General features: G+C 45.9%; 57 protein-coding genes and 3 pseudogenes (1 of these 60 running past the window's edge). 7 read left to right on the plus strand and 53 right to left on the minus strand.

Features of this window, described 5'->3' with window-relative positions:
- Positions 1 to 271 precede the first annotated feature (271 nt).
- From NC238_07950 to NC238_08010, 13 genes are all read right to left on the minus strand, one after another.
- Entirely contained in the window at positions 272 to 1,453 is a 1,182-nt protein-coding gene (locus NC238_07950; GenBank protein ID MCM1565871.1) for a S41 family peptidase, read from the minus strand.
- Positions 1,454 to 1,525: 72 nt separating this feature from the next.
- Positions 1,526 to 2,659, minus strand: coding sequence for a peptidoglycan DD-metalloendopeptidase family protein (locus tag NC238_07955; protein ID MCM1565872.1), 1,134 nt, complete (start codon positions 2,657 to 2,659; stop codon positions 1,526 to 1,528).
- Positions 2,660 to 2,732: 73 nt separating this feature from the next.
- Positions 2,733 to 3,617 (minus strand): permease-like cell division protein FtsX, encoded by an 885-nt coding sequence (gene ftsX, locus NC238_07960; protein MCM1565873.1) that lies wholly within the window; start codon positions 3,615 to 3,617, stop codon positions 2,733 to 2,735.
- On the minus strand, positions 3,607 to 4,293 hold the full coding sequence (gene ftsE, locus NC238_07965; GenBank protein ID MCM1565874.1) for a cell division ATP-binding protein FtsE: 687 nt from the start codon (positions 4,291 to 4,293) through the stop codon (positions 3,607 to 3,609). The genes ftsX and ftsE overlap by 11 nt, the downstream gene beginning before the upstream one ends.
- 319 nt (positions 4,294 to 4,612) lie before the next feature.
- On the minus strand, positions 4,613 to 5,578 hold the full coding sequence (locus NC238_07970) for a transketolase family protein (protein MCM1565875.1): 966 nt from the start codon (positions 5,576 to 5,578) through the stop codon (positions 4,613 to 4,615).
- Positions 5,578 to 6,390: a transketolase gene (locus NC238_07975; GenBank protein MCM1565876.1), complete on the minus strand. Its 813-nt coding sequence runs from the start codon at positions 6,388 to 6,390 to the stop codon at positions 5,578 to 5,580. The genes NC238_07970 and NC238_07975 overlap by 1 nt, the downstream gene beginning before the upstream one ends.
- A 33-nt stretch (positions 6,391 to 6,423) precedes the next feature.
- Positions 6,424 to 7,531, minus strand: a protein-coding gene (gene prfB, locus NC238_07980) for a peptide chain release factor 2 (GenBank protein ID MCM1565877.1) whose coding sequence is annotated in 2 segments (ribosomal slippage) — positions 6,424 to 7,461 and positions 7,463 to 7,531 — 1,107 coding nt in all. Because the reading frame shifts where the segments join, the coding sequence is not laid out codon by codon here.
- Positions 7,532 to 7,601: 70 nt separating this feature from the next.
- Positions 7,602 to 10,112: a preprotein translocase subunit SecA gene (gene secA / locus NC238_07985; GenBank protein ID MCM1565878.1), complete on the minus strand. Its 2,511-nt coding sequence runs from the start codon at positions 10,110 to 10,112 to the stop codon at positions 7,602 to 7,604.
- 154 nt (positions 10,113 to 10,266) lie between these two features.
- On the minus strand, positions 10,267 to 10,797 hold the full coding sequence (gene raiA, locus NC238_07990; GenBank protein ID MCM1565879.1) for a ribosome-associated translation inhibitor RaiA: 531 nt from the start codon (positions 10,795 to 10,797) through the stop codon (positions 10,267 to 10,269).
- 427 nt (positions 10,798 to 11,224) lie between these two features.
- A complete protein-coding gene (locus tag NC238_07995; protein MCM1565880.1) occupies positions 11,225 to 11,947 on the minus strand; it encodes a ComF family protein in 723 nt (240 codons plus the stop codon).
- Positions 11,940 to 13,625 carry a DEAD/DEAH box helicase family protein gene (locus NC238_08000; GenBank protein ID MCM1565881.1) on the minus strand — a complete coding sequence of 562 codons (1,686 nt, stop codon included), beginning with the start codon at positions 13,623 to 13,625 and terminating at the stop codon, positions 11,940 to 11,942. Before NC238_08000 ends, NC238_07995 begins: the two co-directional genes overlap by 8 nt.
- 103 nt (positions 13,626 to 13,728) lie before the next feature.
- Entirely contained in the window at positions 13,729 to 14,100 is a 372-nt protein-coding gene (locus NC238_08005) for a hypothetical protein (GenBank protein ID MCM1565882.1), read from the minus strand.
- A gap of 60 nt (positions 14,101 to 14,160) precedes the next feature.
- Positions 14,161 to 15,387: an O-antigen ligase family protein gene (locus NC238_08010; protein MCM1565883.1), complete on the minus strand. Its 1,227-nt coding sequence runs from the start codon at positions 15,385 to 15,387 to the stop codon at positions 14,161 to 14,163.
- A gap of 98 nt (positions 15,388 to 15,485) precedes the next feature.
- Here NC238_08010 and NC238_08015 point away from each other — a divergent pair, with 98 nt between their 5' ends.
- Positions 15,486 to 16,607, plus strand: a complete 1,122-nt coding sequence (locus tag NC238_08015; GenBank protein MCM1565884.1) for a glycosyltransferase — start codon at positions 15,486 to 15,488, stop codon at positions 16,605 to 16,607.
- 125 nt (positions 16,608 to 16,732) lie between these two features.
- Here the strand turns inward: NC238_08015 and NC238_08020 are convergent, their stop codons facing one another.
- The 7 genes and pseudogenes from NC238_08020 to NC238_08050 form a co-directional block, all read right to left on the minus strand.
- The gene (locus NC238_08020; GenBank protein ID MCM1565885.1) at positions 16,733 to 17,461 is read right to left on the minus strand and encodes a WecB/TagA/CpsF family glycosyltransferase; all 729 of its coding nucleotides are present in this window, start codon (positions 17,459 to 17,461) and stop codon (positions 16,733 to 16,735) included.
- A gap of 17 nt (positions 17,462 to 17,478) precedes the next feature.
- A complete protein-coding gene (gene mreB, locus NC238_08025) occupies positions 17,479 to 18,468 on the minus strand; it encodes a rod shape-determining protein MreB (GenBank protein MCM1565886.1) in 990 nt (329 codons plus the stop codon).
- Positions 18,469 to 18,691: 223 nt separating this feature from the next.
- Positions 18,692 to 18,946: a sporulation transcriptional regulator SpoIIID gene (spoIIID, locus tag NC238_08030; GenBank protein ID MCM1565887.1), complete on the minus strand. Its 255-nt coding sequence runs from the start codon at positions 18,944 to 18,946 to the stop codon at positions 18,692 to 18,694.
- 298 nt (positions 18,947 to 19,244) lie between these two features.
- A pseudogene (locus NC238_08035) lies at positions 19,245 to 19,806 on the minus strand (hypothetical protein).
- A 180-nt stretch (positions 19,807 to 19,986) separates the two neighbouring features.
- Positions 19,987 to 20,922 carry a stage II sporulation protein D gene (gene spoIID / locus NC238_08040; GenBank protein ID MCM1565888.1) on the minus strand — a complete coding sequence of 312 codons (936 nt, stop codon included), beginning with the start codon at positions 20,920 to 20,922 and terminating at the stop codon, positions 19,987 to 19,989.
- A gap of 78 nt (positions 20,923 to 21,000) precedes the next feature.
- A complete protein-coding gene (murA, locus tag NC238_08045; GenBank protein MCM1565889.1) occupies positions 21,001 to 22,251 on the minus strand; it encodes a UDP-N-acetylglucosamine 1-carboxyvinyltransferase in 1,251 nt (416 codons plus the stop codon).
- 188 nt (positions 22,252 to 22,439) lie between these two features.
- Complete coding sequence (locus NC238_08050; protein MCM1565890.1) at positions 22,440 to 23,072, minus strand: hypothetical protein; 633 nt, start codon at positions 23,070 to 23,072, stop codon at positions 22,440 to 22,442.
- Positions 23,073 to 23,281: 209 nt separating this feature from the next.
- Between NC238_08050 and NC238_08055 the strand changes: the two genes are divergently transcribed.
- Complete coding sequence (locus tag NC238_08055; GenBank protein MCM1565891.1) at positions 23,282 to 23,584, plus strand: metal-sensing transcriptional repressor; 303 nt, start codon at positions 23,282 to 23,284, stop codon at positions 23,582 to 23,584.
- 89 nt (positions 23,585 to 23,673) lie between these two features.
- Here the strand turns inward: NC238_08055 and NC238_08060 are convergent, their stop codons facing one another.
- From NC238_08060 to wecB, 11 genes are all read right to left on the minus strand, one after another.
- On the minus strand, positions 23,674 to 24,075 hold the full coding sequence (locus tag NC238_08060; GenBank protein MCM1565892.1) for a F0F1 ATP synthase subunit epsilon: 402 nt from the start codon (positions 24,073 to 24,075) through the stop codon (positions 23,674 to 23,676).
- A gap of 2 nt (positions 24,076 to 24,077) precedes the next feature.
- Positions 24,078 to 25,451, minus strand: a complete 1,374-nt coding sequence (gene atpD / locus NC238_08065) for a F0F1 ATP synthase subunit beta (protein MCM1565893.1) — start codon at positions 25,449 to 25,451, stop codon at positions 24,078 to 24,080.
- A 67-nt stretch (positions 25,452 to 25,518) separates the two neighbouring features.
- On the minus strand, positions 25,519 to 26,367 hold the full coding sequence (gene atpG / locus NC238_08070; GenBank protein ID MCM1565894.1) for an ATP synthase F1 subunit gamma: 849 nt from the start codon (positions 26,365 to 26,367) through the stop codon (positions 25,519 to 25,521).
- Positions 26,368 to 26,385: 18 nt separating this feature from the next.
- Positions 26,386 to 27,888 (minus strand): F0F1 ATP synthase subunit alpha, encoded by a 1,503-nt coding sequence (gene atpA / locus NC238_08075; protein MCM1565895.1) that lies wholly within the window; start codon positions 27,886 to 27,888, stop codon positions 26,386 to 26,388.
- A 4-nt stretch (positions 27,889 to 27,892) separates the two neighbouring features.
- Positions 27,893 to 28,465, minus strand: a complete 573-nt coding sequence (locus tag NC238_08080; protein ID MCM1565896.1) for a F0F1 ATP synthase subunit delta — start codon at positions 28,463 to 28,465, stop codon at positions 27,893 to 27,895.
- The gene (gene atpF, locus NC238_08085) at positions 28,459 to 29,019 is read right to left on the minus strand and encodes a F0F1 ATP synthase subunit B (GenBank protein ID MCM1565897.1); all 561 of its coding nucleotides are present in this window, start codon (positions 29,017 to 29,019) and stop codon (positions 28,459 to 28,461) included. Before atpF ends, NC238_08080 begins: the two co-directional genes overlap by 7 nt.
- A gap of 83 nt (positions 29,020 to 29,102) precedes the next feature.
- On the minus strand, positions 29,103 to 29,336 hold the full coding sequence (gene atpE, locus NC238_08090) for a F0F1 ATP synthase subunit C (GenBank protein MCM1565898.1): 234 nt from the start codon (positions 29,334 to 29,336) through the stop codon (positions 29,103 to 29,105).
- Between the two features lie 87 nt (positions 29,337 to 29,423).
- Positions 29,424 to 30,185 (minus strand): F0F1 ATP synthase subunit A, encoded by a 762-nt coding sequence (gene atpB / locus NC238_08095; GenBank protein MCM1565899.1) that lies wholly within the window; start codon positions 30,183 to 30,185, stop codon positions 29,424 to 29,426.
- Entirely contained in the window at positions 30,186 to 30,554 is a 369-nt protein-coding gene (locus NC238_08100) for an ATP synthase subunit I (GenBank protein MCM1565900.1), read from the minus strand.
- Positions 30,544 to 30,774 (minus strand): AtpZ/AtpI family protein, encoded by a 231-nt coding sequence (locus NC238_08105; protein MCM1565901.1) that lies wholly within the window; start codon positions 30,772 to 30,774, stop codon positions 30,544 to 30,546. Before NC238_08105 ends, NC238_08100 begins: the two co-directional genes overlap by 11 nt.
- A gap of 183 nt (positions 30,775 to 30,957) precedes the next feature.
- The gene (gene wecB / locus NC238_08110) at positions 30,958 to 32,115 is read right to left on the minus strand and encodes a UDP-N-acetylglucosamine 2-epimerase (non-hydrolyzing) (GenBank protein ID MCM1565902.1); all 1,158 of its coding nucleotides are present in this window, start codon (positions 32,113 to 32,115) and stop codon (positions 30,958 to 30,960) included.
- A 408-nt stretch (positions 32,116 to 32,523) separates the two neighbouring features.
- Here wecB and NC238_08115 point away from each other — a divergent pair, with 408 nt between their 5' ends.
- Positions 32,524 to 34,167: a transposase gene (locus tag NC238_08115; GenBank protein MCM1565903.1), complete on the plus strand. Its 1,644-nt coding sequence runs from the start codon at positions 32,524 to 32,526 to the stop codon at positions 34,165 to 34,167.
- 329 nt (positions 34,168 to 34,496) lie between these two features.
- Complete coding sequence (locus NC238_08120) at positions 34,497 to 34,781, plus strand: DUF3102 domain-containing protein (protein MCM1565904.1); 285 nt, start codon at positions 34,497 to 34,499, stop codon at positions 34,779 to 34,781.
- A 30-nt stretch (positions 34,782 to 34,811) separates the two neighbouring features.
- Here NC238_08120 and NC238_08125 read toward each other — a convergent pair whose 3' ends face one another.
- On the minus strand, positions 34,812 to 36,242 hold the full coding sequence (locus NC238_08125) for an IS1182 family transposase (GenBank protein MCM1565905.1): 1,431 nt from the start codon (positions 36,240 to 36,242) through the stop codon (positions 34,812 to 34,814).
- 185 nt (positions 36,243 to 36,427) lie between these two features.
- Between NC238_08125 and NC238_08130 the strand changes: the two are divergent.
- The 3 genes and pseudogenes from NC238_08130 (at position 36,428) to NC238_08140 (ending at position 37,591) form a co-directional block, all read left to right on the plus strand.
- Positions 36,428 to 36,997, plus strand: a pseudogene (locus tag NC238_08130) (DUF3102 domain-containing protein).
- Positions 36,998 to 37,085: 88 nt separating this feature from the next.
- Positions 37,086 to 37,313 carry a DUF1659 domain-containing protein gene (locus NC238_08135; GenBank protein ID MCM1565906.1) on the plus strand — a complete coding sequence of 76 codons (228 nt, stop codon included), beginning with the start codon at positions 37,086 to 37,088 and terminating at the stop codon, positions 37,311 to 37,313.
- 38 nt (positions 37,314 to 37,351) lie between these two features.
- Complete coding sequence (locus tag NC238_08140; protein ID MCM1565907.1) at positions 37,352 to 37,591, plus strand: DUF2922 domain-containing protein; 240 nt, start codon at positions 37,352 to 37,354, stop codon at positions 37,589 to 37,591.
- Positions 37,592 to 38,408: 817 nt separating this feature from the next.
- Here the strand turns inward: NC238_08140 and NC238_08145 are convergent.
- From NC238_08145 to NC238_08245, 21 genes and pseudogenes are all read right to left on the minus strand, one after another.
- Positions 38,409 to 38,864 (minus strand): dCMP deaminase family protein, encoded by a 456-nt coding sequence (locus NC238_08145; GenBank protein ID MCM1565908.1) that lies wholly within the window; start codon positions 38,862 to 38,864, stop codon positions 38,409 to 38,411.
- Positions 38,865 to 39,023: 159 nt separating this feature from the next.
- Positions 39,024 to 39,119: pseudogene (gene upp, locus NC238_08150) on the minus strand (uracil phosphoribosyltransferase).
- 22 nt (positions 39,120 to 39,141) lie between these two features.
- Positions 39,142 to 40,389 carry a serine hydroxymethyltransferase gene (locus NC238_08155; GenBank protein MCM1565909.1) on the minus strand — a complete coding sequence of 416 codons (1,248 nt, stop codon included), beginning with the start codon at positions 40,387 to 40,389 and terminating at the stop codon, positions 39,142 to 39,144.
- Positions 40,390 to 40,509: 120 nt separating this feature from the next.
- Positions 40,510 to 41,073: a TIGR01440 family protein gene (locus NC238_08160; protein ID MCM1565910.1), complete on the minus strand. Its 564-nt coding sequence runs from the start codon at positions 41,071 to 41,073 to the stop codon at positions 40,510 to 40,512.
- Positions 41,074 to 41,125: 52 nt separating this feature from the next.
- Positions 41,126 to 41,569, minus strand: a complete 444-nt coding sequence (gene rpiB, locus NC238_08165) for a ribose 5-phosphate isomerase B (GenBank protein ID MCM1565911.1) — start codon at positions 41,567 to 41,569, stop codon at positions 41,126 to 41,128.
- A 58-nt stretch (positions 41,570 to 41,627) separates the two neighbouring features.
- Complete coding sequence (locus NC238_08170; protein ID MCM1565912.1) at positions 41,628 to 42,077, minus strand: low molecular weight protein arginine phosphatase; 450 nt, start codon at positions 42,075 to 42,077, stop codon at positions 41,628 to 41,630.
- A 42-nt stretch (positions 42,078 to 42,119) separates the two neighbouring features.
- Positions 42,120 to 42,668, minus strand: a complete 549-nt coding sequence (locus NC238_08175) for a manganese efflux pump MntP family protein (GenBank protein MCM1565913.1) — start codon at positions 42,666 to 42,668, stop codon at positions 42,120 to 42,122.
- Entirely contained in the window at positions 42,659 to 43,777 is a 1,119-nt protein-coding gene (locus NC238_08180; GenBank protein ID MCM1565914.1) for an L-threonylcarbamoyladenylate synthase, read from the minus strand. Before NC238_08180 ends, NC238_08175 begins: the two co-directional genes overlap by 10 nt.
- A 57-nt stretch (positions 43,778 to 43,834) precedes the next feature.
- On the minus strand, positions 43,835 to 44,713 hold the full coding sequence (gene prmC, locus NC238_08185) for a peptide chain release factor N(5)-glutamine methyltransferase (protein ID MCM1565915.1): 879 nt from the start codon (positions 44,711 to 44,713) through the stop codon (positions 43,835 to 43,837).
- 32 nt (positions 44,714 to 44,745) lie between these two features.
- On the minus strand, positions 44,746 to 45,813 hold the full coding sequence (prfA, locus tag NC238_08190; protein ID MCM1565916.1) for a peptide chain release factor 1: 1,068 nt from the start codon (positions 45,811 to 45,813) through the stop codon (positions 44,746 to 44,748).
- Positions 45,814 to 45,841: 28 nt separating this feature from the next.
- Positions 45,842 to 46,720, minus strand: coding sequence for a DUF1385 domain-containing protein (locus NC238_08195; GenBank protein ID MCM1565917.1), 879 nt, complete (start codon positions 46,718 to 46,720; stop codon positions 45,842 to 45,844).
- A gap of 86 nt (positions 46,721 to 46,806) precedes the next feature.
- Entirely contained in the window at positions 46,807 to 47,007 is a 201-nt protein-coding gene (gene rpmE / locus NC238_08200) for a 50S ribosomal protein L31 (protein ID MCM1565918.1), read from the minus strand.
- A 126-nt stretch (positions 47,008 to 47,133) separates the two neighbouring features.
- Entirely contained in the window at positions 47,134 to 48,108 is a 975-nt protein-coding gene (glpX, locus tag NC238_08205; GenBank protein MCM1565919.1) for a class II fructose-bisphosphatase, read from the minus strand.
- Between the two features lie 16 nt (positions 48,109 to 48,124).
- Positions 48,125 to 48,766 (minus strand): fructose-6-phosphate aldolase, encoded by a 642-nt coding sequence (gene fsa / locus NC238_08210; protein MCM1565920.1) that lies wholly within the window; start codon positions 48,764 to 48,766, stop codon positions 48,125 to 48,127.
- Positions 48,767 to 48,810: 44 nt separating this feature from the next.
- Positions 48,811 to 49,503: a hypothetical protein gene (locus tag NC238_08215; protein MCM1565921.1), complete on the minus strand. Its 693-nt coding sequence runs from the start codon at positions 49,501 to 49,503 to the stop codon at positions 48,811 to 48,813.
- Between the two features lie 329 nt (positions 49,504 to 49,832).
- Positions 49,833 to 50,210: a response regulator gene (locus NC238_08220; GenBank protein MCM1565922.1), complete on the minus strand. Its 378-nt coding sequence runs from the start codon at positions 50,208 to 50,210 to the stop codon at positions 49,833 to 49,835.
- Positions 50,211 to 50,308: 98 nt separating this feature from the next.
- Positions 50,309 to 51,505: an alanine racemase gene (alr, locus tag NC238_08225; GenBank protein ID MCM1565923.1), complete on the minus strand. Its 1,197-nt coding sequence runs from the start codon at positions 51,503 to 51,505 to the stop codon at positions 50,309 to 50,311.
- A gap of 71 nt (positions 51,506 to 51,576) precedes the next feature.
- Complete coding sequence (locus NC238_08230) at positions 51,577 to 52,659, minus strand: aminoacyltransferase (GenBank protein ID MCM1565924.1); 1,083 nt, start codon at positions 52,657 to 52,659, stop codon at positions 51,577 to 51,579.
- Between the two features lie 179 nt (positions 52,660 to 52,838).
- Complete coding sequence (locus NC238_08235) at positions 52,839 to 54,443, minus strand: CTP synthase (protein MCM1565925.1); 1,605 nt, start codon at positions 54,441 to 54,443, stop codon at positions 52,839 to 52,841.
- A gap of 92 nt (positions 54,444 to 54,535) precedes the next feature.
- Positions 54,536 to 56,221, minus strand: a complete 1,686-nt coding sequence (argS, locus tag NC238_08240; GenBank protein MCM1565926.1) for an arginine--tRNA ligase — start codon at positions 56,219 to 56,221, stop codon at positions 54,536 to 54,538.
- Between the two features lie 202 nt (positions 56,222 to 56,423).
- On the minus strand, positions 56,424 to 57,671 hold the 3' portion of the coding sequence (locus tag NC238_08245; protein ID MCM1565927.1) for a germination protein YpeB. Its footprint extends 174 nt past the window's final position; 1,248 of the gene's 1,422 nt are visible here — the last part of the coding sequence; its start codon lies off the right edge, out of view; it ends in the stop codon at positions 56,424 to 56,426.

Raw genomic sequence — 57,671 nt, forward strand, 5'->3', positions numbered from 1 at the left:
CAATTTGTTCTTGGGTAAATTCTTTCTGTCTCATTTCAAATACACACCTTCCAAGTTGGTATGTATTTATTATATCATAAATAGGAAAATATTGTAACATTTTATACGCAAATTAGTATTACTAGGATGAGATTGCTCATTAATAAATCCGCAGCAGAACGGGTTTAATCATTCGTTCCACTGCGGATTCTATTTAGAGAAAGACGCCTAAATTGACATCTTCCATCTGACTGAATAAAGATACTGTATCCTTTCTGTATCCTTTTCTATCCTACCGGATTTTCTGCAGCAGGACTTCAACCGCCTTGCTCAGCTGACTGTCGAAGACAGGCTCGGTCGGAAGGATGGTAGGCTTTTCTCCTTCTTTAAGTTCGACTTCAACATCGGGCTTGATTCCCAATTTATTAATATCATTTTTCTTCGGTGTAAGATATTTGTCCGTCGTCAGCTTTACGCTGGTGTTGCCATCAAGGGTAAACACGGTCTGCACGACACCCTTGCCATACGTCTTCGTCCCGACCAGTGTCCCGCTTCCGTAATCCTTGACTGCCCCCGATACGATTTCTGCTGCTGAGGCCGTATATTCGTTGGTTAAAATGACAATGGGCATATCGATATATTCAGCAGTCGATTCTTTTGTATCTACAACGCCGTTCCTATTCACAATGTGAACGATTGACCCTTCCGGCACCAAAAAACTTGCTACTTTAATCGCGGCATTGACTTCTCCTCCGTAATTATAACGAAGATCAATAATCAGACCCTTATATTTGGTCAGATCCATCTCCCGTAAAACCTTCTCAAGTTCATCCCCGGTATTCATGTTAAAACTGGAAATATCAATCAGCCCAATATCTGACCTTCCCGGCAGAGAGATCCCTTCAACCGTCGGAACATTGATATAGTCACGGATAAGGCTTACGGTAAATTCTGTCTTCGTCTTCGGCCGGTAAATTTTAACCGTCACCTTGCTCCCGGGCTCTCCTCTTAAGATCGCGACTGCTTCATCCTGGCTGATCGTGGAGACATCGGTCTCGTCAATTTTTGTGATAATATCCCCCGCTTCGAGTCCTGCCCTTTCAGCCGGAGAACCTTTGATTGGACGCATAACAACCAATTTTTCCGGATCTGCCGTACTTAAATGTACACCGATCCCTCCAAAGGTGCCCTGAATCGAATTCATCAGCACTTTGTTTTCCTCAGCATCCTGGAAGGAGGAATACGGGTCCAGCGAACCCACCATCCCGTCGATTGCCCCGTCAACGAGTCCAGCACGGGATGTTCCATTTAAATACTGGGTGTCAATAAGATAGACCACCCGCATAAGTCTTCCAAGGTGATCATAATTGACCAGTACAAACCCGCCAACAACAAGTGCCAGCCCCAGACAAAATATCAGGCCGACTGCGGCGGCCTGTATAAAAGCTTTTTTCCAATTCACACGATTGAACAAACGTCCACTTCCCTATCAAACTCATTATTCTCTGTTAGTATATGCAGACTTGTACAAGTTAAGTCCAATTGATTAAAAATAGGCCATCGGGTTCGTCGGGGTGCCGTCTTTACGTACTTCAAAGTGCAGGTGAGCCCCAGTACTCCATCCCGTTGATCCAACATAACCGATTGTTTGGCCGGCTACCACTGTTGTCTTGACTGCAACCGCCCTTGAAGACATATGGCCGTAAAGCGTTGAAATTCCATTGCCGTGGTCGATAATAATGGCATTTCCATAGGCGCCGTACCAACCGGAAAAGATCACCGTACCGGATCCTGCTGCTACAATCTTCGCCCCGTATGGTGCACCGATATCGACTCCGGTGTGCAGTTTATACTGTTTTGTTATCGGATGTACCCTATATCCGAAAGTACTGGTAATATACTTGTATCCTGGAGCAGGCCAAACACTAACTGTCCCAGTAACTCCTCCGGTGTTGTTCTTCTGCAATTCACGGATTTTTGACTCAAGTGCTTTAGAGTCTCTCTCCAGCTTGTCAATTTGTTCGAGCATCGCTTCCTGATCCTCTTTATTCTCAGCGAGTGCTACTTCTTTTTTTGACTTGCTGCTGTCCAAATAATTCTTAGCTGCTTCCGCCTGTTGTTTTAAGCTCTCCGCCTCGTCCATTTTAGCGACTAGGAGTTCCTTCTTTTCATCTAAATCCTGTTTTTGAACACGGATATCACTTAAAATGGTTTGATCATTTTCAACTAGGCAGCTTAGATATTCTACTCTGGAAATGAAGTCGGATAAATCTGTGGATTGGAATAGAACTTCCAGATAGTTTACCTGACCTTCTTCATAGATCGCGCGTACCCGACTGCGCAGAGTATCCTGTCTCCCTTTCAGTTCCTGCTGTTTGGCTGTCACTTCCGTTTGAATCGCCGTTACTTCTTCCTGGGCCTTCGCATGGGCGTTTTCTTTCTGATCCAGATCCACTTCAGCGTCAGAAATTTGCGTCGTCAGTTGCCGAATCTGTTTCTCCATCTGTTGCGCTTTTGTCGTTAGGCTATTCAGGTTTCCTTCCGCGTTTTTCTGCTGATTCAGGATCTTCTCCTGCTGCTTAAGCGCATCAGACAGTTCATCCGCGGTCACAGGAAAATTGAAAGTAACCATTAGAGTTAAAACAATCAGCAAAACAACCGGTCTTGTCATTTTAATCATATTTTACGCCATTCCCCCCCAATAAAACTCAAAGTTCGTTAACCTCGACGTCTAAAATCATGGAAAACTGATTCTAAAGGTTCAAAAATTTTCGTACAGAGAACGCACTTGCCAGAAATCCCATGGCAGCCCCGCCCAGAACCATCAGCAGAAGCACATTGATAATGAACTGTTGACTGCTGACAACAGGCAGGAAACTCAAGGTCGAGATAATATACTGCAGGAGCCAGGTATAGGTAGCCCCAACCAGCGCAACAGCCAGGATTGCCCCGACCATACCGATGACGATCCCTTCGATGATAAAAGGCCAACGAACAAAGGATTTGCTGGCGCCAACCAGGCGCATGATTTGAATCTCTTTCTCTCTGGAATTTACATTGGTTTTAATATTTAAAACAATTAAGAGGAAAGAGGCACAAGCAAATGCGGCAACAACGCCAATCCCGACCCAGCGAAGCCACTGAGTAAAGACAATCAGTTTCTCAACAAATCCCTGCCCATAACGGACTTTCTCGACTCCGGTCAGCCCGCTTACCTGGGAAGTAATCTCTTCGACGAGACGGGCATCGGTCGTTGTAATTGTAATCTTATCCGGAAATGGGTTCACTCCGCCCAAATCCTCCAGAAGAGAGTCGGAACCCATGGATTCCTGAAACTCTATAATAGCCTGATCTTTAGTGGTAACGGCAACGGTTGCGACACCTTCAAGTTTTTGAATCTGACTTTTTAAATCGGTAATTTGTGATGTCTCCAGATGATCATTTAAAAACACGGCAATTTCTACCTGGGATTCAAAGGTCTCGGCAATGTTCGATGTGTTGACTAAAAAGAAAACCGAATAACCAACGATTGTTAAAGAAATCATCACCGTTAAAATGGATGCGGCACTGAGCCAGAAGTTTCTTTTCAATGATACCAGAGACTGGGTTAGAACATATTTTGCTGAGTTAAGTGACAATTCTGTATGCCCCCTCTATGCTGTCATCAACAATCTTGCCTTCTTCAATCCTTATTACCCTCTTATTCATTTGTTCAATAATGTACCTGGCATGTGTTGCCATTACGACCGTGGTACCCAGCTTGTTGACATGGTTAAGCAGTTCCATGATACTCCAGGAAGTATCGACATCAAGATTCCCTGTAGGTTCGTCCGCAACCAGCAAAGCGGGTTTGTTGACCAGCGCTCTGGCAATGCAGGCGCGCTGTTGTTCGCCTCCTGAAAGCTCGGAAGGAAAGGCATTCTTTTTCTTAGCAAGGCCAACCAAATCCAAAATCGTATTCGTATTCTCTCTAGTTTCTTTCATACTTTTACCAATAACCTGCTGGGCAAAAGCGACGTTTTCAAACACGGTCTTTGCCGGAAGCAGCTTGAAATCCTGAAAAATAACACCAATTTTTCTTCTGACCAATGGCACATGGCTGGAAGACATTCTCACAAGATTGACATTATCGATGAGTACCTGTCCCCTCGTAGCAATTTCTTCCCGGTAGAGCAGTTTGATCAGTGTCGATTTGCCGGCCCCGCTGGCCCCAACCAGAAATACAAAATCTCCCTTAGCGACGTCAAGGTTGACGCCGAACAGAGCGCGGGCACCATTCGGATAGATTTTAGAAACATTCTTTAGCTTAATCATTCATTGTCCTCCGGAAGACCTATTAACATTTATCTCTTCGACATTTTGTGTTATTTTCCTGTCTAAGACAGCTAAAAAAATTAAACATTTCCTGAAAAATGGCAAAATCTCAGGAGTGCATTCCACAATTATTAAACGATAGTGTAAAAAATAAATATATTGACAAATAACAGCAGAAATATATTTGATTTCTTTAGGCTATTTTCTGATCCAAATCTTCTTACTATTTTCATCGGCAATTAAAAGAACAAATTGAGCAAAAGTAAAAAGCAGAATACCCTTTTGGGGAATATCCTGCTTTTATTTGTCCTGCAGCTCTTTATTTTTTGGCAATCACTCGTCTTACAGCTTCAACAATGTCTTTCGCTGTAAGATGATACTTCACCAGCAGTTCATCCGGGCGTCCGGACTCTCCGAAAACATCATTGACCCCAACCCGGCAGAGCGGGACAGGACAATTTTCGCTTAATACTTCTGCCACTGCACTTCCGAGTCCGCCGATAATGCTGTGTTCCTCCGCAGTGACAACTGCTCCTGTTTGTTGCGCGATCTGAATAATGGTCTGTTTGTCCAGTGGTTTAACAGAGGCACAATTGACAACCGCGACATCGCAGCCCTGCCCGCTGAGTTCACTCACAGCCTTCAGCGCTTCCGCTACCATGAGCCCGTTTGCGATAATGACAGCATCTTTGCCGTCTTTCAGGACATTGGCCTTGCCAATCTCGAACTGATAGGAAGATGAATCAAAGAGCACGGGCAGCGCCAGTCTTCCGAGCCGGATATAGACAGGTCCCTGGTATGCTGCAGCAGCTTTGATGACTTGACTTGTTTCCTCCGCATCAGCAGGAACCAGTACTGTCATATTCGGCACCGAACGCATCAGCGCCACATCCTCCACAGCCTGGTGGGAGGCACCGTCTTCACCTACACTGATCCCCGCATGGGTAGCCGCAATCTTCACATTGAGCTTCGGATATGCAATGGAATTCCGGATCTGTTCAAAAGCCCTTCCTGTCGCAAAGATTGCAAAGGTACTCGCAAAAGGAATTTTACCCGCTGCTGCCAGCCCGGCCGAGACTCCCATTAAATTTTGTTCGGCAATGCCTATATTGATGAAACGTTTCGGAAATACCTTGGCAAAATCGGCTGTTTTGGTTGACTTGGACAAGTCGGCATCCAGAACCACAATATCCTTGTTTTCTCCGCCAAGCTGCACAAGTGTTTTGCCATAGGCATCTCTCGTCGCTATTTTTTCCGCTTTAATCAGATCAAACATCTCAGCCATTAGTTTTCACCTCTCAGTTCAGCCAGGGCAGCTTCCGCTTGTTCAGGGCTGGGTGCATTTCCATGCCACCCCGCCTGGTTTTCCATAAAAGATACCCCTTTCCCTTTAATGGTTTTGGCGATAATCATCGTCGGTTTGCCCTGAACCTGCTTCGCTGCTTCCAGGGTATCCGTCAATGCTGAAATGTCGTGGCCGTCAACCTCCAGGACATTCCATCCAAAGGCTCCCCATTTGTCGGAGAGCGGAGAAGAATTCATGACTTTTTCCGTCTCCCCGTCAATTTGAAGACCGTTAAAGTCCAGGATGCCAATCAGATTATCGAGCTTATAATGGGCTGCTGCCATTGCCGCTTCCCAAACCAGACCCTCATTCATTTCCCCATCACCTACGAGACAATATACTTTGTATGTTTTTTGATCAATCTTGCCGGCGAGCGCCATCCCAACTGCAGCTGAAATGCCCTGTCCCAAAGAACCGGTGGACATATCGACTCCCGGAACCTTTTTCATATCCGGATGCCCCTGGAGAAAGTGTCCGGTCTGCCGTAAGTGCTGCAGCTCCTCGCGCGGGAAATATCCCTTTTCAGCCAGAGCTGCATAAAGTACAGGGGCAGCATGCCCCTTACTGAGCACAAAGCGGTCCCGCTCAGGCCATCCAGGATTGGCCGGATCAATATTCATGATCCGGAAGTATAAGACGGCAAGGATATCTGCGGCCGAAAGGCTGCCGCCTGGATGCCCTGATTTAGCTTTTTCCAGCATTTCAATGATGTCCTGACGTATCCTGCAGGCGATTTCTTTTAAATCTGACATGGTATAAAGCTTCCTCCTTTGCTTGGTCACAATTTATTTATTCTGTCCGACAATTTGCTGAAGATAAGCCGAAATATACGGATCAATTTCCCCATCCATCACCGCATTAACATTCCCTGTTTCATAGCTGGTTCGATGGTCTTTGACCATGCTGTAAGGATGAAAGACATAGGACCGAATCTGGCTCCCCCAGGCAATATCATTTTGCTCCCCACGAACCTCAGATATTTCCTCTTCCTGTTGTTTTCGCTTTAATTCCAAAAGCTTGGCCTGAAGAACCCGCATGCAATAAGCCCTGTTCTGAATCTGTGAGCGCTCGCTCTGACATTGAACAATAATTCCGGTAGGCAGGTGTGTGATCCGTACAGCAGAATCCGTCTTATTGACATGCTGTCCGCCGGCTCCGCCTGAACGGTACGTGTCAACCTTTAAATCCTCCGCATCAATGGTTATCTCTGCATCATCAGTGACTTCAGGAATCACATCGACGGAGGCAAAGGAAGTATGCCGCCGTCCGGAGGCATCAAAAGGAGAGATACGAACCAGACGGTGTACCCCTTTCTCACATTTGGCGTAGCCGTAGGCATTCTCCCCGGCCAAGGAAAATGTTACACTTTTAATTCCTGCTTCTTCTCCCGGGAGAAGATCGAGTGTCTCGACTTTAAATCCCCGGCGTTCACCCCAGCGTACATACATCCTGTACAGCATCTGCACCCAATCCTGGGATTCGGTTCCGCCTGCGCCGGAGTGAAGGGTAATGATCGCATTATTACGGTCATAAGGTCCGCTGAGCAAAATCTCTAGTTCCAAATCAGCAAACTGGTTTTTCAATTTAACAATGGTGTTTTCAATTTCCGATTCCAAAGAAATATCGTCTTCCTCCACAGCCAGCTCCCAAAGTGCAGCGATGTCCTCGATCTGATCCTGGAGCTGTTGATGGACCGTCACCTTATCCTTCTCACGGGTCAATTCCTGCATGACTTTTTGCGCTGAAGAAGGATCATCCCAGAAACCGGGTTTGTTGAGTTCGTCCTCAAGCTTGGCAATCTTTATCTGACGGCCAGCAACGTCAAAGGGAAACCCTCAAATCTGCTAAACGCATTTTTAGATTCTCAATTTCTTTTTTCCAATCGGCAAGCATTTTTCCACCCCTAGATTATTTTTTCCACTGCTTATTAAAGTAAAACAAATCTGTTTTGTCAACATTTTATTTAGCTGTTGATTCCGCAACATTTCTTATATTTCTTCCCACTTCCGCACGGGCAGGGATCATTGCGGCCAATATGTTCCCCAATTTTGCGGGGCTTCTTGACCTGCTCCTGTTCTTCCTCATAACGGTTCTCGGAGACTTTTTGCGCCTGTTCCGGAACTTGCGTCGTAATCCGAGGTGTTACTCTTAAGATATAAGTCGAAACGTCCTCCTGGATGGATTCTACCATACCCTGGAACATATCAAAGGCTTCATTCTTGTATTCAAGGAGCGGATCGCGCTGTCCGTAAGCTCTTAAGCCAATCCCTTCCCGGAGGCTGTCCATCGCGTCAAGATGTTCCTTCCAGCGGGTATCTACAACCTGCAGAGCCACTGCTCTTTCAATTTGGCGCATCAGGTCCGAACCGAACTGGGATTCCCTGATCTCGTACAGTTCATGCACCCTGTCGGTCAATAGTTCTTCAACTTCTTCTTTGGCTAAATTGCTAATCTGTTCGGGGGTAAAGTCATGATCAGGAAGAATGACATTGTCGACATAGTCCAGAAAACTGACCAGATCCCATTCTTCCGGATACGGGCTATTTCCGCTGTAACGCGCTGTGGTGTCGGCAATGACTTTTTCGATCATATCCATTACCTGTTCTTTCAGGTTTTCTCCTGTCAGAACGGATCTGCGCTGCGAGTAAATAATCTCACGCTGCTTGTTCATAACATCGTCATAATTCAGCACGTGTTTGCGGATGTCAAAGTTTCTACCCTCGACTCTCTTCTGGGCTGTTTCAATACTGCGGCTGACAATTTTGGATTCGACAGGAACACTGTCGTCCATACCCAGTTTGTCCATTAGCCCGGCAATATTGTCACCGCCGAAAAGCCGCATCAAATCATCGTCAAGCGAAATATAGAACTGGGAAGACCCCGGGTCACCTTGACGGCCGGAACGTCCTCTCAGCTGATTGTCAATCCGGCGGGATTCATGTCTTTCCGTGCCAATGATATGCAGTCCGCCAAGTTCCTTTACGCCTTCCCCAAGAACAATATCTGTTCCTCTGCCTGCCATATTGGTTGCAATGGTTACCATACCCTGTTCCCCCGCCTTGGCGACGATCTGGGCTTCAAGTTCATGAAACTTAGCGTTCAGCACCTGATGCGGAACACCTTTCTTTTTCAGCATGTCGCTGAGCTTCTCGGATTTTTCAATCGAAATCGTTCCAACAAGTACTGGCTGGCCTTTGGCATTCTTTTCCGAAATATCGTTGACTACGGCGTTAAACTTGCCTTCTTCCGTCCTATAGATAACATCAGGCAGATCCTGTCTGACCATCGGAAGATTCGTGGGGACTTCTACGACGTCCAACCTGTAAATATTAATAAATTCCTGCTCTTCCGTCTTCGCGGTACCGGTCATGCCACCAAGTTTCTTAAACATCCGAAAAAAGTTTTGAAACGTAATTGTTGCCAGCGTCTGAGATTCCCGCTCAATCTTGACATTTTCCTTGGCTTCAATCGCCTGGTGGAGTCCCTCGCTGTACCTGCGCCCGAACATTAAGCGGCCCGTAAATTCATCGACAATAATGACCTGACCGTCTTTCACCACATAGTCACGGTCAAGCTTGAACAGGGTATGCGCTTTCAAAGCCTGATTGACGTGATGCGCAACTTCATTGTGTAGGTCATCGTATAAGTTATCCACCCCGAGCATTGTTTCAACCCTAGATACCCCATTCTCCGTCAGCGTTACAACTCTGTCCTTTTCATTGACATGATAGTCTTCCTCCGGCTTAAGGCGGGGGACAACCTTCGCAACCCGGAAGTACAGTTCAGTGGGCTTATCAGCTTCTCCGGAAATGATTAATGGCGTCCTCGCTTCATCGATCAGAATCGAGTCTACTTCGTCCACGATGGCATAATGGAGCTCCCGCTGGACGACAGCGGCAGGATTGACGGACATATTGTCTCTCAGATAGTCAAATCCAAATTCATTGTTCGTGCCGTACGTAATGTCGGCGTTATAGCTTGTCCGCCGCTGTTCGTGGGTCAGACCATGAACAATCAGCCCGATGGACAAACCGAGAAAATCATACACCTGGCCCATCCAGTTGGCGTCACGGGTGGCAAGATAATCGTTAACCGTCACAACATGGACGCCCAAGCCGGTTAAGGCATTTAAATACGTAGGCAAGGTTGCAACCAGCGTTTTGCCTTCCCCGGTCTTCATTTCGGCGATCCTTCCATCGTGAAGGACCATTCCGCCTATAAGCTGAACATCATAGTGCCGCTGTCCGAGAACTCTTTTCGAAGCCTCCCTGACGACAGCAAAGGCTTCCGGCAAAAGATCATCCAGCGTCTCACCCTGTTCCAGTCTTTCTTTGAATTCCACTGTCTTTGCTCTGAGTTCGTCATCAGAGAGTACCTGTATGGAAGGTTCCAACTGATTAATTTTTTCAACTTTCTTTTGGTACTTTTTTATATCTCTGGCGTTGTCATCAATCAAATCCTTTAAAAAACCCATTTTGGTCCACCTTTCACCTTGCGCGGTGTGCTTAATATGATTATTTTATCACTGTCTTACTGAAGGTTCAATCTAAGCAAAAAGATGTCCCGCTTAGGCGGGACACTTTTTTGCTCAGGATATGCGATTAATAAACCTGAGTCGTTCAGCCGTTTTAGTATTCTGGCTCTAGTAGGCCGTAGCCGCCGTGTTTACGCCGGTAAACAACATTTATCTGCCCCGTATCTGCATTGGCAAATACAAAAAAATTATGCCCGATCAGGTCCATCTGCATCGCTGCCTCGTCAACCGACATAAGCTTAGCTGAAAACTTTTTTGTTTTAACAATGCTGTTATTGTCAAAGATTTCTTCATCATCCTCGAGGATATAGCTCGGCTCCTCCTTCGTGGATTTTATTCTCTTTTTCCCAATACGCTTGCGGTATTTTTCCATTTGGCGTTCCAGCTTATCCACTACCAGGTCGATGGAGGAATACATATCATCTGTTTCTTCCTCACCTCTGAGAAGAAATCCGTTTAGCGGGGCAGTAACTTCAACTCTCTGACGTTCTTTTTCTACGGACAGCATGACTTGAATATCGAGAAAATCATCGGAGTACTTCTCCAGCTTACGGACTCTTTTTTCTACATAATCCTTTAACGCGTCCGTCATTTTCATTTGTTTGCCTCGAACATTGATATTCATAGTCTCAACCCCTTTCGCCTGATATAGTATTATAATTCATCTTTTCTTATTAAATTCCTGCCATATTTTATCTTTGTTTAGTGATATTATTACCTCAACGAACTGAAAACATCCTGAGAAGCAGTATCTTGTTAACCTTAAAATTTTATATGATGGCGAGCAGATTTTCTGCAAGACAACGCAGTATTGCGAAAAATCTGCTGTCAGGATATATGAGATTTAGGGTTAACATGTTACTAGCGTTTCGGTTTGTTGAAGTTATACACAACAAATTGTGGATAATGTTGATAACTTTACTTTTTGGCGTATATTTTCATTTTTATTGGTGGATAAAATTGTGAGCAGTCCATCGATTAGTACGAAGGTCCTATTTTTGTCTTCATTCTGCAATTTTCTGCAAAAAATGATTCTTCTGCGGCAAATTGTCTCATTCTTCTTTACCCGCGCCAAGACAAAAAGCATAGACTTTCTTTACCCCATTCTTTTTCAGTACCCCGGCACATTCTTCCAGCGTCGAGCCTGTCGTCACAACATCATCAACCAGCCAGACAATTTCCCTGAGATCACTGTAACCAGGTTTGACTGAGAAGGCATCCCGGAGATTCCGCAGCCTTTGCCTGCGTCCCAGGGTAGTCTGAGGAATTGTATCCTTCATTCGGTCAAGCAGATTCTGATAAGGAATTGCCAGCTGCCTGCTGATGATTGAGGCCAGCGCCTCTGCTTGATTGAATCCTCTTTGGGACAGCCTGTCCGGATGCATCGGCACCGGAACTACTGCGTCAGGAGGAGGCAAGCAGCGGATAACCCATGGAATGATCACTTCTGCCAGAGACGCTATCAGATATGGCTGTCCCTTATATTTAATTTGCTGAACTAATTCTTTCCAGGCACCTTTGTAATAACCCAGACAGGTTACCTTATCCAATCCTTCCGGCCCCTTTCCTGTTTCACAATTTCGGCAACGTGTTTTGGTCTCTGCAAGAATTTTGCCGCAGGAACCACAGCGAGGCAGATTCGGAAAAAAATACGCCTGCTGACAAATCAGACAGACCGGTTCTTCTGATACATTGCCGCAAAGCAGACAATACGTTGTCTTCTCATACCACAAAAGCGCTGCGTTTTCTTTAAGTTTCAAGAATAAATCAACCATTCAGACATCCCCATTCTTCAGCCAGCCTGTTCTGGTCCTGAATCCAGCGGTTGGCCTGGATCATGGCCTGGGTTTGTTCGGCATAAATAAAGACGGCTCTTCCAACCGGGCATTCTGCGCTCCGGCCTGTTCTGCCGGCCATCTGGACCAAAGCCCTCGCATCATAGAGCGTATGATCCGCAAATAAAACTGCAACCTGTACACCTTTAATGGTTATGCCTCTTTCTAAAATGGATGTACAGACAAAAATATTAATATCGCCCTGCCTGAAAAGTACGATCTTTTCTCTCCTCGCAGCATCCGAGCTCCAGCTTCCCTCCACGCGCAGATTACAAAAAGCCATTTTCAGCACACCCGTCCATTCTTTAACCAACGCAACGGTGGGGACAAAGACCAGAATCGGACCGTCCGCAATCAATTTCAGCAATACTTTTTTCAATTCAACCAGTGAACGATCCCTGGTCGGTTTATTTTTTTGCCATTCGGGGACCGGAACAGGAAAGCCATGATGTCTTACAGGGAGTCTGACGATCGCACATTTCTGGCTCTTGACCCGTAACAGAATTTCTGCTGACGGTGTCGCTGTAAGACAGATAATTTGTCCATCTGGTCTTAAAGCCTGTCTGATTCCATATTCCAGGACGCTGCTTCCTTCATAAGGATAGGCGTCAGTCTCATCAAGGATAATCAGGTGAAAAGCCCGATAAAATCTCAGAACTTGATGCGTTGTTGCGACGGTTAGCTTTGAGGGCTCCATATCCTGCGGCAGCGCTCCGCTTAAAATTTTGATATTGTATTCCGGAAAATTTTTCTGCAAACGAGGCTGAACGTCGTGCACAACGTCCTGTCTGGGTGCCGCAAAAAGAACCTTTTTATTCTGACGCAAAAAACTATCGATCAAAGGGAAACAAACCTCTGTTTTTCCAGCACCGCAGGCAGCCCAAAGCAGCGTTTCTTGTGCTTTTTGCCGGTGCACCTGCTGCCAAAGCTCTTCGGCTGCCTTTTCCTGCGCAAAAGTAAATTCCAGGCTATAACTCCGGATAGTTTGATCTGGTTTACACTTATCTGTATCCACCTGTGTTTGACCCGGAACATCGACGGAATGGAGCCTAAAAAGAATTTGCAGAGAATTGAGCGGTCCAATTTCCCGACAGTCAAGGCAGGTATATGTATCGCCATACAGTGATGGCCATTCTTCATAATGACTGCTTCCGCAGCGCCGGCAGAAATACCTGGATCGAACCTGTTCAAAAATCGGCAGCCACTCTGCATTTCCGCTCTGCACAGCTTTTTGCATGAAGCCCAGAAGTTCCTTCGTACTAACGCCGAGCTTTTTCTCCACAATCCGAAACTCATTTTCGGCGAGTTGCCTGCCCTCCGCTATTCTCAGGAATTTTTGGTACATGGTTTCATTCTGCAGTACTTCGATATTGAATGCCTCCGGCAAGGCCTCCCGGCTGGTATCCTGCCACCGAACCTTTTCTTGAACGCCCATATTTTCTTTTTTCATCCGATTTGTTAGCTTTTGGGCAAGCCTGTTTTCAAAGTCCCTGTCTATAACTGGTGCTGATGGCAGAGCTGATGAAAATGGCTGCGTGGCTGGTTGTGTTGTTGGTTTTTTATTAGGCAGCCCTGCAGTGACGGCCAGCAGCTTTCCTAGCGGTAACCCCGGGCTCAAATACCTCGTCCACCCTCCCAGGATTAGGCCCGCAGAAGGCAGCGGAGAAAAACAGAATTCTCCATTGTCTTTGGCTAAAATGTAAAAAAGCACGCTTTTGTCCTTATCCTTTCTGAGTATACTGAACCGTCAGGCCAGGAAAACGTCTTTCCAGACGGGTCTTGGTTCTTTCCTGCTCGTCTTTAGGAAGATTGGCATTCTCCTGCGACATATCTATGCTGACAATTATTCCCTCCTGCCTGTTTCGCGTTTTTCTGACCATATAAATTTCTTTTTCAATATCCTCATGGTCAAATTCCCTGGCCTCAATAGCCAAAACCGCATTGTCAGTGATTGTCTTCACCTGCCGCGTGTTGTTTGTTCCAAAGGCCTCAATTCGTTCAGACAGGGCATCCGGAAGCTCCCACTCATATTGTCCTGCCCATAACCAAAGAATAATCAAACCTACCGCCAATACACCATAAATAAGCATCATGTGCCTGACCTGCCTTTGCCGTATAATCATTAATTCTTATGATTATTTCTATCATATGCTTCAGCTAAGCAAGGCGGTTCTGATCTTGTCCTGATTTTCTGCTTTTTCCCCGGTATTCAGCCCGACCAGCAGCCAGAATAAGATGCCAACAATCCCAAAAGACATATCCACATCAATCAGGCTGTGCAGTCCCAAAAATAGAGCTGCTGCTTTCGTACAGATCGTTGGAAGGTCATTTCCATTCCGAAGGTCCTGGACAAAACTCCTGAGTCCTTGCCGTGCCCAAAGCATTAATAACAAAAGAGCAATGATCCCCTGATTTAAAAGCACCCGGCAAAATGAAGAATGGGTATCCAATGTCCAATAAGGGGTGGTCTGAATAAAGGAAAAACCGAGCCACCCTCCCGCCCGCGGCAGAAAATATGCATCCCTGGCAAGCTGGATGCTGTCAGCGTAATACGTAATTCTTTCCGCCATGCTGGTATCCGTCCAGGAACATAAATGGCTGAATGGCACCTGTATACTCGAAACTGCAGGGTATAGGACAATGATCAAACAAGCAAGAAGTATTATTCTGACTGACGCCTGAGAACGCTTTTCGGTTACAGTTCTGATGCTATCCATATTTATAATATTCTTTTGAGTTAAAGCTCTCTTTTTTAGCAATAGAATCGGGATAAACAACAAAAGCAGCAGCATTGAAGCCCTTGATCCAGTGGATAGGATACTTATTCCCAGCAGCAGCAAGAAAAATGGGTTAAATTCCCTTTTTATCAATATTACCATTAATTGGCACCCAAGAAAAGCTGCAGCAGAATTTGGATATCCGAAACAGAAGGCATAGCGCCCTTCTTCCGGCGGGCCAGGCGGCAGCCAGATATTTTCACTTCCGGGCAGCCAGGACAGTACCACCGCCAAGATTGTCAACCATATCATTCTGTTTAAAAACCTATTTGCCCCCCCGGCAGCCGCCAGCTGTATTCCCCACAAATAGGCAGATAAATATACCAGCCAGCGGAACGCTTCTAGCCAGCCATCAATTGCCCTGACTGGACTGAATAGTCCCGCCAGCGAAAAAAGGCTCAGCAGCAAAAAAATGCTCACCGGATTCCGAAATTTTTTTTTGGCGGCGATAGTTGTAAGACAAACTTGTTTCCAGTGAGCAATCGTGTAGAATATTAAGACAGCACCCAGGACAAGCCACTCTCGGATAAAAAAAATCCCGTGGCATATCATACCCAAAAACATAAACACACTCAGGAAATTTTCTGTCCTCCCATAATTCACCTTAATCCTCCGCAGGACTTGCAAGTCCAATCATATTTCTCTATCATATTTATAACAGCAGAGAAATATTATGCCAAAGGCTTTGGAGGAGGCAATCTATGTCGATTAATGTTCTTCATCTGATTGGAGGCGGCGAGATCGGAGGGGCTGAGCAGAACGTTCTGAATCTCCTGAAAAATCTGGACAGGCAAAGCGTAAATCCTTTTCTGGGTTGTCTGGCCAAGGGCTCCGCGCTGGCACCATGTGCACAGTCTTTCGGCATCCCGTCTGAAATATTCCCCATGCAGTTCCCTTTTGACCTCTCCCCTTTGCCTACCATTATTGCTTTCTGCCGCAAACATAAGATTGCGTTAATCCATGCCCATGGCACAAGGGCTAACCTTCTGGGGCGAACCGTCGCGAGACTCACCAAGATTCCCTGCATTTCAACCATCCACAGCCTGCCGGAATACGATTATCCGTCTTCCCTCAAAGGCAGGATTTCTCTCTGGGTCGATAACCTCACCCTGCACTGGTCTGCCGGCATTATTGCGGTATCCGTTAGTCTCAGCCAATCCGCTGCCATCCGACTGAACAGGAAAGGATTAACTTTGCCGGTGAACGTGATCTATAACGGTAGTGAAATATTTTCATTCACTCAACCAAACCAAATGCTCAAAGCCTTCCGTGAACAATGGTCAATCCCGGATCATTGTCTTGTCATCGGGACGATTGGCCGTCTGCACCCGGTGAAAGGGCAGTTTTACCTGATTGAAGCGATGAAACTGCTGACTGCGGAAATCCCTGACCTTCATCTGCTCATCATCGGTGAAGGTCCTCTTCATAATCAACTGACCGAACAGCTGAAGCTTTCCGGACTTCCATTTACGCTGACCGGCTACTTGCCTTCAGCCTGGCAGGCCCTGCCGGCGATGGATTTGTTTGTATTTCCTTCTCTGAGCGAAGGAATGGGACTAGTTTTACTGGAAGCCGCTCAAGCCGGAATCCCGATTATAGCTTCCAAGGTCGGCGGGATCCCTGAACTTCTGGAAGACCACAAGGAAGCCCTGCTCGTTCCGCCGGCTGACCCTGCGGCGATGGCGCTGGCCTGCAGCAAGGTGCTCAAGGGCAGGGCTTTTTCTGCCGAAATGACTGCCCGGGCTAGGCAAAAGGTCAGCCTGTTTTCCATTGAAAAAATGGTTCAGGATACAATAACTTTTTATGAAAAAATAATAAGCTAAGTGCGCTGTAAACGGTCACTTAGCTTTCGTTTATTATCTGAGCGGGTTATTTTACTGATCGATTAGAATCGTATTTATTCCCTATTAGAATCATCCGGTCAAGATTAACCGATATGAACCGTTTTTTAGTCAGATCCCGGAAAATATTTCTGTTTCAGAACCCTTAGAAGGTACAGTGGAAGTACAACTTGCCTTTTTATCCGGCCCGGTTCGCTGATCAGCCGGTAAAGCCATTCCAGTCCGGATTCCCGAAATATCCCGGGGGCACGTTTCACTTCTCCGGACAGTACGTCGAATGACCCCCCGATACCCATACTTACTTTAGCCAGCCCTGCGTGTTCATGATTCCAGTATTCCTGTTTGGGGGCACCCAAGCCAACCAAAAGAATATCCGGTGCAAAGTGACGGATCTGCCGGATGACCTCCGGCTCTTCTGCCTGCGTAAAAAAACCATGATGACACGCCAACGCTATCCCCGGGTACCTCAGGCTCTGCTGCCAAATAACTTTTTCTGCAATGCCCGGCTTCGCGCCCAACAGAAATATTCTCCATCCGTGACGGTTGCTTTCCCCTAAAATCCCTGCTGTCAGGTCGATGCCGGTTACTCTTTCTTTGACCGGACAGCCAAGTTTCCGGGCAGCCCAAACTACGCCGACCCCATCCGGTACGACAAGACCGGCTGAATTGATGACTGCTAGGAGATTGGCGTCATGTTCAGCTTTGTAAATTAATTCGGGATTTGCGGTCACAATCCGGAGTTGCTGCCCCAGCAAAATCGTATTTTTGATAGTTTCAAGGCAGTCCTGCAAACTAGCCGGATCAATACGCGTTCCCAATATTTCCAATTGTTTCATTTTTGTCCCCGGGATTCTCACTTGAAACTGTTTTTAAGGACTTTGCCTGTCCCTAAAGCGACACAGGAAATCGGATGATCGGCAAGGGTCACAATGAGTCCCGTCTCCTTGGAAATCCTCAGATCCAGGGAATTCACCATCGATCCTCCGCCGGTAAGTACGATTCCCCTGTTCATAATATCCGCAGCAAGTTCCGGCGGTGTACGCTCTAGAACATCTTTAACTCCGGCTACAATCACTTCTAGCGATTCTTCCATCGCTTTATACGTCATTTTTGAATCTACCGTGATGGTCTTCGGGAGTCCGGTGATGAGATCTCTTCCTCTGACATCGATCTCCGCGTCGTCTGCTTTTCCTTCCTGAACGGCGCAGCCGACTTTGATCTTGATATCTTCCGCCGTTCTTTCTCCGATCATTAAATTGAATTCTCTGCGAATAAACCTGATAATCGATTCATCCAGTTTATCCCCGCCCATGCGGATGCTTTTTTTGGTTACGACCCCACCCAGGCTGATTACTGCAATATCTGTCGTTCCACCGCCGATATCGACGATCATGTTTCCTTCGGGTCCGTATATGTCCATACCGGCCCCCAGGGCAGCTGCATAAGGTTCCTCAATTACTTTGACCTGTCCGGCACCTGCTTTCATAGCGGCTTGTTTTACAGCCCTTTCTTCAACTTCGGTGACTCCGGACGGTATACAGACAACAACTCTATTTTTTAAAAAAGGCCAGTTTTTTATTCCCGCTTTTTTGAGTAAATATTTCAGCATGATTTCGGTGGTCTGATAATCTGCAATGACCCCATCCCTCATCGGCCTGATGACCATAATGCTTCCGGGAGTCCTGCCAAGCATCATTCTGGCCTCTTGGCCGACCGCAATTCTTCTACCCGTGTTCTTATCAATCGCAACGACCGAAGGCTCGTGCAAAACGATACCCCTGCCTTGTGCATAGACCAGAACACTCGCCGTGCCTAAATCAATCCCAAGATCAGTCCCAAACATCAGGTGCTGCCCCTTTCACTTCACGATTCTATTGGCTTGTCCCATGAAAACAAGAAAAACCTGGCAGACGCCAAGCTTTTACATGCACGGCGGCAGCCAAAATTGAATCTCCCTGGAGGGGAGATTCTTTTCATAACTTTGCTCATATTATTCGATGTAATTTTATGTTTTCCTCTTTCTTTCCGTTTTTTACGACCTATATTTTCTGTCTGTCTTTTAAGAGCTAATCCTCCGTATGCATATATTTCTTCTTGGTTGCTTCTCCTCCCCGAATATGCCTCTCGGCTTTATTGCTTTCAAGCACATGCTTGACCTGAGAGGAAAGCCGTTTGTTAATCAACGGCAATCTTTCCGTTACATCTTTATGTACCGTCGACTTGGATACCCCAAATATTTGCGCGGTCTGCCGCACTGTACAGCTCGATTCTATAATATAGTTGCCAATATCCAAAGCTCTTCTTTTGATATGTTCCTGCACTCTCCCTCTCCCCTTTGTACCTGCAATGTTTTAGTTCATTTATATGCTGGTACAAATGAAAAAGACATCCTAAAGAGGATGTCCCTTACTGGTAAATAATGTACACTGATTTGCAGGCAGGCACGCCTTTTCCCTAAATCAAGCCCGCTATGGCCTTTCAGTATGGTCTTCCGCTGCTTCTGATCTTTGAGAAAAGCATTAAACAAGAAGGTATTTATGCCTTTGGCATTGCTCCATTTACTATTTTGACCTGAGATTCCGAGACAACCAGCCCCATAGAATCTTTTTTTAACAGTGTTCAATTGAAAAAGAATTCCAGCGGTAGAAATTTATTCACCGCTGGAAATTGTTCATATCCAAACATATTATCAATTGACTTAAGGAATTTGGCAGAAGCCTCGCCATGGCTTCCAATATAAATTCTTGCTTCGTGGAACCAGGAATCCTCTTTCGAGTTCCCGGACCCTTCATGCAAAACCCGCAGGAAACACCATCTTCGTTGGTTGCCCTGAATATAGTACACTTCTTCATATCACTATTCCCGCGAAGGTAACCGTTATGCTCGATTGGATCCGCGTCCAGGGTAATTGCTGCTTGGCTTGGGCAATTTTTAGCACATTTTTTACAGACCCTGCAGAAGTCCAGAAGCCCGATATCTATTGGTTTATCCGGAGCTAGCGGCAAATCGGTAGTGACGGCAGCCACTTTGTGTCTGAATCCCAAACGTGGATGAACTGTGCAGTCTCCGGCCCGGGAAAGTTTGCCCATGCCGGCCGCTATATGGTGGGTGGCATAATCGCTGCATAATTATGGGCATGGTGTGCTCTGGCGTTATAGCCCCGGCTTCTTTTTGACACATAATTGTCCATAATCTCAAAAACAATTTCTACATCTTTTTCAAAGATTTCTGAAAGTTGTTGTCTGGTAAAGTATATATATGTTTAACAAGCTGCTGCTTTCGATTTTTCTTTGTGTCTCGTGCTTTATCAACGATCTGCATCTTTATGTGATCGGTATCATTGCAGTTATTCTTTAATTTATCAGTAAATCTTTTCAAGTTTTGTCCCTTGATAATAATGTCCCAGGATTTCCATGTACGATTCGCCTTTTAGAGCCAGGTCATTGGCCCCGTATTGTGACATTCCGACTCCGTGTCCTTTGCCGTACGTAACAAACTCAATTTCTGTTCCGCGGGTCTCCCATTCAAAATCGGTTGAGGAAAGCTGAAGCTTGCTCCGCAGTTCCGTTCCTTTGAAAACTTTGTTTCTGACAGCCAGTGTCTTTACCCGACCGGCTTTCGTCCTTTCAATTAGGATAACATCACTGTCCGAAAACTTTTCCGGGATCTGGGTGAAACCAAGAAGCTGGTAAAATTCAGCACACTGAAAGATCTGATGTTTGACGAACCGTAGCGAATCACTTTCGCCGGACGGCACATTTTTGAGATAATCCAGATCTGTACTCCAAACGTCTCCAGCCCGCTCAGTCTTTTTCCGGCCGCAGCTGCTGTAGAAAAACGCATTAATCATTTTTCCCTGATACGTAACAACCTTCCCCTGTGTAGCTTTAACCGCATCTGCAATTTTACGCTGGTATTTCCAGTAGTTGATGATTCCCCATTTTGTCCGCATTTCTTTATTGGTATTCCAGGCCTGTGTATTGACAGTGGTGTCCACATCAAAGTCGCTGCCCGCAGCGGATTCCATCCTTTTCAGTACATAGGTCCTGGCGGCAACAGCCTGGGCCTTTAACGCCTCTGCTTCAAACTCGGCAGGCATTTCGGCTGCAACTACCCCGACCAGGTATTCCTCTATGGGTATTGCTCTGATCTGGCCGTCTGCCAGTTTGACCCTTACCGGTATTCCCGGATCGTCCTGGTCTTCACCCCCAAACCAACTGATAAGCACGGGCAGTATTCCTACAAAAAAGATAACGGCCATGACAGCGGCCGTTATTGTTTTCATTCTTTTACTCACGTTTTGGCCTCCTGCGCAGTACAAGCATATCCTATTTGTATGCACAGGAGAGTAGCGATATGATACAAACGAAGTCGGTTATTCTTCTTTCGTGATATTGGCACCAATACCCCTTAATTTAACTTCAAGGTGTTCATAACCTCTTTCAATATGATGAATGTCTCTGATTTCCGAGGTACCATTGGCCGTCAGTGCTGCCAGAACAAGGCCTGCTCCGGCCCGCAAATCACTCGCACTTACGGTAGCGGGATGAAGGTTCTCCACTCCCTGGACAATCGCACTTCTGCCCTCAATCCGGATATCTGCACCCATTCTTTTCAGTTCTTCGACATGCATGAATCTGTTTTCAAAAACGGTCTCTGTAACCATTGAAGTCCCATGGGCCCGTGTAAGCATCGCCATGATCGGAGCCTGCAGATCGGTTGAAAACCCCGGATGCACTTGGGTCTTAATATCTACAGCATGATAGTTTCCTTTACCAATGACTCTTATGCCATCATCTTCCTCTTTATATACCACGCCGGCTTCATCAAGTTTGGCCAAGAGCGAGGTCAAGTGAACTGGGATGACGTTCCGTACCAAGACTTCACCACCGCAGGCCGCAGCCATCAAGATGTATGTTCCTGCTTCAATCCGGTCCGGGATGATTGTATGTGTGGTCCCATGGAGTTCTTTGACCCCTTCAATGTTAATGATATTCGTGCCTGCGCCGCGAATTTTACCACCCATTTCATTGATAAAATTGGCGAGATCAACAATTTCGGGTTCCTGAGCAGCATTCTCAACAATGGTCGTACCCTCAGCGTTTACTGCAGCCATCATGATATTCTCGGTTGCTCCAACGCTCGGAAAATCCAGATATATTCTTGCCGCTTTCAGTCTGGAGGCCGAAACGTCCAAAAAACCATTATCCATACGGACCTGGGCTCCCAGCAGCTCCAAACCTTTAATATGCCAGTTGATCGGTCTGGACCCGATTGCGCATCCACCGGGATGAGAAATCCTGATTCTGCCCTTGCGAGCAAGCAAAGGGCCCATAATAAATATAGATGCTCGCATTTTGGAGATAAGATCGTAAGGAGCCTCTATGTTTTCGATATCCCTGTTTTCAATATGTAATTTCTTGTTCTTTCTTTTAACCTTTCCCCCCAGAGATTCGATAACCTGCCCCATGACTTGAACGTCGAGCAGATCGGGGGCTTCCTCCAAAATAATCTTATCTGAAGTCAGCAGACTTGCTGCAATGATCGGTAATATGGCGTTCTTTGCACCGCTGACATCCACTTTCCCTTCCAGTTCTCTTCCGCCTGTCACAACAAATTTGCTCAAATTATTGTCATCTCCTGACCTATTTCTAAACTACGATTATATCATGATCCGGTCCAAACAATCCAGTATTAATCATCCCATATCCGGTTTTCCATTTCAACAGTAATAGTTCTTTTCTACCGGTCTTTTTTCCTGCAAGCAGGAAAGAAAACTTATTCGTACTATGTCAACCTTAAAGTTATTGTATCCTATACTTCCTCGAGGAGTGCCGGCAGCGCAAGTACAGTCCTTCCACGATTATCTCCGGATTTTCTGGTCACCGCCTGTATATTGATTGTATCCTTCCCGGCTTTAATACCCTGGCCTGATCCCCAGGTATAACCGGACAGAGCATAGAGTGATGGAATATCCGTTTCTTGAATAATGCTGACAATGTTCATTTTAAAATAACGTTGGATATCAATTTCCTGATCAACGCTTTCTTCAAGGTATACTTTTGTTTCCCGGCCGGATAATCGAAGGTTGAGTACTTCATACGTGTTGAGAACATCGCTTTCTTGGTCCTGATCAACTTCCAGCTCTGCGCTGTACTGATAGGCCGTTCTGTTGGCAAAGTCGCTCAGGACAGCTTTATTCCATAGCAAGCCGCTTGACTGCAAAACATTTTCTATTTCTTTCTGACTGCTGCTATCTTCCGTCCAGATAATATATTTTACTCGGGCATTTTGGCAAGATACAAGTCCCGAATGAAGAAGCAGCACAAGATTCCTGTCAGGATTGCTTTGGGCTTTAATGCTACTGACAATCCCGGCTGCTGATCCTGATAAGACGATAATGGTCAGGGATATGAACAAACAAAGCAAGGTCTTTTTTCCAGACACGTTCTCTCACTCCAGCTTACTGATTTTTAGTTGTCATTCCTGTCTTTAATTCAAATGTCATCAACTATTAATAGTTTGACCAAAGTGGAGATTCCCAAAACATAAGAGATTTTTTTAGATTCCTTTAGCTATGTCGCCAGAAGCCTTTTCATGGTAAAATGTTATATATCAATTTTCTGACAGGTACTCAACAGAAGGGAGCCACTCCAATGGAAAACAACAGCCTTGAGCATGAGCATCTCCATGCCCATTCCCATCCAAACAAGAAAAATGTCTTAAATCGCTTGGCCAGAGTAATCGGCCATCTGGAAGGTATAAAAAGAATGGTTGACGATGAAGTAGACTGCAGTGAAATACTGATACAACTGTCGGCTGTCCGCTCCGCACTTAACAATACCGGTAAAGTCATCTTGAGTGACCATATCAATCACTGTTTGGTCCATGCTTATGAGGAAAACAATACCGAAGTCATCGACAGACTGAATGATGCTATTGACAAATTTCTAAAATAAATGCGGAATAGATTATGATCAGATAAGACCAGATAAGAAAAGGATGCAGCATATGATCGCTGCATCCTTTTTTACTTTTGAACCTAAGGCTATTTTTCTGTTGCTCTAAGCCTAGCGACAGCTCTTTTCAAGGCAACCTCCGCTCGGATCATGTCCGTCTCGGCCTGTTTTTCACCGAGGCGTTTTTCAGCGCGCTCTTTGGCCGCCTCTGCTCTCGCGACGTCAATGGATTCCGCAAGCTCGGCGGTGTCGGCCAGAATCGTTGCCTTGTTCTGGGCAACTTCCAAAAATCCGCCGCTAATTGACATTTTCTCCACTTTGCCGTTTTGCGTATAGCGAACGACCCCGATTACCAGGTTGGCAATGAGTGGAGAGTGGTTGGCTAAGATGCCGAGTTCCCCCTCCGCTCCAGGTGCCAGGACAAATTCAACTTCCGTATTCAGAACTTCGCCGGCAGGTGCCACGACAACAAAGTTAAACGTTCCAGCCATGGTTATACAGCTCCCAACTGTTTCGCTTTTTCAACCGCCTCTTCGATCGTTCCGACATACCGGAACGCTTCTTCAGGCAGACTATCGTGCTTACCTTCGCAGATTTCTTTAAAGCTCCGAATCGTATCTTTGACCGGTACGTATTTGCCTTTCATGCCGGTGAAGGCCTCGGCTACACTGAACGGCTGGGAAAGGAAAATCTGAATACGGCGGGCTCGGTTAACAAGAAGTTTGTCATCTTCGCTGAGCTCGTCCATACCAAGGATCGCAATAATATCCTGAAGCTCTTTATAACGCTGCAGGATCTTCTGCACTTCGCGGGCAACTTCGTAATGCTCCTGGCCGACGATGTCCGGGGTCATGATCTGGGAACTGGAATCCAGCGGGTCCACCGCCGGGTAAATACCCATTTCGGAAATCGAACGGGAAAGAACCGTTTTGGCATCCAAATGTGCAAAGGCCGTAGCCGGTGCAGGGTCCGTCAAGTCATCCGCCGGCACATAAATAGCCTGAACGGAGGTAATGGAACCTTTCTTCGTTGAAGTGATACGTTCCTGCAGATTGCCCATTTCCGTAGCCAGGGTCGGCTGATAGCCTACCGCCGACGGCATACGTCCCAAGAGTGCGGACACTTCAGATCCGGCTTGGGTGAAGCGGAAAATGTTATCGATGAAGAGGAGCACGTCCTGTCCCTGTTCATCGCGGAAAAATTCAGCCTGGGTAAGACCGGTCAGTCCTACTCTTAAGCGGGCACCGGGGGGTTCGTTCATCTGACCGAACACCATAGTCATCTTGTTAATAACGCCGGATTCCTTCATTTCATTCCAGAGGTCATTCCCTTCACGGGTACGTTCACCAACGCCGGCAAATACGGAAATACCGCCGTGCTGGGTTGCGATATTATTAATGAGCTCCTGGATCAGAACGGTCTTGCCTACGCCGGCACCGCCGAACAGACCAACCTTACCACCTTTGGCATACGGTGCTAAGAGATCGACGACTTTGATCCCTGTTTCCAGCATGGTGTCTGTGGTTTCCTGATCGACAAACGGTGGTGCTTTGCGATGGATCGGGAATTTTAGTTCCGTATTCACATTGGGCAGATTGTCGATTGGTTCTCCCAAGACATTGAACATTCTCCCCAATGTTTCAGTACCGACACTGACAGTGATCGGTGCACCGGTATTCACGGCTTCTACACCCCTGGTCAGACCGTCGGTGGACGACATCGCAATACAACGTACGGTGTCGTTGCCTAGATGCTGGGCAACTTCCAAGGTCAGTTTGGAGTTCTTTACTTCGTTTTGAATGACAATCGCACTATAAATTTCCGGCAGGGCATCGGGATCAAATTCGATGTCAACAACCGGACCCATGACTTGAATTACTTTACCTATTTTTGACACAAGCTTGCAACCTCCTTTGATAAGGTACGAAAAGCAGCTACTCCAGAGCCGCAGCTCCCCCTACAATTTCAGAAATTTCCTTGGTAATCGCTGCCTGACGGGCTCTGTTCATCATTAAAGTCAACTTGCCAATCATTTCTTTGGCATTTTCCGTTGCTGAATCCATCGCCGTCATTTTTGCCCCCATTTCACTAGCCTTGCTTTCCAGGAGGGCGCTGAAAATCTGACTTTCAACATAGCTGGGGAGTAACCGATCCAACATTTGCTGGGGCTCAGGCTCGAAGATGTAGCTGCCGCTGGCCTTTTCTGCGGATGGCTCAATCGGCAGTAATTTGATAACGGTTGGTTCCTGACTCAGAACCGAAATGAATTTGGAATAAACGAGGTAGACCTCATCTAATTCTCCACGGGTATATAGCCCAATGACATCTTTAGCAATGCCTTTGGCGTGGCCATAATTGGGGCTATCCCCCAATCCGGTAAATTGTGTAATGATTTCAGCATTACGTCTGGTAAAAAAATCAATGCCTTTCCGGCCTACTGCTACCAAACCGGCTTGAACGTCCGTCTTTTCATCAAGCAGACTCCTGGTCATACGATTCAAGTTGGTATTAAAGCCTCCGCACAGACCGCGGTCTGATGTTACGAGGATATATCCCACTTTCTTCACCGGACGTTTTTCCAGAAGCGGATGTCTTGCCTCCGCCTGGTTCTGAACGAGACGGGCCAGAACACTCTGAAGCTGTTTGGCATATGGGCGGGAAGCGATGACTTTTTCCTGAGACTTCCGTAATTTCGCGGCAGCTACCATCTTCATGGCTTTAGTGATCTGCTGCATATTGGCTACACTACGGATCCGTCTGCGAATATCGCGTACTCCTGCCACTTCATTCACCTACTCTTTCTAGACTAAAAAGCCTTGTTTGAACTCATTGATCGCGTCGCCGATTTCTTTCATGAGCTCGTTGGAAAGAGCTTTCTCCGTACGGATTTTCTCAGGAATGTGAGTCGTACGCATGAAGCGGAGAAGTTCCTGTTCGAATTCTTTCATTCTTTCCATTGGGACATCATCGATATAACCTTTCGTCGCCGCAAAAATAATGATAACCTGCTCTTCGACCGGCATCGGCTGATATTGTCCCTGTTTCAGGATTTCCATCGTTTTTTGGCCGCGGTTAAGACGCGCCTGGGTCGCTTTATCCAGATCGGATCCGAACTGGGCAAAAGCAGCTAATTCACGGTAAGCTGCCAGGTCCAGACGAAGCTGACCGGCTACCTGCTTCATGGCTTTGATCTGAGCGGATCCGCCAACACGCGATACCGAGATACCGACGTTGATGGCCGGACGGAAACCGGAAAAGAACAAGTCCGCTTCCAGGAAGATCTGGCCGTCGGTAATTGAAATAACGTTGGTCGGGATATAGGCGGAAACGTCACCGGCCTGGGTCTCAATAATCGGCAGCGCGGTGAGTGACCCGCTTCCCTTTTCCGGGGACAGCTTTGCCGCACGTTCCAGCAAACGGGAATGCAGATAGAAAACGTCTCCGGGATAAGCTTCACGTCCGGGAGGACGTTTCAACAAGAGCGATAGTTCACGATAAGCAACAGCCTGTTTGGAGAGGTCATCATAAACAACCAGGACATGCTGGCCGTTATCGCGGAAGTATTCTCCTATCGCGCAGCCGGAATATGGCGCAATATAAAGCATTGGTGCCGGGTCGGAGGCTGTAGCCATAACAACGATCGAGTATTCCATCGCGCCCTGCTCTTCCAGCTTCTTCACAACACTTGCGACGGTCGACTGTTTCTGACCGATTGCAACATAAATACAGATACAATTCTGACCTTTTTGATTGATGATGGTGTCCACGGCCAGCGCGGTTTTACCTGTCTGGCGGTCACCAATGATCAGCTCACGTTGTCCGCGGCCGATCGGCACCATGGAGTCGATGGATTTCAGACCGGTTTGCAGCGGCTCATGCACGGATTTTCTGTCAACAACACCGGGAGCAACCGATTCGATCGGACGGTATCCGGCTGGAACGATCTCCCCTTTGCCATCGACAGGTTGTCCAAGAACGTTGACAACACGGCCAATTAAGCTTTCTCCTACCGGTACTTCCACAATCCTGCCGGTACGCTTGACCTGGTCGCCTTCTTTAATCGCAGCATAAGGTCCTAGGATAACGCAGCCGATGTTGTCCTCTTCCAGGTTCATGGCCATCCCATATATACCGCCGGGGAACTCCAGAAGCTCACCGGACATCGCCTTCTCCAAGCCATAAACACGCGCAATACCATCACCTACCTGGATAACGGTACCAACATCAACGACTTCGAGGGCTGATTCATAACGCTCGATTTGCTGTTTAATAATAGAACTAATTTCTTCGGGACGTAAATTCATTCTTTTAGTTCACCCCTACTTCCTGCTGAGGTTTTAACGATGTTTTTTTCAATTCATCACGTATTTTAGACAATGCGGTTGTAATTGAGCCATCCATCACACGATCTCCCACTTGAAGTTTGGCTCCACCGATCAATGTCGGATTTACTTCGGAAAGTAAACGAACATTCTTGCCAGTCGATCTGGCAATCATTTCTTTGAGTTTTTCCTCTTGCGCCGGAGTCAGTGCTGTGGCACTGGTAACTTTTGCTTCGATTAAGTTGCGTGCTTCATTGGCCAGACGTGCAAATTCACGCTGAACCAGGCTGAGGAGATTCTGTCTCCTGCGATCAATCAACAGATAAACAAAATGACTGGTCATGTCAGAAACAGTGTCATCAAGTATCTTCGCCAGGACCTTCTTTTTGGTTTCTGCTTCAATATTGGGATGGTTCAGCAAAACTTTCAGCTCATTATTTTGGGCTACGGTTTCCGCCAAATCATGCAGTTCTTTATCGATTTGATCGAGGACAGACATCTCAACCGCTAATTCAAAAAGAGCGTGCGCATAGCGATGTGCGAGAGCGCCGTTTAACATGGCCGATCCCCTACCTCTTGAATAAATTGTTCAATGAGAGCTTCCTGACCCGTGACATCCAGTTTGTGCCGAATAATTTTTTCAGCAACAGCTATGGACATATCGGCTACCTGGGCTTTAACATCGGCAATTGCCCTGTCGCGTTCCCGTCCAATGTCGGCCAGGGCCGACTGTTTGATTTTTTCGGTTTCCTTACGGGCTTCCAGGATAATTTCTTCCGCACGCAGTTCGCTGCTCTTGGTAGCCTTCTCAATAATTTCCTGAGCTTGCTGACGGGCTTGACGCATTTCTTGTTGGTATTCCAGCCGGATTCTTTCAGCTTCTTTTCTTTCCTGTTCAGCTTGGGCCAGGTTATTTTCAATACCCTGACGGCGTTTTTCCATCATATTCATGATGGGTGTCCAAGCAAACTTTTTCAGGATCAGAACTAAAAGCAAAAATGAAAGGAGCTGAATAAAATATGTGTAGTCAAAATGTAACGGGCTATTTGTCGTAGGCCCAGCAGCAGCCGCTGAGGCAATCGAATTGGTAAAACCTATTACGAAGGGATTCAAGCGATATTCCCCCTCCTCTCTATTTTGAGCAGTAGATTAATACAGTAACGTCATTCAATTGTTGCATTTTACCGAAGTACACCTCAGGACTTCGTAAAGAACATTAACAGAGCCATGATGATGGACAAGAGGGGAAGAATCTCAACCAGCGCAATACCAATAAACATGGTGCTCATTAAAGTTCCTCTGGCTTCAGGTTGACGTGCAATCCCATCAATTGTGCTGGCAACAACGTTTCCATTACCCATAGCAGCTCCAATGGCCGCACCCGCGGCAGCAATACCAGTACCTATCAACGCAGCAGCAGTGATATCCATATTAAATTTCCTCCTTAAATAAATAAATTTCATTTTGTATTTATTGATTTCAGATTGCTTCTTTTTAGCTCTGAAATAATACCGTTGTTAGTGAGACTCTTCGATAGCTTGGCCGACATAGGCCACCGTTAATATTGTAAAAACATAGGATTGGATTACTGCGATAAATACGCAGAACACAAGCCAAAATGGCATCGGAATAACTCCAGCGAAGGCAAATATACCCGGGATCATGAGAATGACTGCAATCAGGATTTCTCCGGCATAAATATTGCCGAATAGCCGGAAAGCTAAGGTCAAAGGCTTGGCGACAAAATCAATAATATGAAGGATCGCAAAAGGCGGATAGGGTTCAAGAAAGTGTTTGAAATAGTGCGCACCTTTATATTTGAGTCCATAGACCAATACTAAAACAATCGTTATTGTCGATAAGGCAAAGGTCGTATTAACATCTGCTGTCGGCGACGAAAACGTTGTTGTTCGCGCACTGAAAATTGCTCCGCCAAACATCTCATTGATTCTAGCAAAGTGTACGTGATCGAGTAAGGGTGCAAATATATTGGGAATCAAGCCAATCATGTTCGCAAAAAATACAAACAAAATAAGGGAAAGAAGATACCCGAGCAATGACGATCCTTTTTTATAGTCCATATTATCAGAGATAAGGCCCCTGACAAAATCAATGATCCATTCCAAAAGATTTTGAAGTTTTCCGGGCGTTCCACTTGTCAGATTGCGCTTACAAAGAAAGACAAAACCCAAAAGAAGTATCATTGTGACCCAAGTCATAATCAGTGTCTTCGCATGCACAGTGCCATTTCCCAATACCCATAGTACGGTATCATGCATTTAATTTTCACCACCTTTCGTTTTTGTTAGTTGATGTCTTGCTACAATTATAGGGATAACAATACCAGTCATCATTCCTATAGCCACATAATTAAGCCAATCCGGTTGGAACTTTGCGACAACAGCAAATACCAACGTAATGATTACCAACCTGAATACTAAGCTTTTGTAGTATGTTTTTAGGGCTGCTTTCTTATCTTTGTCCATTGCTTTTCGAGCGTCCCTAAGTAGCCACTTAACATTAATTATGCCCGTATAATAGCCGATCAATAAACCGACAAGGGGATAAAAATCTGCTCGCCATATCACGATTAAAACAGTGATGCAGAGAATAACCGTCAATATCTGAATAAATCTGCTATTTTCCATCTGTTTTACCTAACTTTAAATAAATTAATATTAGAGATAGTATACTGAACAAAATGCCTGAAATCATCAAAGCTGCCTTAAATAAAGGGTCAGTACCAAAACGAGTATCCAAATAATTTCCTAAAAAATATCCTCCTACTTCCAAGCCAACAAGAGCAGAAGCACTTGATGATCCCCAAAGCATATACTTGACAACGTCACTCGTAAATTTGTCAGCCATCTGGCTCCCTCAAATCTCATGGTTTTTCGTTGACAACATAATATATAATGCAAGATTTATACCAACTGCACTTGCCGTCAAAAGCCGCGTAGAATCAGGATTGATCGTTCATTCACATAATCATCAGTTTTCATTTTGCAACTTTTTGAGGTTATTTTTGTTTTATTTAAGAAATTCTTGTGATCAGATGCTGAAAATCTTATGATCAAAAAATTTTTCAACAATAATTTGGGTGATTCTTGCGCTTGATCTGCCGTCTCCGTATGGATTTGTCGCTTGAGACATTTTTCCATAAGTATCCTGGTCGGTTAATAGCTGCTGAATGCTTTCAACAACCTTATTGTATTGTGTCCCAACCAGTAATACGGTTCCTGAATCGACAGCTTCAGGCCGTTCAGTCGTATCCCTGACCACCAGAACGGGCTTGCCCAGTGAAGGGGCCTCTTCTTGGATCCCCCCGGAGTCTGACAGGATCAAATAGGCCTTTGCCATTAGATTTACAAAGGGTTCGTAATCCAAAGGTTCAATTAAATGGACCTTTTCATTGCCTCCTAAGACCTCCGTGACTACTTTCCTGACCGTAGGGTTCTTATGCATCGGGAATATAACATAGGTATCCGGAAATTCCCGCAGGACTGTTTCCAGCGCCTGATAGATCTGCCGCATGGGTTCTCCCCAATTCTCCCGGCGGTGCGTTGTCATTAGGATCATTCGTTTATCTTTATTTACTTCTAAAATCCTGTTTAAGTCTATATCCGCAAACCGATATTCCGGCTTAACGGTACTTAATAAGGCATCGATTACTGTGTTGCCTGTAACAAATATATTCTCCGGGTCGACCCCTTCGCGCAGCAGATTACTTCTCGATACTTCGGTAGGTGCAAAATGCAAGTCTGCTAAACCACTGGTAAGTTTCCGATTGATTTCCTCCGGCCAGGGAGAATATTTCTGGCCAGTTCGCAAACCAGCCTCGATATGGCCGATCGGGATCTTATGATAAAAAGCTGTTAGGGCTGATGCAAAAGTAGTTGTAGTATCCCCTTGTACCAAGATCAAATTCGGTTTTTCCTTGAGCAATATCTCATCCATTCCTGTCAGCACTCCAGTGGTAAGGGTGGCCAGGGTCTGTCCATGCTTCATTAAATCAAGATCATAATCAGGTACAATATCAAAGAGTTTAACAACTTGATCCAGCATCTCACGATGCTGGGCAGTAACAACAACCAGGCTGTCAACGTCGTCCTGCTTTTCTAATGCTTTTACGACAGGTGCCATCTTAATAGCCTCAGGTCTGGTTCCAAATACAGTCATGACCTTATATTTTCTTTGTTCCAAATCCATAATATTTCCCTCATTAATGACCGGTTGCCTGCAGGCATCGACCGTAAAGACTATGACTATGTAACCTTATATATTATACACGCCATAAGCATTTTCCGCAAATATATACATATATATACATATATATGTATTTAACTGATGGTTTCGATGCGCCTCCTGTTCATGTTATAAAATGTGATTTTGGATAATCAGTTTCTTATTTCTATTGGTGTATGGATCTGATGAATGTTCGGCCATAACCACAAATATACTCATCATTTTCAACAAATCATATATGATTCTACTGCAAAAACCCCTTAGAAGTCCTTGTTTTTCAGAAGGAAATTTATCTCTCGATATCGAATTATCAAGTATAAGCTAAGAATTAGTTGGATGAAAGAGATAAATTGATTTTATGGGGTGTTGCAGATGTTTCGTAAAAATAATGAACATTTACAAGAAAACTTATTTAGCAGTCTCGATAGTATGGACTTAAGACTCGCTCAGAAACTTCAGAAATCCTGGGCGGCACTTTTCTATCAGCACGTTTTTTGCCAAATTGATGAAAGCGTATTTGCACCTTTATACTCTAGCGATAACGGGCGTCCCAACTTTCCGGTAAACATCCTCATGAGTCTTGATTTAATCAAAGAGATCCGAGATTATACCGATGAAGTACTACTTGATGAATATGCCTATAACTTTCAAATTTCTTATGCTTTAGGCCTTCGTACTTTAGGCGAACGCTATTTTGCACCACGAACGCTGTATGAGTTTAGAGCCAGACTATATAATTATTCGCTGGAGTATCCGGAAGAAGCAGACCTCATCTTTGTTCAATTTCAGAAGCTTACAGATCATTTCATTAAAGCTGCAAAACTTAATACGGATGAAGTACGCATGGATTCAACGCAGATTATGTCCAATATTAAACTAGCAGGGCGTCTCTCGCTGGCCTATGATGTTTTAGTCAATGGAGTAAAAGCACTTCCTGAAAACATCCTGAATGACTCCTTAAAAATCTTTCTTAAACCAGATTACAAGACGCAATTTCTTTATAAACTTAAAGGAAAAGACACTCAATCCCGCATTCAGAGTTTAATCGAATCCTGTTCGGAAGTCCTTCAATTGGCTCAAGGGCAACCTGACCTTAAAGCAAATCCTGCCACCCAGCTTGTAGAACGTTTCCTAAAAGAACAAGCGACATTTAGTGAAGAACAAAATCGCTGGATCGCCAAAGATAATAAAGAAATATCTGCAAAATCTCTACAATCCGCTTATGATCCAGATGCAACTTATCACAACAAAAACGGCAAAAAACATGTGGGCTATGTTCTAAACCTAGCCGAAACCTGTGCTGATGAAAATCCAGTTCAAATCGTAACCCATTATGACCTTGCCCCCAATACAACCAGTGACATTGAATTGCTTAAAAGAGATCTTCCCAACCTTGCGGAAAAAGGAGTTAAAGATTTATATACGGATGGTGCTTATTATAGTCCGGAAGTTACAAGGGAGGCCCAAAGCCAAGGAATTGAAGTACATTACACGGATATGACAGGTCGTAAACAATCCAGCGAAAAACTTCCGTATACTGCTTTTGAGATTAAAGATAAACAAAAGATCCTGCTTTGCCCGGCAGAGCAAGAACCAATTCGGGCAGATTTCGATGAAAAGAGTAGAACCTTAAGTGCTCATTTCAACCGTCAAACATGTGACAAATGTCCCCTTAGAGAAAATTGCCGGGTCAAATTTCAGAAAAATGATACCGTAGTGCGGGTAAGCCAGAAGAGCTTAGATTCCGAAGAAAATCGCCTAAAAATTGAAGATCAAGGAAATCGCCAGGAAGCCACAAGTAAACGAGCTGCTATTGAAGGAACAAATTCAGCGTTAAAGCGGGCTCAAGATGCGGACAAATTAAGTGTAAGAGGTATCCCAAAATGTAATCTGGTTATGGGAACAAAGCTTATTGCCCATAATTTTCGTCAGCTAACCCGATTTTTCCAAGGGGATATCCGAAGGAAAGTGAAAAACTTGCTTAAGCCTAACCAAGGTATACCTGTCACTGTTTAACAAAAGAAAGGGCTAAAAAGAGTGAACAAACACATGCTAAGGATCTAAAAAACAAACCAGTTATACTGCTGGATGAAGTTTTAGAAGAAATACATTACTTTATTTACCATTTATTGAAGTGTTGAGAAGAAGTTAACTGTTTTCAGCAGTGGAATCATATATACATTTTACCAAGCATATGTTCCCTTTTCAAAATTACTTGGAAATAATATCCTTGGCATCTGTTATATTTCCTCTATGATCCGCCGGCTTATAAAAAGCCAAGCCCTCACCATCCGAAGCTTATCCGCATATGCTGTAATTAGACTCATAATGAAAGGGCGGGCGGTATGGATAATCCGGCCAGCGAACGTACGCCGCTTGTCATTGCGGCTGAAATAAATATGATAACCTGCCAAACCAAAAAAATTCTGCTCACCAGTGCCATTGAAATCGGCCGTCGTTTGCTGGAAGCCAAGGATCTGGTCAAACACGGGGAATGGGGTAAGTGGCTGGCAGAGTCTGTGAGCTATTCCCAGAAAACTGCCGAAAGACTGATCAAACTCTACCAAGAGTACGGGCCAAACTTCTCTGACGGATTGGACACGTCAAAATCGACATCAAGGGTCTGTTGACAAACCTGGCTTAAAATGAAATATATATACTTAGTAAACGGGCCTTAATCGGATATTTCTCTTTAAAACAACATCTAGAATATAAAGAAGATATGGGACAGCCGGCAAGAGCGGTGCTGTCCCATATTTCACTAGTCTTTTAAGATTTAATGCCATTGCTGAAAGGAAGCATTGTTCTTGAACCTTCCAGACGCCTCGTTTTCGGGTAAACCTTAAGTTGTGACATCGTTTTTGCAAAGCAAAGTTCCCTTCACTGATCACTTGACGTTTTCGCATTACATGTCGGTAGATAGCAGTACCAATTAAAGCGTGATTGCGTTCCTGATCCTCTTGATAGAAATCCCGTCGGACCTCCTTATAACTAGCCTTTCCGGTAATGCAACGGTTTTTCAAAGGACAGCTTTTACAATCTTGTGATCTTGACACATAGTTTTTACCAACTCGATAACGCACTTTTCTTACGCCTATGTAATGTAATGTGCAACCATTTGGACAGATATAGCAGTCATTCTTACCGTCATATCTGAAATCATCAATTGAAAACAGGCCTCTTTCTTTGCGCCAACTGGCATTATGACCGGTATTCAGATGGATATATCCTCTAATTCCAAGCTTGTGGAGACCATGATGTACTGCGACTGTATCATAGCCGCTGTCCAATCCGGCGAAGCGGAACGGTATTTTTAGTTTCTGTTTCTGGTATGCTATACGTTTAACACAATAGGGAGCATCTGTCACATCTCCCGGCGTAACATGCACGTCTGTTATGATACCGTATTGGATATCTGCGCTTTGATGGCAAAGGTAGTGGAATCCTGCCGGCTTGGGATGTCTGTGCATCCATCCAGCTTCAGGATCGGAGACGGCCTTTTTTTTTATGGTCACAGTCATGTCGGCATCTTCGCTTTTTTGCCGGATGTCCTGGCCATATTCGTCATTTAGTTTTTGCCAGTACTCATTCGGCCCTTCCATGAGAAGCACTTCCTCTGCATTGCCATTAGCAGCGTTAGCTTTGATATGCGTGGAATCCATAACCACGCATTCACCGCCAATAAGTCCAGCTTCAGCACATTTTTTAACCACTGTGTTAAATATCTCCTGAAACACTTCTGTATCCTTAAACCTGCGCTTGCGGTTTTGGGAAAAGACGGAGTGATCCGGGACTTTGTCTTCCAGATCAAGGCCAAGAAACCAGCGATAGGCGATGTTGACCGTAATCTCTTCCTCGAGCTTTCGCTCCGAATCTATCCCGTACAAATAGCCGATAAGTAGCATTTTTACTAAAATGACCGGGTCGACTGATGGTCGTCCTATGTCACTGTACACCGGCCTCATGATTTCATATATGAAGCTGAAATCTATTGCCGCATCCAGCTTCCGAAGGAAGTGTCCTTTAGGTACAAGGTCTTCCATTAATACGCACAGCATCCGATTTTGTCTGCTTTTTTGCTCTGTCATCATCGTCATCACCCTATTTCATTATACCATTCCAGAGGGTGATATCGTTTGATTTTACAAGACCTTGGGGAAAGTTTTAAATTTCGTCGTTTAGAATTTGAGTACACTAGTATAGTAAATTTCAAAATTGTCAAATATTAAAATTGAGTTATTCTACACCGTTTGTCAACAGACCCTCAATGTCGAATATGACTTACACCCAGGCCCTCCTCCTTCTGGGTTTACCGGCAGAGGAGCGGGAGGAATTCATCGAGCAGAATGATGTCGGCGGTATGACCACCAAGAAGCTGCAGCAGGCGCTTCAGGACAGAGACCAGGCCAATCAGGAAAAGGAACAGGCTCTTCAGGAGAATCAAGCACTTAAAAAAGGGCTGGAGACGATCGACAGCACAATCTCCGAATTAAAAAAGGAGGAGGCTAAGACCCCGTCAAGGCCGACGAATCCGGAAAATATCAAAGCAGAAGCTCTCTCTGCTAGTATAGCTTCTTCTGCAGGTCAAACTGCCCCTTTTACCCACAACCTTAAAACCGAACGTGACCCAGACGCCTACATCAAGTATGTAGAGAAATGCGATACTTGCAGCAAAACGATCGCCGATACCTTCTTCGATCTGACGACAGCGCTCACCAATCTGGCCCATATCGATCCCAACCTGAAAGAAGAAAAAAGAAAAGAAGCCAACCGGCTGATTGAATACATGGCGGAGACGATTAAAGAGTGGCCGCCCCCCAGGAAACCGCTTAGAGTTAATTCCTGATTTTTTTTTGGAACCTTTGGACAAGCCAAGCATAGTATGTACAAGACAGCCGTAAGCTGTCCAATCAAAGGGAAAGGAGATGATTGGAATGGCCGTTGTGTCAGCACCATCCGGCGCGGCTCTGGTATTGGTTTATCAGACCGGAGTCGACCCCGCCGGCGCTCCGATAACCAAACAGCGAACCCTTAACAATATTGTTTACAATGCTTCGAATCAAGCTGTCTATGAGGCGGCTTATGCCATCTTCAGCCTGTCGGAATATACCCTGCTTGACGTTTACTTCAGAAGAACGGATGAATTGACAAATGAGGAGTAAACCAGAGGGTAATTTCAGGCATGAAGGGGGTGATTCAATTGGCTGTGACCACCAACCGAACAGCAAGATTAACTTTTGTAACTGCCGGAGGGAACACGTTTTCCCTAACGGTTCCCCAACCGAGGCAGGATATTCAGCTCACTGAAGCCATGAGCGTTATGAACGCGCTTATAGCAGGCGGGATATTCCTCACGACAAACGGTGCCCTTACAGGGGTAAAGGATATAAAGGTCATCGAAACAACGAGCAATGACCTTTACGATCCTCCGCAAGTGTAAGCGGGCAGCACCGGCATTAGAGATTAAGAGCGGGGGCGGGCCGACGGCAATTAGGATTTGCCGGCGACCTCGCCCCCGCTCATCTTTTGCCTGATCACTGTTCATATTATTATATGAACCCTTAGCTAAGTTTGAACTATAAAAATTTCAAGAAATAGTGCATAACCCGTCTTAGATATCATCATATCCTCAACCTCAGAACATCCAAAATGGATCCTTACAGGAATACAATTGAAACATGGCTAACTGAATATGAGCAAAACCGTTATGTCAGGAACTACCATGGTTTTTGACCACAGCAGCATAGGGCTGTTTGGCAGGTCTACCTATCTAGTCCCCACCGGAGGGCCTTCCTCCATCACCATTTTGCCTTTCGTGGTACACCAGATCCGGACGTGAACCTCTCAGCTCATCCGGCTCCCATTATCCTGCTTCTGGCAGTACCCCTAATCCAGTGTGCAAACATTCTTCTTTTCCCTTGAGGTTGGCCAAATCCTCAATATCCTTGTCACTTTATGCTATTGTTTTATAGTCTTATTATTTACTCATGCAGACTGAGCACGCAGGGCAGCCGACAAACCTATAAAGGATCTGCACCGGTTCAATAAATTGCTGGGATCGTATTTTAAAATGAAACGTCCATTTACTTCAAAATTTAGGGTATGAAGTCATCCTATCTCCGCTTAAACAGACAGTCTGATTTTCCCTGTTTCCCGAAAAGATTAAGCCCACCCTTTCGGGCAGGCTTATTGGTTATACTCTTTTTGAAGTTTAAAGGATTAAAGTCTTCAGGGCAGCACCCTCATCGATGGACATATTACTCGCTCGTCTCAAATCGGATGTTTTTCTTTTTACCGTTTTCATCAAGATAAGCAACCCGTTTGATCATCGCATTTTTAATCATTCTCCGGCACAGCAGACAGGGTTCCCCCGATGCTTGTTCTCCATCAAATTCATAGCCGGATATGTAGATTGTGGCTCCTTGCATTTTTACGGGATCACCGGCAATAATCGCATTTTGTTCAGCGTGAACCGCCATACAAAGCTCATATCTTTCCCCTTTGGGAACATTATACCGTTCCCTGACACATTCCCCGATGTCAATGCAATTGGGTTCCCCTCTGGCAGCGCCGTTGTAACCTGTGCTAACAATAATATTGTCTTTGACAATCACTGCGCCATAATTGCGCCTTAAGCAGGTCGACCGCCTGGCCACCAGCTGGGCAAGATCAAGGAAATATTCGTCCCACGCTGGCCTGGTTTGATTTTTCATCACACTACTCCCCGCATTCCGCTTTCCTTCGCCAAAAAGTTCACTGAATTTTTGTCTGCTAAGATAATTCTCTATTTTTAGTATACTCGTGCCAGACGCTGCTGTCATTATATCTGCTAGGATCTTTTTCTGTTCATTTTTCTGCTTCTTCTCTGTTGTTTATTCTTTTGATCCGAACAATCTGTCCCCGGCATCTCCGAGTCCCGGAACGATATAGGTGGATTCATTTAAGCATTGATCGATGGCCGCAACGTAGGTTAGGTTAGTTTAGTTTAAGTTACTTATACAAAGGAAATCTTCCGCAAATATCTTTGACAATCGCTTCGGCCCGGGCAATTCTTGAAGCATCACTGCCGGCAGTCAGCGTCAGGTCAATCGCCTCAGTGATCAGATCCATCTCGGCTTCCTTCAACCCTCTGGCCGTGACCGCAGGCGAACCGATCCGTATACCGCTCGTTACATTGGCCCCCTGAGGATCAAACGGGATCGTATTTTTATTCACGGTAATGCCGACACTGTCCAGCCGTGTTTCAGCTTCTTTGCCGGTCAGCCCCTTGCGTCTGACATCCAGCAGCAGCAAATGGTTGTCCGTACCGCCTGAAACTAAACGGAATCCTCTTGCTAGAAATCCTTTGGCTAATGCCTGGGCATTTTGCAAAATCTGCTGCTGGTATTCAACAAATCCCGGCTGAAGAGCTTCACCGAAAGCAACGGCCTTGGCTGCAATCACATGCATCAGCGGGCCGCCCTGAATTCCGGGGAATATCGCTTTATCAATCTTCGGCCCGAATTCCTCTTTACAGAGAATAAGCCCGCCTCTTGGCCCCCTTAAGGTTTTATGGGTTGTGCTGGTTACAAAATGCGCATAGGAAACGGGGCTCGGATGAAGACCGACCGCCACCAGACCTGCAATATGCGCCATATCAATCATCACATAAGCGCCAGCTTCATCGGCGATTTCTCTGATCCGTTTAAAATCGATCTGACGAGGGTAAGCACTCGCTCCGCCGACAATCATCTTTGGTTTATGAGCAAGCGCCAGTCTATGCAGATTGTCGTAGTCGATCCGTTCTGTTTCCTTATCAACGCCATATTCAATAAAATTGAAATACTTTCCCGAGATGTTGACCTGACTCCCGTGCGTAAGATGCCCCCCATGCGACAAGTTCATGCCCAGAACCGTATCCCCAGGATTCAGCATGGCAAAATAAACTGCTGTATTGGCCTGTGCTCCTGAATGGGGCTGAACATTAGCGTGTTCCGCATTAAACAGTTTTTTAACTCTTTCCCTGGCCAGATTTTCAACAATATCAACATACTCGCATCCGCCGTAATAACGTTTTCCCGGATATCCCTCAGCGTATTTGTTTGTCAGGACCGAACCCTGAGCAGCCATAACTGCCCTGCTGACAAAGTTTTCCGAAGCAATGAGTTCAATTTTATTTTCCTGTCTATTTTCTTCCAGCTCTATGGCTTTTGCTGCCTCAGGGTCCTGGGACGCTAAATATTTCTGAATATAATCCATCTGAATATCCACCTCTATCATAAAAATAATTAGAATATTGTTTCCTTTTCTGGCATCTTATCAACCTTAAAATCATTCTGTTTAGCATATGCTTCCGTATAAGCTTCTGTCCTGGCCGCCTCAGTCGCAGGGATAAGCAGCTCTCGGGCCGCCGACATATTTCGGCCGCGCTTTGGCAAGGTTAAGGTGAGCCGCGCCGAGATTTCGGACGTCAATCCTTAGTGGAACAGCGACCGGGCGGAGATGCATGCCAATCAACGTGTCTCCGATATCGATCCCTGCATCAGCCCTAATCTGTTCGACAGCAACAGGATCGAAAAAATTTCCCCAGGCAGCCAGGGACATTGCCCCGCCTGCTGAAAGCGACGGTATCACCACGACGGGTTCAAAATTCAGCCTGTCAGCCGTACTTCTTTCCACGATGAGCGCCCGGTTTAAATGCTCACAGCATTGAACCGCCAGAAAAATCCCAAGCTTGTCCGCCCATCTCCGAAGTGGTTCGAACAGAACATCAGCCACTTCTTTGCTGCCTGCTTTGCCAATCTTTTCCCCGATAATTTCACTCGTGCTGCAGCCGACAACCAGCAGCTGCCCAGGCTTTAGTCCAGCTGTATCCTCAAATGCCTGAAGAATATGCTCCCACTCATCTTTGATTTGCCGAAGCATTTCCTTCTTATCCGTCATAGTACCCTCACGCCTTTCTTATTTTTTGGGCCAGTATCCTCAGCCTAAAAAATTAAGATCGCTGCTCAAAATCGCTGATCATATCTACTCTTCTGGCATGTTTCCACCCGCTGAAGGATGTCGTCAAAAAAGTCTCGACAATATCCAGCGCAACGCCCTGACCAATTACCCTTGCTCCGAGTGCTAAGATATTGGCATTATTATGCTGCCTCGCCATCTTGGCCATATAACTGTCGGTACAAAGGGCAGCCCGAATTCCCTTGACTTTATTGGCTGCGATGGAAATCCCTATTCCGGTGCCGCAGACCACGATTCCAGAATCCGCTTTACTTTCAATCACTGCTTTCCCGACATTGAAGCCATACCCCGGATAATCAACGGAACTGTCGCTGTCTGTACCGCAATCTAGAATCTCGTGGCCTTTTTCCGCAAGAAATTCTTTGATGCACTCCTTAAGCTGATATCCTGCATGATCTGCACCCAATGCAATTTTCATTTCTGCCTCCTGAACTCCGTAGTTTTTATCATCATTTTTTATCTAGCATTTACAGGCGCTAACTGTTCCCTCGATACCGCCGTACTCCGGCTTTGATCATTTCTTCAATTTCTTCCGCACAGAACCTGTATGTTTTCAGAGATCCCAGCCATGGGTCGGAAATTTCTTTATCCAAACCGGACCATTCTCCGAGTTGCATGATTTTATCCTGATATTCCGGATAAATACCGGACAGTACTTTTTTCTGAGCTTTGGTCATTGTCAGGATCAGATCAGCAGCAGCGAGCGTATCTTTTTGCAGCCTGACCGCCCGATGCCGCTGGGAATCAATTCCCTTTTCCTGGAGAATTTCCCCTGCATACGGGCTGATGGGATCGCCATCCAAAGCCTGAATCCCGGCCGAGAAAAGCTCATACCCTTCCGGAAAATATAAGCGGGCAAGACCTTCTGCCATCGGACTGCGGCATGTATTTCCTGTACAAACAAACAAGATTTTCATAGATATCATTATACCCTCTTTTCCGGACTAGTAAATTAAAATTCGATTGACTTAGAAAACAAGACCGAAGGCCATTCTCAGGCCAATCAAAAACAAGATGCCGCCACCGACGGCTTCCGCTTTGCTGCCGGCCCAGGTGCCGATTCTTCGACCAAGAAGAATACCGCCTCCTGTCATGATACCTGCTGTAAAACCCATGATCAGGGTTGCCGGCAGGATCATGCTGACAAACGTACCCAGAGAAAATCCGACACTCAGTGCGTCAAGGCTGACGCTTCCTGCCAGAACGAAAATTCCGAATCCTTTTAAACTCGGGATGTTTTTTTCTCCCGATCCCCGAATGGCACCCAGAATCATTTTACTGCCAAGCCAGAGCAAAATGACAGCTCCGATCCCAACTGCAACATTGCCAAACAGCAGTCCAAGTTTCTGTCCAATCCACAAACCCAAAAGCGGCATGAAAACATGAAACACTGCCACGACAGTACTCAACCGCAGCGCTGTTTTATTGTCGATCCCAATCATTCCCAAAGCAAGCGAGAAGGAAAAGGCATCCATCCCTAGTGCTATTGATACCGCTATGATCCATATTAATTCCAAGTGTTTTCCTCCTTAGTATCGGTCAGATTGAGATACCTGCTCCCTGGACCAAAATTTTTTTTGCCAGCTGCTTTCTTCAAACGGTTCATAAAAGCAAGCCCTATTCCTTCTTCTGCAATCTCCTCCGCCAGAATGGTGTCGATGTTTTGCTCGTCACACAGTCTCAGTCCTTCAAACAGACGGCTGGCAGCTGAATCAAGATTATTCCTGGAACCAAGTGCAAATATCATATCGGCCTTGCCGGTCGTATCTCCGGTCAGTCTGGCGACCGTTTCGTCCAAACACAGTACTGCAGTCCTTGCCGCGTTGTTTTTGTTCCTCAGATATTTCGTCATCTTTTCAGCTTTTTCAGAGGTGCTACCACTGAATAAAATGATTTTACCTTCCGGTGCGTAATGTCTATATTTCATACCAGGCGATCTGGGCTCTACGGTCGGCTGTCCGTGATCAGCACTGCGGTCCAGTTCGACCTTCCCCAGCACTGCCTGAAGCTGTTCAAGCGTAATTCCTCCCGGGCGCAAAATTGTTGGTAGTTCCCCGGTCAAATCGAGCACCGTCGATTCAAGACCCACTGTACAAGATCCGGCATCAATCAGCAACGGAATCTTCCCTTTCAGATCCCGCCAAACATGCTCCGCATTGGTCGGACTGGGCTTCCCCGATATATTCGCACTCGGCGCGGCCAACGGACAACCCGCTGCTTCAATCAGGGCCAGGGCAACAGGGTGACTCGGCATTCTGACCGCCACCGTGTCCAGTCCTCCGCTGACGATTTCCGGAATATGTGCTCTCTTGGGCAGTACCAGCGTTAAAGGTCCTGGCCAGAAATTCCGCGCGCAGACTTCAGCCTGCGGCGGCCAAACACGGACAAGCTGCTGTGCTTCGTCCAAGGAAGCAACATGAACAATCAGCGGATTATCCGAAGGTCGTCCTTTTACCGCATATATTTTGGCACAGGCTTCGCTGTCCAGCGCATTGGCGCCAAGCCCATAAACGGTCTCGGTAGGAAATGCCACGACTTCGCCCTGTCGGAGCAAAGCTGCTGCTTCCTGCAATTCTTTATCCTGTATGATGCTGTCCGGCCTCAGCCGAATTCTTTTTGTCTCCATGACAGCTCCTTCGTGGCCCTATCCAAACGGCGGTTTCAACCGGTTATTAACGAAATACTATTCCTTGCGGGCCAGCACTATTCTATCCAGACCAGCGTAATCAGAAAATAATTCGGTTTGATATCCGGCGGCCTTAAATAATTCCCGAACCTGGGTTCCCTGGGAATACCCGATTTCCACCAAAATTATTCCCCCATGGCTCAAGAATTCTGTTGCATTCATAGCAATCCTCCGGTAAAAATCCAGACCATCTTTTCCAGCCAGCAGGGCTAAGACAGGCTCTTTCCTGACTTCGGGCGAACACTCCAGAATTTCCTGTTCTGAGATGTACGGAGGATTGGAAACAATCAGGCTGAATTTTTCTCCCTGTACCGGTGCAAAAAGATCTCCCAGACGAAAGTCAATATTCACGTTCATCTTGGCCGCATTGATTTTAGCGACAGTCAACGCTTCAGAAGACATATCAACAGCGACAACGGACGCCTGATTCCAATAATAGGCCACAGCAACGGCAATTGCCCCGCTGCCTGTGCAAAGATCAAGAACCTTTGTAGAAACTTCCTCATTTTCTCGTTCTCTACCTATATTCTTGCCCAATTTCAGGACTTTCTCAACTAGAAGTTCCGTTTCTGGCCTCGGGATCAGAACGCTTGGGTCCACAAAGAAATCAAGACCCATAAATTCACGGGTCTTAAGCAGATAAGCAAGTGGTTCCCTCTGACCACGTCGTTTCAGGAAATCATTATAGATCTCTTTTTCCGGGGAAGCGATTACCCTGTCACGCTCGGCATATAGTTTGTCTCTCGTCGTTTTAAGCACAAAGGCCAGAATAAGATCCGCCTCTACCCGGGCGTCAGCTACCCCGCACTGCGCTAAATACTGTGTGCCTTGCCGAAGCAGCTCCATTGGCCGATGAGCATCAGGTCTGTCTGTCATACCCGGTAAACTCCTGCTTTCATCTTTGTCCATTAGACCGAAGCTTTGAGCCTTTCGGCATGATCGGCCGAAATCAATGCCGTAATGATTTCTTCGATGTCACCCATCAAAATGCTGTCCAGTTTATGCAGTGTAAGGCCGATACGATGATCGGAAACTCTGCCCTGCGGATAGTTGTAGGTTCGAATGCGCTCACTGCGGTCACCTGTCCCTACCTGGCTTTTACGTTCCTGGGCAATCTCGCCGGCTGCCTCTTCTTGAGCTTTTTCCAACAGCCTGGCTCTGAGTACTTTTAAGGCTTTATCCTTATTCTTGTGCTGGGATTTTTCATCCTGGCAAGAGACCACGATCCCCGTCGGCAAGTGGGTAATGCGGACTGCCGACTGTGTCGTATTTACAGACTGACCACCAGGGCCGCTGGAACAAAAAATATCGATCCTGATATCGTTCGGGTTAATCGCAACATCGACTTCCTCGGCTTCAGGTAGTACGGCAACCGTCACGGTAGACGTATGAATCCTGCCGCCGGATTCGGTCGCGGGAATCCGCTGAACACGGTGAACACCGCTTTCATATTTCAGTCTGCTATAAGCACCCTGTCCTTCGATCATAAAAATAATCTCTTTAAAGCCGCCAATATCCGTGAAACTGGCACTTAAGGGTTCGGTCTTCCAGTTCTGACTTTCGGCATATTTTGTATACATCTTGTATAAATCACCTGCAAACAAAGCCGCTTCATCTCCGCCAGCACCGGCTCTAATCTCCATAATGACGTTTTTCTCATCATTCGGATCCTTCGGCAGGAGCAGGATTTTCAAATCCTCTTCCAGCTTTTTTTTGCTCTTTGTTAATTCATCCTGTTCGGCCTCGGCCATTTCTCTCATTTCAGGATCGCGTTCCTCGTCAAGCATGCCTTTCAGATCTTCAATCTGCCGGTTTATTTCTTTATATTCTCGAAATACTGCGACTATATCTGTAAGCGCCGACTGGCTTCTGGCATATTTCTGAAAATCAGCCTGATTGGCGATGATCTCCGGCTTGGCCAGGAGTTCTGTCAGGTCGTCATATTTTTTTTCTATCTCTTCGAGCCTGTTTAGCATGTTTTAACCTCTCCCAAATGAATTTTATCTATGAAAGTTCCTGTCCGGTCGCGAGTACCCCGTTAAGCGCAGCAATCGCAACCTCAAGTTGGGAGTCGTCCGGTTCCCTGGTCGTAAGCTTCTGCAGCAGAAGGCCGGGAACTATGATCCACTTTAAAAACATCGATTTGGAAAATCTCCCTGACAGCTTCAAAAGCTCGTACGAAATTCCAGCTACTAGCGGCATCAGGATGATTCGGGAAACGATACGCCACCACAGAGGATCCACGCCCAAAAAGGCAAAAACAAAGATACTGACGACAACAACAATAAGCAAGAAGCTCGTCCCGCACCGGGGATGCAGTCTGGAGTATTTTCGGATGTTTTCCGGATTCAGTTCCACGCCAGCTTCATGCGCAAATATTGCTTTATGTTCTGCCCCATGGTATTGAAATACCCTCTGAATATCCTTTAATCTGGATATCAGAAGGATATATAGAAATAACACAATAAGACGAATGAGGCCTTCGACAATATTTTGCAGTACGGTACCCGGAAAAATATCTGTCAATAAATGAGCGGAAGCTGTCGGTATTCCGACAAATAACAGGAGTCCGGCAGCAAAGGCAATAACGATCGTTAACACCATCGCCCAAAAGCCAAGCTCCTCTCCTTCTTCTTCGCCGACAGCGCGGTCGGCGGAAAACATCAAAGCTTTGGTTCCAATTACCAAAGATTCAAGCAGTGCAACAAAACCCCGAATGATCGGCAATTTAAGAACTGGCTTCTGAGACCAGGGATGAATATCTTGGGTCGTTACTTCAATCTCTCCGTTGGGTAGACGAACAGCCATCGCAATCGCCCGTGGCCCGCGCATCATTACGCCTTCAATCAGCGCTTGCCCTCCATATTGAACAGGTTTTTCCATAAATTTAAACCTCCAGGCCTAATAACCGAAAAGCAGAGCTTACGCTCTGCTCCTTGTTTTTTACAGGCAACGGCTTCAGACCGTTGTTATTGCAAACCGTATTTCTTTTTGAAACGATCGACTCGTCCACCAGCGTCAACAAATCGCTGAACTCCAGTGTAAAAAGGATGACACTTGGAACAAATTTCGACCTTGATATCCTTCTTCGTACTACCTGTCTCTATAATATTGCCGCAAGCGCAGCTAATGGTAGTTTGTTCATATTTCGGATGAATTTTCTCTTTCATGACCCGTCACCTTCCTTCCCAATCAGATCCGTCTCAATCAAATACAGTCAACTCTAAATATTCTAGCACATTCTTTGCCTTTCGGTCAAGAAAAAAACAATTCAGAAGGCTTCTTTTCGCAGCGTTTTAGCAGGCACCTTTAATTGCATATTTGGGCTTTTTGGCAAAACAATGTTTGGCTTCAATAAAACGGACCGTACCGGTCTTGCCCCTCATCACCACAGTGTGCGTCGTGGCACCCTCACTGCTGTATATCACGCCTTTAAGCAGCGGTCCTTCGGTAATTCCGGTTGCCGCAAAAAAGATGTCATCCGTATTGACCAGATCATCGAGTGTCAGCAGTTTATTGATATCCATAATACCCAGTTTCCGGGCTCTTTCAACATCTTCTTCATTCTCCGGCCAAAGTCTCCCCTGCATTTCCCCGCCCATACAGCGCAGGGCAGCAGCGGCAAGCACTCCCTCAGGAGCTCCGCCGACCCCCATCATCACATCAACTCCGCTGCCTTCCAGCCCGCAGGCGACAGCCGGAGCGACATCACCGTCGGTAATCAGGCGTATTCTGGAGCCGCATTCTCTTACCTGACGGATGATCTCACTGTGGCGGGGCCTGTCGAGAATAACCACCGTAAGTTCCTGAATTTTCTTATTGAGTCCCTTGGCTATGTTCTCGAGATTTTCGGCAACCGGAGCATCCAGATGGATACGTCCTGCAGCCTTGGGACCAACAGCAATTTTATCCATATACATATCCGGGGCATGCAGAAGTCCATATCTTTTGGTCACAGCTAAAACCGCTATGGCTCCCGGCATTCCTTTGGCAACAAGATTTGTTCCCTCGAGGGGATCGACGGCAACATCAACCTCGGGCTTTTCGCCCGTGCCAAGTTTCTCCCCAATGTAAAGCATCGGGGCTTCGTCCATTTCTCCTTCGCCGATCACGACCGTCCCATCCATGTGTACGGTATCAAACAAAGATCTCATAGCTTCCACTGCCGCATCATCGGCTTCATTCTTCTGTCCCATTCCTACCCAGCGCGCTGAAGCGAGTGCTGCTGCTTCCGTCACCCGGGCAAATTCCATGGTTAATTCTCTTTCCATCTCTTTTTCACCCTTCTTAACTTAACTTCTTCCAGTCATCCAAAAATTTATTAATTCCTGCACTTGTCAAGGGATGCTCGGATAATTTGCTCAAAACGCCAAAAGGTATTGTCGCAAAATCCGCGCCGATCTTAGCCGCTTCAAGGACGTGAACAGGATGACGGATACTGGCGGCAATCACCCCGCAGTCCAGATCATGGACCTCAAAAATTTCGCAGATATCGGCCAGGACATTCATGCCAACCTCCCCGATATCGTCAAGTCTTCCTAAAAAAGGGCTGACATAAGCGGCTCCCGCCCTTGCTGCCATCAGTGCCTGAACAGGGCTGAACACCAATGTAACGTTCGTCTGGATATCTTCTTCCCGCAGCGTCTTGACGGCTTTCAAACCGTCAAGCGTCATTGGAATTTTGACGACAATATTTGGATGAATATCTGCGAGCTGCCGGGCTTCCTGGAGCATACCCTCATAATCGAGCGCTATGACTTCCGCACTGATCGGGCCATCGACGATCCCGGCAATTTTATGGATCAGGGTGTGAAAGTCCTCTTTTTCTCTGGCTACCAAAGAAGGATTCGTCGTAACACCGGCGATGACTCCCATGTCCCATGCCCGGGAAATCTCTTCTGTATTGGCTGAATCAAGAAAAAAACGCATAGGTCAAATTCCTCCTTCAATAATATCCGGCCATAGTAAAAAACCTACTCGACCTCCGTAATGATATTCTTTCTATGATTCCCCTTCAGAGAATCGTTGATGATCCGCATCTCGTTTTCCTCTAAAGTAATTGCTCCCATTTGTTCTAGTATGCGCAAAATGTCTTTATTATCCGTATAAATAATACCCATTGCCTTGCATAAATCGCAAATCAATTCTACACTTTCAGGTAATATTTCTACAGTTAGGTTATGATTTCCGCATTTGCAGCCAAGCTTTTTCCGTTCAACCAGCCTGCCAAGTATCTCTATAACGCCATAGACAACAAAAAAATCATCTGTCATTACATCAAGATCTTCCTGATCGCTTGTTAACTCCGAAGCCAGTCGGACAAAGTTCTTTTTAATTTCCGTGCACAATTCCATGACACGTGATTCAGGCCCGATATAGCCTACTGGTAGTTCCTTGTCGCTGCATCCCAGACGCAAAGGTTGTTCTCCCCAGATCAACTCCCTTCTGGTAACCAAGTGATGCGGCATCCCGCAGTAAATACAAGAATATTCTATGCCGATTTTCTTGCTCTCAAAACTGATGAGCGTCAACAATGGAGTACCACACGTACAAATGAAACTGTTCTTTCCCAAGTGAGCAAAAGAAAATACTGATAATGTTTTAAACTGAAGTTTCCCGCAGTGGGAACAAAGCATCCCAATGGTTGAGACTGCCTGAATAATCATTCTTTAGGCTCACCTCCCACACTGTCAGCCTGTTGGTTCTTTCCGCTCCATGAAATCACGGTATTAGGCTCCGTGGCCTTGCCGCTCTTTGCCCCGTGGCCGTCTCAAATCAGCGGATCGGCATCGGCTTACGTATGCCGTATAGCTTATAGTTCTCCAAGTAAAATATTATTCCTGCCTTAGATTTTTTAGAATATTAGAATTACCGCTTCTTACCATTCATTGTACCGTGGCATTAGACCTTACATGGCCGCCAAAAAGCCAGACTTTCGTTAAAGTCTGGCCGGTTAATCCGTTGATCATTCAAGCCATTATTTTAAGCCACCGTTTCAATTCTCAGAAACATGATCCGTACTGATAATTTCTCCAACCTGTTTTTTTAGTTCATTTAAATCAAAAGGTTTAACAACGAAACCGGATACTCCCAATTCCTCAGCCTGCTTATAAAAAATCTGATCGCCATATGCTGTCATCATGATGACCCGGCTTTTACAATTTGTCTCCCTGAGTTTGGTTAGAACCTCAATTCCACTCATTCCAGGCATCTTAACATCCATGATTATCAGATCCGGTTGAAATTCCGGAATAATCTCGAGCGCTTTTATTCCGCTGCCGCACGATTCAATCTCATAACCATATTCTAAAAAAACTTCGGTTAGAAGTCTTCTGATCCCATTTTGGTCATCCACAATCAACATCTTCAGCATCAAAGCCCCCCTTTTTTATAGCTAGATTTGTAGTTGTCAATAGATTTTAAAAACATCCATTGCGCTAAAAGCAATATGATTTGACAAAGATCGCCATACTACCTTTTATTTGACAATTGTTCTTCGCTGGGAGACAAAAATCCTTCATTAATTATCCTTATTCTCATTATTTCTCCATTTTTTTTATACATCCGCAGAATCCTGGGATTGGCCTGAGTCCTTCGTAAGGGAATCACAATCTCGTCACCGGCTGAGCAAGACGCGCTGCCGACATCGAGTACCGTAAGCTGCATCCCAATTTTCCCTGCAATCCTGACGGTTTGCCCGTTGCAAAGCAGTTTTTCCCGGCCCAGCTGAATGCCCATCAGGGCTGCCATATTTTTGACAATTATTTTCGCGAGATCCACAATGTTTTGAGGCACAAGCCGGGGCTCAATCCCAAACCCATCGGCATAACCTACCGGCACCACTGCCAGAGTCGTGTCTTTTTTAGCCTTGTAAACACTCTGGTAGCCGACAAAGGTACCTTTTGCCGCCTTTTGCAGGTGAACAATTCTTGCTTTGGCCAGCCAAGGGTCTTTTAACCGCAGCCTGCCTTCAAATGCCGGCGCAGGACAATGACCAATCAGGAGTGTTCCGACTCTGACCATATTGTAATGATACTCCGGAAAATCCAAATAGGCGGCGCTGTTGCAGACGTGCTTTAGCGGGATCCGAATGCCTGCTTGTTCCAACGTTTGAACATAAGCCAGATATTTTCCATTCTGCGCTCTGGTATAGGCACGATCACGCTGAGCTCCCCGGGCAAAGTGCGTGTACGCCCCTGTTACTTCCAGCTGAGGAGCTTCTCGCAACGCTGCAGCTAATTCCTGCAGCTGATCGCCCGTAAAACCGGTACGTCCCATACCCGTTTCCAGCTTCAGCTGAATCCCGGCTTTCGTTCCCAACGTTTCGGCGAGTTTGTTCAGTGTCGGTATCCAGTCCAGCTGTGATACCGTTAGTTCAATATGGGCCTGGATTGCCGCCTGCCAGTATTCCGGGCTCGACGGGCCGAGCACCAGGATTGTACCGTCAACACCCTGGTTTCGCAGCAGCAACGCTTCAGAGATGGTGGTGACAGCAAAGGCCGTACATCCTTCTCCCTGCAAGGCTCCTGCTACTTCCGCAGCCCCGAGGCCGTAGGCATCTGCCTTAACGACTGCCATGAGCCGGCATCCGGCAGAAAGCCCGGCCATGATTTGTCGGTAATTATAGATAATGGCATCCATATCTACTTCGATCCATAGATCTGACATGACAAGCCCCTCTTTAACAAATGATATTAAAAATTATTTAAGAGATCATTTAAGAAATTACAAGGAATGAATTATTTATGCCGCGGCCTGCGCATCCGGGCAAGCAGTCCTTTCAGTTTCCCGGAGTAAGCTTTTTCAGCAATCTGCCAGATCACATACAGGACAGGCCTGTAAACATAGTCCCACTCCCCGATGAATTCTGTAAACTCGCCATTAAAACCTTTTTTAAATTTATACAGTCCATACAGCGGGTTACTCTCGGCCAAATCCCCGGATACTCCTCTGAAATCGTAGAGCGTACAACCATTGGCTTTGGCCCAGCAAATCATTTCCCACTGAATCAAATAGTTGGGCATGACATTGCGATAAGAATTTGATGATGCCCCATAGATGTACCAGGCTTTGTCCCCTGTGATGAAAGCCAGCGTTCCTGCAACAATCTTTCCTTCATATTCGGCAACAAAAAGTTCGGCAAAACCTGCCGGCACCAGCGTATCATACAGATCTTCAAAATAGGTATAAGACCTCACCAGGAAATTATCCCGCTCGGTCGTTTCCTTGAGTACACGGAAAAATTCCGGTAGATCCTCTCTTGATCCTTTCCGGATCACGACACCTTTTTTAGAGGAAAGGCGGATATTATAGCGGGTTTTTTGATGCATATTCGTGAGCAAGGTCTCTTCATCCGGCGAAATGTCCAGACGGAATACAAACTTCGGCTGAACACCTTCAAAATTCTTTCCTGTATCCATTTTTTTAAAGCCCTGAGCTTTCAAAATACCTGCCAGAACCTGATCGGTTGAAGATACATCAGGATCAATCTTTAAGAGAATCGCCTTGCGCTTTTGCGCCAGCTTCCTGATTGCTTCCAGGACGGCTGCCATTTTTTCGCTGTCGTGCATAGCAACGACCGGACCGCGCGGACAGTAGAAAATGGGGGTCCCCAGCAACGGCAGTTTCCTTTCGAGAATTGTTGCAGCAGCAAAAATCTCACCATCTTTTTCCACTGCAAGCCTCCAGGGTTTCCAGCCCGTTCTTCCTTTAATGTCTCCCCATTCCCATAATTGCATCGCATGCCCTTTGGGATGCTTACAAATAAAGGAATTAAACTTTGCTTTATCTTCAATTGTGAGCCACCTTGCCGTAAATTCCATTTTTTTCACTCCTCCCAAAGACATTTCATTCTATCATCTTCGGAAATACAATTCATAGAAATACCAATCACCCTGTTCGACGTGAACCGGTTGACTGGCAAAAAACGTTTTTCTTCATCCTGTTATCCTATTAATTTTAAACGTAATCATATGATCTTAAACATCTGTTGTTTGCTGTCTTATATTTCCTTCAGTGTTGCAGTGACAAAGTTTTTGAAGAGTGGATGCGGCCGGTTCGGTCTGGACTTAAATTCAGGGTGAAACTGAGAAGCCACAAACCAGGGATGATCCGAATATTCCGATATTTCAACGAGTCTGTCGTCCGGGGATGTGCCCGAGAATACCATGCCGTTCTTCTCAAGGATTTCCCGGTAATAATTGTTCACTTCATAGCGGTGACGATGCCGCTCATAAATCACTTCACTGGAATACGCCGAGTTGGCAAGGGTATTCGGTTTGACCCTGACCGGAGAAATCCCCAGACGCATCGTCCCGCCCATATCTTCAATATCTTTTTGTTCCGGCAGCAAATCGATCACGGGATACTCCGTATCAGGGTTAAATTCTGTACTATTCGCGCCTTTTAGCCCGCAGACGTTTCTGGCAAATTCAATGATGGCACACTGCATCCCGAGACAAATGCCTAAATACGGTACTTTGTTCTCTCTGGCATACTGGATCGCCTTGAGCTTCCCTTCAATCCCTCTGTTTCCGAATCCTCCCGGTACCAGGATGCCTTTAATTCCGGTAAATATCTGCCCCAAATCTGCCCCTGAAACCTCAAGCTCCTCAGAATTAATCCAGCGAATTTTTACACCGGCCCCCTGATCGATGCCGGCATGGCGCAAGGCTTCTGCTACGCTCAGGTAGGCGTCGGGTAAAGTGACATATTTGCCGACAATCGCAATTTCTGTATACCTACATGGAGACTTAATCTTCAAGACCATTTTTTCCCACGTTGACATATCCGCTTTGGGGGCTTTAATACCCAAACAGCACAGAACGATATCATCCATACCTTCTTCCTGAAGACGAAGCGGAACCTCATAAATCGTCGGAGCTGTGGTATTCGTTATGATAGCTTCTTTGTCAATATCACATAATAAAGCTAGTTTTTCTTTGAGATCATCGTCAATTGCTTTGTCAGCCCGGCAAACCAAAATATTGGGCTGAATTCCGATACCTCTAAGTTCCTTGACCGAATGCTGCGTCGGTTTGGTCTTAACCTCACCGGAAGCCGACAGATAAGGAAGAAGGGTGACGTGGATATAACAGACATTCTCTTTGCCCATATCTCCACGGACCTGACGAATAGCTTCCAAAAACGGCAGTGACTCCATATCGCCGACAGTCCCGCCAATTTCAGTAATTACAACATCGGGATTACTCTCTCTGGCAACCCGGTAAATACGTTCTTTAATCTCATTCGTAATATGAGGAATCACTTGAACCGTGCCGCCAAGATAGTCGCCTTTGCGTTCCTTGGTGATGACCGACCAGTAAATCTTTCCTGCAGTCACATTGCTGTTTTTGGATAACGGAACATCAATAAATCTTTCGTAGTGCCCGAGGTCAAGATCGGTTTCCGCTCCGTCATCGGTAACAAACACTTCTCCATGCTGGTAAGGGCTCATTGTTCCAGGATCGACATTAATATAGGGGTCAAATTTTTGGATTGCGACCTTGAGTCCCCTTTTCTTCAATAAACATCCCAAAGAAGCGGCTGTTATTCCTTTACCAAGGGAACTTACTACGCCTCCGGTAACAAATATAAATTTCGTCATCCTTTTCTACCCTTTCCTTATCTCATAAAATTCTAAAGTCTAGCGTCCTGTGCTACGTTGTATGTCAAATTAATTAACTTCCAAAGATAAGTTTACATTCTTTCCGGGGCCGATACACCCAGTATCTTCAAGACATTCGCCAATACCTGTCTGGTTGAGCGAATCAGTCCCAGCCGGGCTGTCCGCAAATCGGGATCCTCAATCAGAACACGCTGACTATTGTAAAAAGTATGGAATAGCGCCGCCAAGTCAAGCACATACCTTGCAAGCCTGTGCGGTTCGGTTAGTTTTGCTGCCAGCACAATTTCCCCAGGCAGATCCGCCAATTTCTTCAATAGATCTCTTTCCTCCGCAGAAACAAGAAGCGCCAGCTGATATTCACCAGGAATCAGCTGCGATTCGAAACCCTGTTCTTCCGCCTGTCTTAAGATACTGCACAACCGAGCATGCGCATACTGCACATAGTAAACCGGGTTATCGGCGGACTGGGATTTGGCCAGGTCAAGGTCAAACTCAACCGTAGAATCCGGGTCACGCAGCAGGAAGAAGAACCTGGCTGCATCTTTGCCAACTTCATTAATCAGTTCCCTCAGCGTGATATACTGACCGGAACGCTTTGACATCTTGACGGTATCACCGTCCTGAATCAGCCTTACGAGCTGCATGAGGATGACCTGAAGAGAATCAGGGCTGTATCCCAGAGCCTGCATTGCGCCTTTCATGCGGGCGACATGTCCATGGTGGTCTGCTCCCCAGATATTGATAACCTTTTTAAAACCCCGTTCGAACTTATTGCGGTGATACGCAATATCCGCTGCAAAATAGGTCGGAACCCCATTGCCGCGCACAATGACTTCGTCTTTTTCATCTCCCGGAAGGATTGCTTTCAGCCAGAGAGCACCTTCCTTTTCATAAATATATTCTTTGTCTTCCAACCGCTTCATCGTCTCACGAATATAGCCGGACTCATGCAAAGACTTTTCACTGAACCATACATCATAGAAAACGCCAAAATCCGCCAGCGTTTCTTTGATATCATTAATTTTTTCTTTAAGAGCATAACTGACAAGAATATCCCGGCGGGTCTGTTCTTTCACTCGGACATATTGATCTCCGTCTTTTTCAATGATATTTTTGACAGTATAAATCAAATCTTCACCATGATACCCGGCCTCCGGGAAAGGTACTTCAACCCCCATAAGCTGGAGATATCTGGCTTCCAGCGATAGAGCAAAATTATGAATCTGATTGCCTGCATCATTGATATAAAATTCCCTGCTGACCTCGTACCCGGCCATCGCCAGCAGTGAGGCCAAACTGTCCCCCAAAGCAGCTCCTCTGGCATTCCCCATATGCAAAAGGCCTGTCGGATTCGCACTGACAAACTCAACCTGAATTTTTTCACCCTGGCCGATGTTGACAAACCCGTATTTTTCACCCTGGGCAGATATTTCAGGAATTACGCCTGTCAGCCAGGCAGGATCCAGGCGGAAATTAATAAATCCGGGTCCGGCTATTTCACTTGAGGTAATCCAGGTATCTGCCGTATCCAGATTATCAATAATGATTGCTGCTAGTTCCCGCGGAGCTCTTTTTGCCTGTTTGGTTAAAAGCATAGCAATGTTGGTCGCCAAATCACCATGCTCACGTTCTCTTGGTTCTTCTAAAACGTAAGAAGGTATTTCCTGAAAAGCCAACGCTCCTTTTTCGCGTGCACAGAGGATCGCCTGTTCTAATTTTTTACTGATATTTTCCCTGATTTTCTCATAAACGCTCAAACCTGAAGCTCCTCCTTCATAGGACCGCTGGAAAATGTACATAACTAAAATAAATTTTAATACATTTTCAGTAAAAATACCAGCGCCCAAATAATTAAGCAGAAAAAGAAGGTCTTTCTCTGCTTAATTATTTTACATTTACCAATTATATTGGAAATGCATTTTTTTTCAATACTTTTTTTGTTAATTCTTGTCTTAATCCTTACTGGATTAATTTTCCAGCAGGCGTATTGACAACCCTGCTGATTTTTTCTTCCGTTCCATTCAGCGCATTGATATAAACCATATACTCCTCCCCAAATGCCGTCCCTCTGAATTCATAACAAAAGGCTTCATTTGTCCCTAATTTTGAGATCACCGCCATTTTTGTTTCGATGATCTTAAATTCTTTCTTGAGTTTTGCCTTGGCCTGCTCCAGTGTAAGCACGCGATTCAGATTTCGTTGATGATGATACGCATAGTAGGGGTTAGCGTCGAAGCCAATGATCTGACCGTTATCTGTCGCTATGGTCAGCCTGATCTTGTCAGGATACAGCAGTGTCCCGTTCTCCCGCGGAACTGCATCAACCAAAACATAGGACCCGAGATCCTCGGAAGAAGTTACGACCAGATCCCATCCTATCCTGGCCAGAGAGGCATAGGCACTATCCAAGGTTTTTTTAACATCGAGCTGGCGATCGTTTAATTCACGCTGGTCCCGGTAAAACGTGACGACACCGCCTTTTTTGCTGACCTCCAAATAGCTGTCCTTATACGTAAGATTAAATCCTCCGAGGAGGTTGTCGCTTAAACCGCTTAACTGTGGAGCCGCACCTGTCTGCCCCAAATCTTCAAGAAAACGCTTGCCAACCTCCACGGCTTTGTTTTCATTAATTTCTCCTTCCGGTAAACCAAGCGGCTTATCCACATAATGCTTGTCCAGTTCTCCCTGATATGTGAATGGAGGATATTTCTGAAGGCTGACATCAAGCTGCTTCAACCCGCCTCTGACAGAAGTTGGCGTTTGGGCAGCTGCCTGTTGATTTTGCTGATTGGTCTTTCCGCTGTTTTCATCACCCTGAGCAGCGGTCTGAATGGATTTTCCGAAACCGATTTTTTTCAGCAATCCTTTGGGTTTGTCCACCCAGGCGAGGTTCTCGGAATTAAACTGATTGTAAACTTGCTGAACTGAGCGGTTGATTTCTATCACTCTTTCATGCATTTTGTTCAATGTGGCCTGCTCCTCAGCACTCATCACGGCGGCAGCAGCCGTCTTGCGGGTCATGGCCTTGCTGAAATCGCCGACCTGGTTGATAAACGTGTCAACATAGCTAATCCCGACCTCGTCTGCCGGCAGCTGGCCAAGGCGGCTGACCGCACTTTCGCTTCCCTTCCAAGTTTCTCCGAGATAAAGCACCCTTTGGGCCGTGCTACCCGCAACCTTTGCTTTGGCTATACTTGTTTCCACTTC

Origin of the sequence: Dehalobacter sp. (assembly GCA_023667845.1) — a bacterium.
Classification (GTDB): Bacteria; Bacillota; Desulfitobacteriia; order Desulfitobacteriales; family Syntrophobotulaceae; genus Dehalobacter.

Excerpts from the sequence above, each read along its gene's own strand:
- atpA (MCM1565895.1), bottom strand. The coding sequence starts at position 27,888 with ATGAATTTACGTCCCGAAGAAATTAGTTCTATTATTAAACAGCAAATC.
- NC238_08100 (MCM1565900.1), bottom strand. The coding sequence starts at position 30,554 with ATGGAAAATAGCAGATTTATTCAGATATTGACGGTTATTCTCTGCATC.
- glpX (MCM1565919.1), bottom strand. The coding sequence starts at position 48,108 with ATGGAAAGAGAATTAACCATGGAATTTGCCCGGGTGACGGAAGCAGCA.
- NC238_08125 (MCM1565905.1), bottom strand. The coding sequence starts at position 36,242 with ATGATGACAGAGCAAAAAAGCAGACAAAATCGGATGCTGTGCGTATTA.
- alr (MCM1565923.1), bottom strand. The coding sequence starts at position 51,505 with ATGTCAGATCTATGGATCGAAGTAGATATGGATGCCATTATCTATAAT.
- NC238_08115 (MCM1565903.1), top strand. The coding sequence starts at position 32,524 with ATGTTTCGTAAAAATAATGAACATTTACAAGAAAACTTATTTAGCAGT.
- mreB (MCM1565886.1), bottom strand. The coding sequence starts at position 18,468 with ATGTTTGGGACTGATCTTGGGATTGATTTAGGCACGGCGAGTGTTCTG.
- wecB (MCM1565902.1), bottom strand. The coding sequence starts at position 32,115 with ATGGATTTGGAACAAAGAAAATATAAGGTCATGACTGTATTTGGAACC.
- atpD (MCM1565893.1), bottom strand. The coding sequence starts at position 25,451 with ATGGGTCCGGTTGTTGACATCGAATTTGATCCCGATGCCCTGCCGGAA.
- NC238_07995 (MCM1565880.1), bottom strand. The coding sequence starts at position 11,947 with ATGGTTGATTTATTCTTGAAACTTAAAGAAAACGCAGCGCTTTTGTGG.
- secA (MCM1565878.1), bottom strand. The coding sequence starts at position 10,112 with ATGGGTTTTTTAAAGGATTTGATTGATGACAACGCCAGAGATATAAAA.
- NC238_08080 (MCM1565896.1), bottom strand. The coding sequence starts at position 28,465 with ATGTTAAACGGCGCTCTCGCACATCGCTATGCGCACGCTCTTTTTGAA.
- NC238_08145 (MCM1565908.1), bottom strand. The coding sequence starts at position 38,864 with ATGAAAAATCAAACCAGGCCAGCGTGGGACGAATATTTCCTTGATCTT.
- NC238_07955 (MCM1565872.1), bottom strand. The coding sequence starts at position 2,659 with ATGATTAAAATGACAAGACCGGTTGTTTTGCTGATTGTTTTAACTCTA.
- NC238_08135 (MCM1565906.1), top strand. The coding sequence starts at position 37,086 with ATGGCCGTTGTGTCAGCACCATCCGGCGCGGCTCTGGTATTGGTTTAT.
- atpB (MCM1565899.1), bottom strand. The coding sequence starts at position 30,185 with ATGCATGATACCGTACTATGGGTATTGGGAAATGGCACTGTGCATGCG.
- NC238_08120 (MCM1565904.1), top strand. The coding sequence starts at position 34,497 with ATGGATAATCCGGCCAGCGAACGTACGCCGCTTGTCATTGCGGCTGAA.
- NC238_08195 (MCM1565917.1), bottom strand. The coding sequence starts at position 46,720 with ATGGAAAAACCTGTTCAATATGGAGGGCAAGCGCTGATTGAAGGCGTA.
- NC238_08005 (MCM1565882.1), bottom strand. The coding sequence starts at position 14,100 with ATGATGCTTATTTATGGTGTATTGGCGGTAGGTTTGATTATTCTTTGG.
- NC238_08170 (MCM1565912.1), bottom strand. The coding sequence starts at position 42,077 with ATGATATCTATGAAAATCTTGTTTGTTTGTACAGGAAATACATGCCGC.
- prmC (MCM1565915.1), bottom strand. The coding sequence starts at position 44,713 with ATGACAGACAGACCTGATGCTCATCGGCCAATGGAGCTGCTTCGGCAA.
- NC238_08015 (MCM1565884.1), top strand. The coding sequence starts at position 15,486 with ATGTCGATTAATGTTCTTCATCTGATTGGAGGCGGCGAGATCGGAGGG.
- rpmE (MCM1565918.1), bottom strand. The coding sequence starts at position 47,007 with ATGAAAGAGAAAATTCATCCGAAATATGAACAAACTACCATTAGCTGC.
- ftsE (MCM1565874.1), bottom strand. The coding sequence starts at position 4,293 with ATGATTAAGCTAAAGAATGTTTCTAAAATCTATCCGAATGGTGCCCGC.
- NC238_07970 (MCM1565875.1), bottom strand. The coding sequence starts at position 5,578 with ATGGCTGAGATGTTTGATCTGATTAAAGCGGAAAAAATAGCGACGAGA.
- NC238_08060 (MCM1565892.1), bottom strand. The coding sequence starts at position 24,075 with ATGGCTGGAACGTTTAACTTTGTTGTCGTGGCACCTGCCGGCGAAGTT.
- NC238_08180 (MCM1565914.1), bottom strand. The coding sequence starts at position 43,777 with ATGGAGACAAAAAGAATTCGGCTGAGGCCGGACAGCATCATACAGGAT.
- NC238_08235 (MCM1565925.1), bottom strand. The coding sequence starts at position 54,443 with ATGACGAAATTTATATTTGTTACCGGAGGCGTAGTAAGTTCCCTTGGT.
- NC238_07975 (MCM1565876.1), bottom strand. The coding sequence starts at position 6,390 with ATGTCAGATTTAAAAGAAATCGCCTGCAGGATACGTCAGGACATCATT.
- NC238_08020 (MCM1565885.1), bottom strand. The coding sequence starts at position 17,461 with ATGAAACAATTGGAAATATTGGGAACGCGTATTGATCCGGCTAGTTTG.
- NC238_08105 (MCM1565901.1), bottom strand. The coding sequence starts at position 30,774 with ATGGCTGACAAATTTACGAGTGACGTTGTCAAGTATATGCTTTGGGGA.
- NC238_08055 (MCM1565891.1), top strand. The coding sequence starts at position 23,282 with ATGGAAAACAACAGCCTTGAGCATGAGCATCTCCATGCCCATTCCCAT.
- NC238_08155 (MCM1565909.1), bottom strand. The coding sequence starts at position 40,389 with ATGGATTATATTCAGAAATATTTAGCGTCCCAGGACCCTGAGGCAGCA.
- NC238_08215 (MCM1565921.1), bottom strand. The coding sequence starts at position 49,503 with ATGATTATTCAGGCAGTCTCAACCATTGGGATGCTTTGTTCCCACTGC.
- fsa (MCM1565920.1), bottom strand. The coding sequence starts at position 48,766 with ATGCGTTTTTTTCTTGATTCAGCCAATACAGAAGAGATTTCCCGGGCA.
- atpE (MCM1565898.1), bottom strand. The coding sequence starts at position 29,336 with ATGGATATCACTGCTGCTGCGTTGATAGGTACTGGTATTGCTGCCGCG.
- NC238_08230 (MCM1565924.1), bottom strand. The coding sequence starts at position 52,659 with ATGGAATTTACGGCAAGGTGGCTCACAATTGAAGATAAAGCAAAGTTT.
- NC238_08220 (MCM1565922.1), bottom strand. The coding sequence starts at position 50,210 with ATGCTGAAGATGTTGATTGTGGATGACCAAAATGGGATCAGAAGACTT.
- raiA (MCM1565879.1), bottom strand. The coding sequence starts at position 10,797 with ATGAATATCAATGTTCGAGGCAAACAAATGAAAATGACGGACGCGTTA.
- rpiB (MCM1565911.1), bottom strand. The coding sequence starts at position 41,569 with ATGAAAATTGCATTGGGTGCAGATCATGCAGGATATCAGCTTAAGGAG.
- prfA (MCM1565916.1), bottom strand. The coding sequence starts at position 45,813 with ATGCTAAACAGGCTCGAAGAGATAGAAAAAAAATATGACGACCTGACA.
- NC238_08160 (MCM1565910.1), bottom strand. The coding sequence starts at position 41,073 with ATGACGGATAAGAAGGAAATGCTTCGGCAAATCAAAGATGAGTGGGAG.